This is a genomic window from Pseudomonadales bacterium (assembly GCA_024234615.1).
GTDB lineage: Bacteria > Pseudomonadota > Gammaproteobacteria > Pseudomonadales > IMCC2047 > JAJFKB01.
Genome location: JACKNY010000001.1, coordinates 577,843 through 635,513, shown reverse-complemented (window position 1 = coordinate 635,513; position 57,671 = coordinate 577,843). Strand labels below are relative to the sequence as shown.

At 47.5% G+C, this 57,671-nt stretch carries 51 protein-coding genes (1 of these 51 running past the window's edge); 17 read left to right on the top strand and 34 right to left on the bottom strand.

The features are described 5' to 3' along the window. Positions 1-301 carry the 3' end of an IS4 family transposase gene (locus H6995_03045; GenBank protein ID MCP5213967.1) on the top strand. Its footprint begins 851 nt before the window's first position, so only the last 301 of its 1,152 coding nucleotides appear in the window; the start codon falls outside the window, past its left edge; it ends in the stop codon at positions 299-301. Between the two features lie 3 nt (positions 302-304). On the opposite strand, the gene H6995_03040 is transcribed toward H6995_03045, so the two are convergent. The 7 genes from H6995_03040 to modA all read right to left on the bottom strand — a co-directional run bounded on the left by H6995_03040 (position 305) and on the right by modA (position 6,536). After that, positions 305-910 (bottom strand): TonB-dependent receptor, encoded by a 606-nt coding sequence (locus H6995_03040; protein ID MCP5213966.1) that lies wholly within the window; start codon positions 908-910, stop codon positions 305-307. Between the two features lie 20 nt (positions 911-930). After that, entirely contained in the window at positions 931-1,299 is a 369-nt protein-coding gene (locus tag H6995_03035) for a TonB-dependent receptor (protein ID MCP5213965.1), read from the bottom strand. Positions 1,300-1,583: 284 nt separating this feature from the next. After that, positions 1,584-2,825, bottom strand: a complete 1,242-nt coding sequence (locus H6995_03030; GenBank protein MCP5213964.1) for an aminotransferase class V-fold PLP-dependent enzyme — start codon at positions 2,823-2,825, stop codon at positions 1,584-1,586. Positions 2,826-2,905: 80 nt separating this feature from the next. After that, entirely contained in the window at positions 2,906-3,649 is a 744-nt protein-coding gene (locus tag H6995_03025) for a hypothetical protein (protein ID MCP5213963.1), read from the bottom strand. A gap of 271 nt (positions 3,650-3,920) precedes the next feature. Then, positions 3,921-4,997, bottom strand: a complete 1,077-nt coding sequence (modC, locus tag H6995_03020) for a molybdenum ABC transporter ATP-binding protein (protein MCP5213962.1) — start codon at positions 4,995-4,997, stop codon at positions 3,921-3,923. Beyond that, positions 4,987-5,682: a molybdate ABC transporter permease subunit gene (gene modB / locus H6995_03015; protein ID MCP5213961.1), complete on the bottom strand. Its 696-nt coding sequence runs from the start codon at positions 5,680-5,682 to the stop codon at positions 4,987-4,989. The genes modC and modB overlap by 11 nt, the downstream gene beginning before the upstream one ends. A 35-nt stretch (positions 5,683-5,717) precedes the next feature. After that, on the bottom strand, positions 5,718-6,536 hold the full coding sequence (modA, locus tag H6995_03010) for a molybdate ABC transporter substrate-binding protein (protein ID MCP5213960.1): 819 nt from the start codon (positions 6,534-6,536) through the stop codon (positions 5,718-5,720). Between the two features lie 219 nt (positions 6,537-6,755). On the opposite strand from modA, the gene H6995_03005 reads away from it, so the two are divergent. Together H6995_03005 and H6995_03000 are read left to right on the top strand one after the other, a co-directional pair. Beyond that, entirely contained in the window at positions 6,756-7,271 is a 516-nt protein-coding gene (locus tag H6995_03005; GenBank protein ID MCP5213959.1) for a MarR family transcriptional regulator, read from the top strand. 393 nt (positions 7,272-7,664) lie between these two features. Continuing rightward, entirely contained in the window at positions 7,665-9,038 is a 1,374-nt protein-coding gene (locus H6995_03000; protein ID MCP5213958.1) for a tryptophanase, read from the top strand. A gap of 89 nt (positions 9,039-9,127) precedes the next feature. Here H6995_03000 and H6995_02995 read toward each other — a convergent pair whose 3' ends face one another. Continuing rightward, positions 9,128-9,400: an acylphosphatase gene (locus tag H6995_02995; protein ID MCP5213957.1), complete on the bottom strand. Its 273-nt coding sequence runs from the start codon at positions 9,398-9,400 to the stop codon at positions 9,128-9,130. A 20-nt stretch (positions 9,401-9,420) separates the two neighbouring features. Further along, positions 9,421-9,876 carry a TlpA family protein disulfide reductase gene (locus H6995_02990; GenBank protein MCP5213956.1) on the bottom strand — a complete coding sequence of 152 codons (456 nt, stop codon included), beginning with the start codon at positions 9,874-9,876 and terminating at the stop codon, positions 9,421-9,423. Between the two features lie 92 nt (positions 9,877-9,968). Between H6995_02990 and arsC the strand changes: the two genes are divergently transcribed. The 4 genes from arsC to H6995_02970 all read left to right on the top strand — a co-directional run bounded on the left by arsC (position 9,969) and on the right by H6995_02970 (position 11,648). Continuing rightward, on the top strand, positions 9,969-10,319 hold the full coding sequence (gene arsC, locus H6995_02985; GenBank protein MCP5213955.1) for an arsenate reductase (glutaredoxin): 351 nt from the start codon (positions 9,969-9,971) through the stop codon (positions 10,317-10,319). Further along, positions 10,319-10,927, top strand: coding sequence for an NAD(P)H:quinone oxidoreductase (gene wrbA / locus H6995_02980; protein MCP5213954.1), 609 nt, complete (start codon positions 10,319-10,321; stop codon positions 10,925-10,927). Before arsC ends, wrbA begins: the two co-directional genes overlap by 1 nt. 23 nt (positions 10,928-10,950) lie before the next feature. After that, positions 10,951-11,283, top strand: a complete 333-nt coding sequence (locus H6995_02975) for a DUF2069 domain-containing protein (protein MCP5213953.1) — start codon at positions 10,951-10,953, stop codon at positions 11,281-11,283. A gap of 164 nt (positions 11,284-11,447) precedes the next feature. Beyond that, positions 11,448-11,648 carry a hypothetical protein gene (locus H6995_02970; GenBank protein MCP5213952.1) on the top strand — a complete coding sequence of 67 codons (201 nt, stop codon included), beginning with the start codon at positions 11,448-11,450 and terminating at the stop codon, positions 11,646-11,648. 57 nt (positions 11,649-11,705) lie between these two features. Here the strand turns inward: H6995_02970 and H6995_02965 are convergent, their stop codons facing one another. The 15 genes from H6995_02965 to ccmA form a co-directional block, all read right to left on the bottom strand. After that, positions 11,706-12,929, bottom strand: coding sequence for a response regulator (locus H6995_02965; GenBank protein MCP5213951.1), 1,224 nt, complete (start codon positions 12,927-12,929; stop codon positions 11,706-11,708). A gap of 267 nt (positions 12,930-13,196) precedes the next feature. After that, positions 13,197-13,838: a hypothetical protein gene (locus tag H6995_02960; GenBank protein ID MCP5213950.1), complete on the bottom strand. Its 642-nt coding sequence runs from the start codon at positions 13,836-13,838 to the stop codon at positions 13,197-13,199. Between the two features lie 94 nt (positions 13,839-13,932). After that, the gene (gene ligA, locus H6995_02955; protein ID MCP5213949.1) at positions 13,933-15,987 is read right to left on the bottom strand and encodes an NAD-dependent DNA ligase LigA; all 2,055 of its coding nucleotides are present in this window, start codon (positions 15,985-15,987) and stop codon (positions 13,933-13,935) included. A gap of 1 nt (position 15,988) precedes the next feature. Then, entirely contained in the window at positions 15,989-16,879 is an 891-nt protein-coding gene (gene zipA / locus H6995_02950; GenBank protein ID MCP5213948.1) for a cell division protein ZipA, read from the bottom strand. Positions 16,880-17,016: 137 nt separating this feature from the next. Continuing rightward, on the bottom strand, positions 17,017-20,526 hold the full coding sequence (smc, locus tag H6995_02945; protein ID MCP5213947.1) for a chromosome segregation protein SMC: 3,510 nt from the start codon (positions 20,524-20,526) through the stop codon (positions 17,017-17,019). A gap of 35 nt (positions 20,527-20,561) precedes the next feature. After that, positions 20,562-21,839 carry a c-type cytochrome biogenesis protein CcmI gene (gene ccmI, locus H6995_02940; protein MCP5213946.1) on the bottom strand — a complete coding sequence of 426 codons (1,278 nt, stop codon included), beginning with the start codon at positions 21,837-21,839 and terminating at the stop codon, positions 20,562-20,564. A gap of 1 nt (position 21,840) precedes the next feature. After that, complete coding sequence (locus H6995_02935) at positions 21,841-22,326, bottom strand: cytochrome c-type biogenesis protein CcmH (protein ID MCP5213945.1); 486 nt, start codon at positions 22,324-22,326, stop codon at positions 21,841-21,843. Between the two features lie 77 nt (positions 22,327-22,403). Then, a complete protein-coding gene (locus H6995_02930; GenBank protein MCP5213944.1) occupies positions 22,404-22,949 on the bottom strand; it encodes a DsbE family thiol:disulfide interchange protein in 546 nt (181 codons plus the stop codon). Continuing rightward, complete coding sequence (locus H6995_02925; GenBank protein ID MCP5213943.1) at positions 22,946-24,931, bottom strand: heme lyase CcmF/NrfE family subunit; 1,986 nt, start codon at positions 24,929-24,931, stop codon at positions 22,946-22,948. Before H6995_02925 ends, H6995_02930 begins: the two co-directional genes overlap by 4 nt. 178 nt (positions 24,932-25,109) lie before the next feature. Beyond that, positions 25,110-26,198, bottom strand: a complete 1,089-nt coding sequence (locus H6995_02920; GenBank protein MCP5213942.1) for a c-type cytochrome — start codon at positions 26,196-26,198, stop codon at positions 25,110-25,112. Positions 26,199-26,200: 2 nt separating this feature from the next. Beyond that, the gene (ccmE, locus tag H6995_02915; protein ID MCP5213941.1) at positions 26,201-26,653 is read right to left on the bottom strand and encodes a cytochrome c maturation protein CcmE; all 453 of its coding nucleotides are present in this window, start codon (positions 26,651-26,653) and stop codon (positions 26,201-26,203) included. After that, positions 26,637-26,825 (bottom strand): heme exporter protein CcmD, encoded by a 189-nt coding sequence (gene ccmD, locus H6995_02910; GenBank protein ID MCP5213940.1) that lies wholly within the window; start codon positions 26,823-26,825, stop codon positions 26,637-26,639. The genes ccmE and ccmD overlap by 17 nt, the downstream gene beginning before the upstream one ends. Next, positions 26,822-27,559 carry a heme ABC transporter permease gene (locus H6995_02905; protein MCP5213939.1) on the bottom strand — a complete coding sequence of 246 codons (738 nt, stop codon included), beginning with the start codon at positions 27,557-27,559 and terminating at the stop codon, positions 26,822-26,824. The genes ccmD and H6995_02905 overlap by 4 nt, the downstream gene beginning before the upstream one ends. A gap of 46 nt (positions 27,560-27,605) precedes the next feature. After that, the gene (ccmB, locus tag H6995_02900) at positions 27,606-28,253 is read right to left on the bottom strand and encodes a heme exporter protein CcmB (GenBank protein MCP5213938.1); all 648 of its coding nucleotides are present in this window, start codon (positions 28,251-28,253) and stop codon (positions 27,606-27,608) included. A gap of 62 nt (positions 28,254-28,315) precedes the next feature. Further along, positions 28,316-28,936, bottom strand: coding sequence for a cytochrome c biogenesis heme-transporting ATPase CcmA (ccmA, locus tag H6995_02895; GenBank protein ID MCP5213937.1), 621 nt, complete (start codon positions 28,934-28,936; stop codon positions 28,316-28,318). A gap of 180 nt (positions 28,937-29,116) precedes the next feature. On the opposite strand from ccmA, the gene H6995_02890 reads away from it, so the two are divergent. The 3 genes from H6995_02890 (at position 29,117) to rimO (ending at position 32,778) form a co-directional block, all read left to right on the top strand. Then, a complete protein-coding gene (locus H6995_02890) occupies positions 29,117-30,973 on the top strand; it encodes a flagellar hook-length control protein FliK (GenBank protein ID MCP5213936.1) in 1,857 nt (618 codons plus the stop codon). Continuing rightward, positions 30,970-31,248 (top strand): EscU/YscU/HrcU family type III secretion system export apparatus switch protein, encoded by a 279-nt coding sequence (locus H6995_02885; protein ID MCP5213935.1) that lies wholly within the window; start codon positions 30,970-30,972, stop codon positions 31,246-31,248. The genes H6995_02890 and H6995_02885 overlap by 4 nt, the downstream gene beginning before the upstream one ends. Positions 31,249-31,437: 189 nt before the next feature. Beyond that, the gene (gene rimO, locus H6995_02880) at positions 31,438-32,778 is read left to right on the top strand and encodes a 30S ribosomal protein S12 methylthiotransferase RimO (GenBank protein ID MCP5213934.1); all 1,341 of its coding nucleotides are present in this window, start codon (positions 31,438-31,440) and stop codon (positions 32,776-32,778) included. Positions 32,779-32,870: 92 nt separating this feature from the next. Here the strand turns inward: rimO and H6995_02875 are convergent, their stop codons facing one another. The 4 genes from H6995_02875 to H6995_02860 all read right to left on the bottom strand — a co-directional run bounded on the left by H6995_02875 (position 32,871) and on the right by H6995_02860 (position 37,756). After that, positions 32,871-34,031 carry an LbtU family siderophore porin gene (locus H6995_02875; protein MCP5213933.1) on the bottom strand — a complete coding sequence of 387 codons (1,161 nt, stop codon included), beginning with the start codon at positions 34,029-34,031 and terminating at the stop codon, positions 32,871-32,873. Positions 34,032-34,266: 235 nt separating this feature from the next. Further along, entirely contained in the window at positions 34,267-35,040 is a 774-nt protein-coding gene (locus H6995_02870; GenBank protein MCP5213932.1) for a tryptophan synthase subunit alpha, read from the bottom strand. Beyond that, positions 35,030-36,280: a tryptophan synthase subunit beta gene (trpB, locus tag H6995_02865; protein MCP5213931.1), complete on the bottom strand. Its 1,251-nt coding sequence runs from the start codon at positions 36,278-36,280 to the stop codon at positions 35,030-35,032. Before trpB ends, H6995_02870 begins: the two co-directional genes overlap by 11 nt. 126 nt (positions 36,281-36,406) lie before the next feature. Continuing rightward, positions 36,407-37,756: a sodium-dependent transporter gene (locus tag H6995_02860; protein ID MCP5213930.1), complete on the bottom strand. Its 1,350-nt coding sequence runs from the start codon at positions 37,754-37,756 to the stop codon at positions 36,407-36,409. Positions 37,757-38,032: 276 nt separating this feature from the next. Here H6995_02860 and H6995_02855 point away from each other — a divergent pair, with 276 nt between their 5' ends. Together H6995_02855 and H6995_02850 are read left to right on the top strand one after the other, a co-directional pair. Next, positions 38,033-38,527 carry an Lrp/AsnC family transcriptional regulator gene (locus tag H6995_02855; protein MCP5213929.1) on the top strand — a complete coding sequence of 165 codons (495 nt, stop codon included), beginning with the start codon at positions 38,033-38,035 and terminating at the stop codon, positions 38,525-38,527. 372 nt (positions 38,528-38,899) lie between these two features. After that, the gene (locus H6995_02850) at positions 38,900-41,416 is read left to right on the top strand and encodes a TonB-dependent receptor (GenBank protein ID MCP5213928.1); all 2,517 of its coding nucleotides are present in this window, start codon (positions 38,900-38,902) and stop codon (positions 41,414-41,416) included. Positions 41,417-41,570: 154 nt separating this feature from the next. Here the strand turns inward: H6995_02850 and H6995_02845 are convergent, their stop codons facing one another. Beyond that, a complete protein-coding gene (locus tag H6995_02845; GenBank protein ID MCP5213927.1) occupies positions 41,571-42,740 on the bottom strand; it encodes a cation:proton antiporter in 1,170 nt (389 codons plus the stop codon). Between the two features lie 120 nt (positions 42,741-42,860). Between H6995_02845 and H6995_02840 the strand changes: the two genes are divergently transcribed. The 5 genes from H6995_02840 to H6995_02820 all read left to right on the top strand — a co-directional run bounded on the left by H6995_02840 (position 42,861) and on the right by H6995_02820 (position 47,516). Then, complete coding sequence (locus H6995_02840; GenBank protein MCP5213926.1) at positions 42,861-43,883, top strand: hypothetical protein; 1,023 nt, start codon at positions 42,861-42,863, stop codon at positions 43,881-43,883. Positions 43,884-44,037: 154 nt separating this feature from the next. Beyond that, positions 44,038-44,796, top strand: coding sequence for a coenzyme F420-0:L-glutamate ligase (gene cofE / locus H6995_02835; protein ID MCP5213925.1), 759 nt, complete (start codon positions 44,038-44,040; stop codon positions 44,794-44,796). Positions 44,797-44,839: 43 nt separating this feature from the next. Next, positions 44,840-45,796, top strand: coding sequence for a 2-phospho-L-lactate transferase (locus H6995_02830; protein MCP5213924.1), 957 nt, complete (start codon positions 44,840-44,842; stop codon positions 45,794-45,796). A 4-nt stretch (positions 45,797-45,800) separates the two neighbouring features. Continuing rightward, positions 45,801-46,484, top strand: a complete 684-nt coding sequence (gene cofC / locus H6995_02825; GenBank protein MCP5213923.1) for a 2-phospho-L-lactate guanylyltransferase — start codon at positions 45,801-45,803, stop codon at positions 46,482-46,484. Positions 46,485-46,739: 255 nt separating this feature from the next. Next, positions 46,740-47,516, top strand: a complete 777-nt coding sequence (locus H6995_02820) for a hypothetical protein (protein ID MCP5213922.1) — start codon at positions 46,740-46,742, stop codon at positions 47,514-47,516. A 42-nt stretch (positions 47,517-47,558) separates the two neighbouring features. Here H6995_02820 and nhaA read toward each other — a convergent pair whose 3' ends face one another. The 5 genes from nhaA to H6995_02795 form a co-directional block, all read right to left on the bottom strand. Further along, a complete protein-coding gene (gene nhaA, locus H6995_02815) occupies positions 47,559-48,935 on the bottom strand; it encodes a Na+/H+ antiporter NhaA (protein MCP5213921.1) in 1,377 nt (458 codons plus the stop codon). 133 nt (positions 48,936-49,068) lie between these two features. Further along, entirely contained in the window at positions 49,069-51,978 is a 2,910-nt protein-coding gene (locus tag H6995_02810) for a hypothetical protein (protein MCP5213920.1), read from the bottom strand. A gap of 3 nt (positions 51,979-51,981) precedes the next feature. Further along, positions 51,982-52,446 (bottom strand): hypothetical protein, encoded by a 465-nt coding sequence (locus H6995_02805; protein MCP5213919.1) that lies wholly within the window; start codon positions 52,444-52,446, stop codon positions 51,982-51,984. 242 nt (positions 52,447-52,688) lie between these two features. After that, positions 52,689-54,695, bottom strand: coding sequence for a hypothetical protein (locus H6995_02800; protein ID MCP5213918.1), 2,007 nt, complete (start codon positions 54,693-54,695; stop codon positions 52,689-52,691). Positions 54,696-55,215: 520 nt separating this feature from the next. Next, positions 55,216-57,564, bottom strand: coding sequence for a cbb3-type cytochrome c oxidase subunit I (locus H6995_02795; protein MCP5213917.1), 2,349 nt, complete (start codon positions 57,562-57,564; stop codon positions 55,216-55,218). Positions 57,565-57,671 lie beyond the last annotated feature (107 nt).

The window sequence follows — 57,671 nt, the reverse complement described above, 5'->3', positions numbered from 1 at the left end:
GGACATTTACAGAGCGCGGTGGCAAGTTGAGTTATTCTTTAAGTGGATTAAACAAAACCTGAAGATTAAATCATTTGTGGGCACCAGCAAGAATGCCGTCATGACCCAAATCTGGATTGCACTGTGTGTTTATCTATTATTAGCTTATCTCAAGTTCCAATCAAAGTTGCCCAAAAGCATGCAGCAAATCCTGCGGCTATTGCAGCTTAACTTGTTTGAAAAACGAGAGTTGATGGCTCTACTCAGAGGTGATCCGATTCCCGACAGGTTACCTGACATTAATCAGATGGTGCTGCTATGAAAGTTAACGGGACAGCAGTGTTTTCACACCAAAGTTAAGGTTCGCAACACCGTAGGCATCCAGCTCATTATAGAATGGGCTTGCGCTGTTAAATTCTGTCGCGCTAGAGCCACGGTAGTTGTAGTCGAGATTAACTCGCCCTTCCATCGCATCTGTCACTTGCCAACTATAGGCGGCGGCTATGAAACCGGTGAAGTCTGGCACATTAGGGAATTCATCGCCTTCTTCACCGGGAAAGTCACCAACGGTACTCGGTTCATCACTACCCAATTCAGTATCAATCCAGCTGCCACCAATTGAGAAATCCCAATTTTCGTTGGGCCGATAGCGCATATCGATTTCCATACCCTTCACCGTGGCTTCTCCCAAATTATCGGTGAAGGAGAAGCTTTGTATCGCATTGCCCGTTTGAATGTCTTCCCAATCGGTGTAATAGAGCGAGGCGTTTAATTGAAGCCTTTTCTCCAACCAGGTGGATTTCATGCCAACTTCATAGCTGATCAGCTCATCCGAATCAAAGCCTTCAGGTAAAACCACGTTGATTGGCAAAATGACGGCATTGGTACCGCCAGGCCTAAACCCTTGTGCAATATTTCCGTAAAACAACATGTCCTCATTCGGCTCATAGGTTAGGTTAGGTTAGCTTTGAATGTCGCCTTGTTATCCTCCGTGCTTCTATTCTGAAACTCAATGGGATTACCCTGAAAACCAAAGAAAGGGTGAGTATTCGCGGAAGCGGACTCCGACTCCGATTCAAAATAGCGCGCACCTAAGGTGAGGTTCATGGTATCGCTTAATTGATAGTTAATTTCACCGAACACAGCACTGTTTTCAGACTCAACAGACAGCGTGCGGCCAAAAATCGTGCTACCGGAACCAATAAAGGCATCATCCGCATCTAACTGGCTGAAAGTACCAATAGGTTTACCGTTCGCATCGGCCGTTAGCACCTGGAGATCAAAGTCAATCTCATCTTCTTGGTACAGCAAACCCATCACGAAATTGACAGCACCATCAAAGCTAGAAGCATAACGTATTTCAGTTGAACGAACTTCTCGTTCTTGAATCTGATTGGTGATCGCAACGACAGGGGCATTAAAGAAAATAAGGATAGGCGTAGAGTCATAGATATAATCAATATCACGCGTAAACAGATTGGTTGTTGCCGGTCATGACCTTGGGAGTGTGGAAAATTCATAAGGGAGACAAAAACAGATAAAAAAAGGGCCACCACAATAAATTGCAGCAGCCCTTGAGGAGGGAACTTGGGTAAGCGCTTTGGCTAGAGCATACGTTTCTGATGCTCTATCAGATAATCGATTTCTTCTTCGGTATTAAAGAAGTGAGTGCAAACTCTCAGGTTACCTACACCACCAAGATTGCGCATCGAAATTTTAATCGGTTTCATACAACGGCCTGGTGCCGCACAACTGGCAAAAAAAGCGGCGTCCTTTTCGTAGCTACCGCTAGTATAGGTAATCAGGCCATGGCGCTTGGCTGGATCGGTAGGCGAAGTGACGGTACAGCCAATTTCCTGCAAGCGCTCAATCGCGTAGGTACCCAAACGTCTAATGCGTTCTTCCACATTGGTAATACCAATTTTCTCATAGAACTTTAAGGTGGCAATCCACCCGAATAGTGATGGCCCGATAGTCACGTCTTGGGAAAATTTATTGGCATTATTGACTGGCGGATACGACCAATGCGCCATGTTGTCGTGGTTCTCAACGCCAAAGGGAACCGGACCGGGAATATCTGACCAAATATAATTGCGGAATCTTGGATCGATTTTTTCGATCAGTTCTTTTTTGATATAAAAAAGCCCTGCACCTTCTGGGCCGCATTGCCATTTGTAGGCGCCGGTAACCATCATATCCACATCATCGTCTTTTACATCAATATCGATAGCACCAAAGGCTTGAATCGCATCATCGAGCACTAACGCGCCATGTTTATGTGCAATTTTGCACACCTCTTTCATGTTAAAGGTGAAGCCGCAGAACGCTGTCGTACGGTCCACGATAACTAGCTTGGTGTTACCATCAACCTGCGCTTCAAGATCTTCCATCAGTATCTCGCCATTGACATGTTTGACGAAGCGCAGCTCAACGCCGTAACGCTTACAGATATCCTGGGCAATATAAAGAAACGAGGGATATGACAGGTCATTCACGACAATATTGTCGCCTGCCTTCCAATCAAGCATGTTATACATAATGAGGTTGGCAGCAATCGACGGCCGATAAGCGTTCGTCACTTCATCTTTATCCGCGTTAATAAAACGTGCTCCGCGGGTAATACTTTCATCCCAGGCGGAAGTCAAAAAGGGATGCGTCGCAATGTCGGCATTAGGAATATCTTCCATGCGACCAAATTCGACAAAGTTATAAAAATCCCGAGCGGCTTTTAACCAATAGTTACCGGGTATCATCTGATCACCAGCATTAAGATAGACCCAGTAATCCGTTAACTTAAATTCGCCTCGAATGGCATCCAGGTTTTCATCAATGTAATTTTTTTTCACTTTTACCTCATTCAATTCATTATTCGTTGTTCTTTCGTACCCCGGCTTTAGCCCAAACTATTACTGACCGAGGATTTACTTCAAATGTAGTGGGCCGGGAAGGTGATGCGCTGATAGCCTGCTGCAACAAAATTGGCAAGACTAACCACATCATAGACCGGCGCTTTCAAGACTGCCTGTATCTCACTTCTGAAAGGTACTAAATTGGAGCACTCGAGCACCACTAAACCAATTTTCTCTCCACAGTTTTTAAGCGAAGACGCTACGTTGGCGACATCGCGTCTGAATTTTTTAATATCCATATCCTGCGCCCCGTCCAACACTACCCTTTTAAATTCTGGATAATCCTCCATGCCTCTCACGACCACGTCATCCAATCGAAATCCAGCGGCCTGGAGATGATCGTTACTTAATAATCCCGAGTGTCCGGTAATCACGCCGACCTTCATATCAGCAGGTAAAAAGCTTTTCAACAACGGCGTCATTTGTAGCGCAGAACTAACAAAAGGGACCGCTAACTGATTGGCTATCTCCTGCTGAAAAGGGGCATAAAGCCCACAGCTAGTAGTGATGAAATGAACACCCCTGTGTTGCAGTTGTTGCGCCGCTTGGACAATCTTATCTATACAGGACATATTAATGCTGATTAAATCCTGAATCGTCACCCCTTCAACTAAGCCATACAGCACAGGGAACTCAAACGTCTGAGCATGTCCTGGGTCGCCGACCAACCTTGGAGTAGTCGAGCAAAGGGTTAATATGCCTAACACCTGACCATAATGCGTGCGCCCGCCTAACGCCTTTTCAGGCCCTAAATCATTCACTTACCGTACTCCAGAAAAGATACGTTATCTCATCCAATAATTTTATTCGCTGCCCTCTTTACCCCGGTCTATGTCTTTTTGATTTTCGTGAGAGCGATCCTAAACACCCGTTATTAGATGTTAAGAAGCTACACCCTATCGTCTTGATGGGAGTTTTGGTACAAAAATAATAGGGTTTTAGTTCTAAAATCGGATGGTACAAAACAGCTAAAAATGGGTGGTGATTGCTTTCTGAGTGAACGAAAAATCAAAGCAACCTATGTGTAATTCTTTAGTGCATCAACACAACGCTTTTTACTTGCGCATAGACTTTCACGCCTGGCTTAATGGCCAGAGTGTGGGCTGATTTGCGGGTAATCCTTGCTAGCAAAACCTCGTCCCCTGCGGCTAAACTTACGACGACATGAGCCTGAGTATCATCGGCCAGATCGATCACTGTTGCAGCAATACAGTTGAGAATACTGGTGTCGGTAGGCAACTCACGACAAAGACTAACGTCGCGCGCATTAATCCGCAACCTAACCTTGGTTGCCAATGGGTAGGGTAGCTGTTCCACGGAAAAGGTTCCGGCGGAAGAATGAAGAATCGAAAGATTAAACTGATTATCCTGATCGGCTATTTCTGCACTGACTACCGTTCCCGCCATATCCAAATGTGCCAGCGGCAGATCGAGCCGTGCCACCGTTTCCCGCATCGCGCCCTGCGTGAGGATGTGCCCTTTTTCAATATAGAGTACATGATCAGCCAAGCGTGTCACCTCATCTAGCGAATGACTGACATAAAGAATCGGAATATCCAAGTGCTGAGTCACGCGTTCAAAATAAGGCAAAATGGTATTTTTACTTTCTGGATCCAAGCTGGCGAGCGGTTCATCCATCAATAACAGTATGGGGCTGGTGAGCAGCGCGCGGGCAATGGCAACCCGCTGTTTTTCACCGCCAGACAATGCGTCAGGCGAGCGTTTTAGTAACGGCTGCAAATCCAATAGTTCGATAATTTCATCATAGCCCAACACGATTGCGCCATTTGATGGCACACGTTTTTTTCCAAAGTGTAAATTATCCTTCACACTCAGATGCTCAAATAACAAAATGTCTTGAAATATATAACCGATACGTCGCTTGTGCGGCGGTACAAATAGTCCCCTTTTGTCGTCCTGCCAGAGGTTCCCATCAAAGGCCAGAAAGCTATTAAAGCCTTTTTCCAAGCCCGCGATAAAGCGTAACAAACTGGTTTTTCCTGAGCCAGACGGCCCAATTATCGCGTAACCGCCCCGTGCCTCCAGCCGAGTATCAAACTCACAGTCAAAACCTGAACGCGGCAGGCGCGTGCGAATTTCAAGCATCATCGGGAAGTACCGTGCGACTGCGATTATTGCTATAAAGCAGCAACATGAGAATCAATGAAAAGAGAACGAGCACAGCGGCAAGCACATGCGCCTGCTGGTATTCAAGCGCTTCGACATGGTCGTAAATCGCAATAGAGAGCACCTGCGTTTCGCCGGGAATGTTGCCTCCTATCATTAAAACCACACCAAACTCGCCGAGCGTGTGTGCAAATCCCAAGGTGATGGCCGTAATAAACCCTCTTTTCGCCATCGGCACGGCAACGTTAAAAAATCTATCCAGAGGCGAAGCCCCTAATGTTGCTGCCGCCTCCAGTGGTTTGCGCCCCACCCCATGAAAAGCGTTCAGTAAGGGTTGAATAACGAAGGGCATGGAATAAATCAGCGAGCCCACCACTAGGCCGGAAAAGGTAAATGCTAAGGGAGCGAGTCCCATAACATTCAGTGTTTTCCCTATAATACCCTGTGGTGCAAAGGCGACCAGCAGATAAAACCCCAATACCGTAGGCGGCAATACCAATGGCATTGCGATAATTGCTTCAATGACCGCACGATACCAGGTTTTTCGTAGGGATAGCCACCAAGCCAAAGGCGTGCCTATGAGCAATAATAACAACGTGGTAATGGCGGCAAGTTTGAGCGTAACCCAAAACGCCTGCATATCCTCATGGCTCAACAGAAAATCCATGGCTGACCTAGGCCACCAGTTCTGGACAGATAACGCTAAATGTCATAACCGAATCTTTTAATAATGTCCTGCCCTTCCACAGATTCCAAATAGTCTATAAATGCTGACGCCACCGGGTTATCTTGGCTTGCTTTCAAGCTGACCCTGTATTGCTCCACTGGAGAATATAACCCCTGCGGCACGCGCCAAACGCTCGCGCTATTAACCAAGTCTTCCGACCGCAACGCTCCCCACTCAATCAACTGGGAAAGTGCAACAAATCCTGCCTGAACCTGCCTAGCAGCAACAAAATGGAATGCTTGCGCCACACTTTCACCATACACAAGCTTTTCTTTTATTTGTTCAAATTGAGGGTCAGAGTCTAGCACCTGTAGAGAGGCCAGCCCATAGGGCGCTGTTTTAACGTTTGCAATCGAGATTTTCGTAATTGCCTTGTCACTCAACTGAGCCAAACCTATCTCCTGCATATTGAAGCCTGGGGCCCACAGTACCAATATTCCGGTGGCGTAGCGTATCGGCGTATTTTCTATTGTTAAATTTTGTTCTACTAACTTTTCTGGCCGAGCCTTGTCCGCCGCAAAATACAGATCATAGGGTGCTCCCTGTACAATCTGTGCATATAGCTTCCCCGTCGAGCCCATCGAAACTACTACCTTATATCCCGATCTTTCCTCAAAATTTTTCACAATGACTTTCAGCGCCCCGCCAAAATTTGCGGCAACAGCAATATGAACCTTCCCTGTCGCAGCATGAGAAAGACCGGCCATCACACTGCCAAACAACAACCCCATTACCACCTGGGTGAGACGCCGAAACTTCAGGTTAAACCTGCGTGTCCAGAGAATAGAGGTCATGTTCGAAGAAGCTCCTGTCGAATCGCTTGACATAAAAAAGCGCGATTGTAGCATTTGCCCCGTTTTAACTCTAACGAGGGCACCAGCAAAAACCTAAAATATCTATTTGGGATGGTTTGATCCACATCAAAAGCTGTAGCTTTAGGTTTAAATTAGATTCGCTACCTCAGGTATAATCCCAAGTCTAAATAACCGGCTAATTAAGGAACATAAAACACTGTGAATAGTGCTCAAAACCGCATTTTAGATGCTGAATTTCGTGGTGCCGATCAAGACCATCAATCACTACGCTTATGGCTGAGACTGCTTACCTGCACCAACCTTATCGAATCGAAATTACGTAATCATCTACGTCTGGAATTCGGCTGCACGCTACCGCGCTTTGACATGCTGGCTCAGTTGGAGAGCCACCCCGAAGGTTTAAGCATGGGTCAGCTTTCACAGCTCATGATGGTATCCGCTGGCAACGTCACTGGGATTTCAAACCAATTAGAAAAAGAAGGTTTAATAGTTCGCAAAGTTTCAGCTAAAGATCGACGCTCATTTTCGTTATCGCTCACACCAGAAGGCAAAGAGCAGATTGCAATCATGATGCGTTCTTATCAGGCCTGTCTTTCCGATATATTCACGCAAATATCGGAAGAAGGTACTGATACCGCAATCAACATGCTTGGTCAGCTCAAACAAAAAATACTGACTGACCAGGCTCCACTTATGCGGCTAGCCTCTGTCTAAGGAACCTCTGTTAACACCTGAAAGCTTCACCTGCGAGTTATAAACGAATTAATCTTATCAATAAGCGCCTTTTGTAAAAGGCGCCTCTAGCGCCACAAATTATTAATTTCGTATTGCAGTTATAAACTATATTGCGATTTACTGTTTCATTCAGAAACCCATAACTCTCTTCCCCCTCGTGCTCGTTAAGGTCGCTAGAATTTAGCGTTCAGTTATCTGAGCCCGCTTTTTAATACCTCCTATTGTTTTTAAATTAAGCTATCTCAATAAAAATATTTTTTAAGTACAAATTATTTTATGAAATATTAATTTCATATTGCAATTATTTTAATTAACAACTATTATTTTACCCATAAACCATCCTGCCGAATAATGCGCTATAGGAGATACCTTGTGAAAACAATTTTCGAACCTTTCAGAATAAAATCTGTTGAGCCGATTAAAATGACGACGCGGGAAGAACGCGTCAAACTACTAGAAGAAGCCCATTACAATGTATTTTCGCTAAAGTCGGAAAATGTACTTATCGATCTATTAACAGATTCTGGCACTTCGGCGATGAGCACTCACCAATGGTCAGCCTTAATGCAAGGAGATGAATCCTATGCTGGCTCACCCTCCTTCTACCGCTTTGAAGCATCCGTTAAGGATTTATTTCCTTTTAAGCATGTCATTCCTACACACCAAGGACGTGCCGCCGAACAAATTTTGACCTCTATTATCCCCGGGGACACCAGCACCCAGATTATTCCTAACAACACTCACTTTGATACCACCCGTGCAAACTTCGAAAATGCTGGCATCAACGCCGTAGATATCGTTGTAGCAGAAGGCAAAAATCCTTCACTGGAACACCCATTCAAGGGCAATATGGATTTGGTTGCACTGGAAGCACTGCTGGAAAAAGAAGCGGCCAACATTCCCTTGGTAATGATTACTATCACCAACAACGCCGGTGGTGGTCAGCCTGTTTCAATGGCGAACGTGCGCGGCGCCAAAAAAATATGCGATAAATACAATAAACCACTGTATATCGATAGCGCACGTTTCGCTGAAAATGCCTACTTTATTAAGTTACGTGAAGAAGGCTACCAAGACACCTCTGTACGAGATATCGTGCGTGAAATGTTCTCCTTAGCGGATGGGATGACTATTAGTGGCAAGAAAGATACTTTTTCCAACATGGGTGGTTGGCTTGCGTTAAACGATGACGAATGGGCTGAAAAAGCCCGTGCGCGATTGATTATGACTGAAGGTTTTCCAACCTATGGCGGACTTTCCGGTCGCGATCTGGAATGTGTCGCACAAGGTCTGAAAGAAATTGTCGACGAGGATTACCTCAAATACCGTATCCGATCGATTCAATATATCAATGAAAAGCTTGATGCTCTTGGCATACCTGTGGTGAAACCTGCCGGCGGCCATGCGGTATTCATTGATGCAAAAGCGATGTTGCCGAATATTCCCGCACTACAGTATCCCGGTCAAGCGTTGGCTGTTGCCATGTACATCTACGGCGGCATTCGAGGCGCTGAAATTGGTTCGTTCATGTTCGGCCGACAGCCCGATGGCACCGAAAAAGCAGCGCCGATGGAATTAGTGCGTCTGGCGATGCCACGCCGAGTTTACACTCAAAGCCAAGCCGATTATATGATTGAGGTGTTCGAGGAAATTGTCAGAGATAAAGATCAACTTAAAGGCCTGGAAATTACTTGGGAACCGACTTCATTACGTCACTTTACCTCCAAATTACGACCGCTTGCTTAAAGCGTATTAGAACCAAAAAGGCCTTTGCTGATTCAGCAAAGGCCTTTTTATAGCCATGACATATTCGATCCAGTGCTAGCGTCAACCCTTCAACTGGTATAGAACCTCTGCAAAGGCTGCCATTCAAGAACCTCTATCGACACCTGCTCCACCCTGGCATTCGGCGGGCCTTCATGCAGCCAGTCGGCGACCTCCTTCACAACTTTTTCCTCACCGCACAGCATTACTTCGACCCGGCCATCGGCCAGATTTTTCGCCCATCCGTTAACCCCACAGGATTCCGCTTTCCTCTGCGTCGAGCGTCGATACCAAACTCCTTGCACTAAACCGGAAACAAAGGCGTGAATACAAATATCAGCCATCGGTGTCTTTTCTTAATCGGTTAATTATCTTCAAGATACGCCTCAATGCTGGCTTGCGTCTGCGGGCCAACCAATTTATGGGCCAGCTTGCCTTCTCGATCAAAAATATAGGTTGTTGGTAGCACCTCAGGCAGCAGGTAATCGAGTTTCTGCTCTGGGTCTGATTGCAGTACGGGAAACTGAACATTCAGTGCCGTAATCTGTCTTCTTAGCTCCGCCAGATCCAAGCGATCAAAATTAATTCCCAACACCGTGGCGCTGTCATTCCTGTGATGTTGATACAACTGATTAAGTTCAGGAATTTCTTCTAAACAGGGTTTACACCATTCCGCCCAATAATTAATGACCAGCCAACGCCCGCGGAAATCGTCCCAACCGAACTCGTTACCCTGAGCATCCGTAAACTCGGTGCGGCTACATGCTATCAGTTGCAATAACAGTAAAATAAAAACAACTTTTTTAAGTTTCGCAAACATGGTGGAAAGTGATTAAAATCCTATTGCTTGAGATATAAAAGATTTTCAATTGCATTAACCAGACTATTCTACCGAACGGAGAGCAGATATCCATGAGTGATGTCACGATTTATCATAACCCGCGTTGTTCGAAATCGCGTCAAACCTTGGCTCTTTTAGAGGAAAGAGGCATTCAACCCAATATTGTACTGTATTTGGAAAATACGCCTAATCAGAAGCAACTTAAGTCGTTACTCAGCAAATTGGGAATATCCGCACGCGACCTTATGCGTACGGGAGAGTCGGAGTATAAGGACAATAACCTGAAGGATAAAGACCTCAGCGAAGCAGCGTTGATCACCGCTATGGTGAAATATCCCAAACTGATTGAAAGGCCCATTGTGGTCGCCAACGGCAAAGCCGCTCTGGGCAGACCCCCAGAAAAAGTTCTGGAGATACTCTAATGCCCGCCTCACCAGCTTATATCCTGGTGCTCTATTACAGTCGATTTGGCGCAACCGCGCAGATGGCGCAACGAATCGCGCGCGGCGTCAATCAGGTCGATGGTGTTGAAGCTCGTCTGCGCACCGTGCCACCAGTTTCAACGGTCTGTGAAGCTACCGAGGAAACTATTCCTGCCGAAGGTGCTATCTATTGTACTGAAGATGATCTGCGGTATTGTACAGGGCTGGCGTTAGGCAGCCCGACACGTTTTGGCAACATGGCGGCACCGATGAAGTATTTTATCGATGGCACCAGTGCGCTCTGGCTTAGCGGTGCCCTGATTAACAAACCGGCCTGCGTATTTTCTTCATCATCCAGTCTACATGGCGGGCAAGAAACCACACTATTGAGTATGATGTTACCCTTGATTCACCACGGCATGATTATCGCAGGACTACCCTACAGCGAATCCAGACTCTCCACGACAGAAACCGGCGGAACTCCCTATGGAGTAACTCACGTCGCCGGTCGTGACAGCGACTGGCCACTCTCGCAGGATGAGCTTGAGCTCTGCCAGGCGCAGGGGAAGCGCATCGCAACGTTGGCATTGCAGCTGAGGGTGAACTAATGGAGTGGCGGAACCGTGTTCTCATGAGCCGGTTACTCACCTGGATTTTCTACCTCGCATTGCTCATCAGTTTTGTGGTAGCGCAGCTTCTTTCTGACCACTTTAATTGGGGTGTGCTTGCATTTCAATCGGCGCCTTTGTTGGTATTTCTGCCGGGTTTAATGAAGGGGAATACCAAAACCCATGTTTGGATAGGCTGCGTACTTTTATTTTATACCAGTAAGTTTATTTCAGACTTGTTCGTAAGCCACTGGTCATGGCTCAGCATCTTACAAACCCTTTGCGCCGTGGCGCTTTTTACAGCCGCCGCGCTGTATAGCCATTGGCAGTGGAAACTTAAAAAACAACCAGATTAAGGTTAAAACATTTCTGGTTAATTCCAGATAAGCCCTTCCTTCACCTTCTGCTGTTCACATAAAAACAAGCGATAGTTCCCTTTTTGATATGGGCTGATCATGGTGATCGGCCTAGACTGATCCTGCATCATCATAAATTAAAATGATTTATCTCGGAGGGAGAAATGGTTCATTCAACAAGACCAAATAAAAAGAAGGTGTATTGGCACCCGCTGGCAAAAGCTCTCGCGATAGTCAGTACAACAGTTAACGTACCGATCATTCATGCGGCGCCCGCATTGGAAGAAATTGTGGTTACCGCGCAAAAAGTGGAGGAAAGTCTTCAGGATACCCCCGTCGCGGTGAGCGACTTTAACCCGCGCTAACTCTGTAAAATTCGGCATCTATATTAGGGACTCTAAGCTCAGGTAAAAGCTAATGGGTTAGCTCATCAGCATGTAGACACCCACCAGCGCAGCTGTTGAAAGCGCAAGGGCAATACCACTAACCACATAGATTTTTGTGATTTTGGCTTTTATCTGATTACTTGCCTGTTCAACCTTCTCCCAGGCTGACTCTGACGCTTCCTGACGGGCGCTTTCAAGTCCGGCTTCGATTGCTTTGGCCAGTTTTTTGTCGATTCGCCCCTGTAGTTCTGAAGACGCCGTTTGGCTAATCTGTTCAGCGGCTTGCTTGGCTGCTTTTTGAGCAATATCTGATGCTTGCAGCAATGTATCATTGGCCTTTTCGGCGGCAGCATCCTGCGCGCGCATCAGAATATCTTCCATCAATTCCGGCGCTACTTTTTTCAATTCTTGATGGGTTTTTAACTCACCGATACTAGAATAAATTTCAGCAAGCTGTTCGTTGAGATCACGTTGTGTTTGTTCACGTAATTTAAGTATTTCCGCTTGTACCAGCCGCTCAACTTCATCCATGGTTAAGCTGGGCTTGGTATCACCCTGAATCTTATCCGCTTGAAGTTGCTGCACCTTAGCCACCTCGCGAGTAACACTCTCCTCAAGCATTGATTTTGCTACCTTATCAAAGTTACTGAGCACCATGCTGCGCAGTTGAGGCAACCTCGTATCCAGTAGCTCATCCAATCGCTCTTGCATGCATTCATTAACCGCTTTGATAGCAGATTCAGTAGCAATCTGTGAAATCTGTCCCACTGGCACTACCACGTCATCAAGGGTAGGCGGTTGCTGATGTTCAGCTAGCGTCGGCGGACTATCCTGTAACTCTTGCTGGGGTTCCATATCAACCTCCTGCGGCAGCTCCTGCCTGTGCAGATTAATATTATGTATTAACTTATCAAGAACCTCTGTCAGTGCGCTTGGCGTAGCGGGTTTAGGTAATATATCAACCGCCCCATTTTCGCGCGCTTGCTGGGCATAGCTTTCCCCTTCTTTAGAGGTGCACATTATAATCGGGATTTCTGACTTGTCGGGTCTATTCTTAATCGCTCGTGCCGCCTCAAAGCCATCCATACCAGGCATAAAGTGATCCATGAAAATTAAATCAGGGTGATTGGTATCAAGATATCCTAAGGCCTGTTCTGCGCTTTCAGCAACGTCGACTTGCATACCATTGCGTTCCAAAAGTTTACGCAGTGCAAATCGTGCCGATTTTGAATCATCAACTAATAAAACTCGATTTAACATATGGATTCCTTCATCGTATAAAACTGACTCATCCGGCAGGTTGACAGTCTGTTGACACTCCCTGTCACAGCGGCGCGTCCATCTCCGTCCAAATCATGGTCTAAGATTTTTTATTGATAAACAAAAGGTTAGCTTTCGAAATGGTTAACTCGGCAACTGAGTGCTTACAATAGATAACCAGACCTTTGTTAGTTATAGGCTATGATTGGCTTTAGAGCAAAATTTCAGTGCTCTGAGTTAGGCAGGATTTCTAGGGAATCACGACAATTAGCCGCCGTTTAACTGCGTAGTAAAATCGTCAATATAGAAGTGCTTAGGTAAGGTATCAAAGAAGAATTCAATATCTGACGCATAATCGCGGCTTTCTCCAGGATTGAGCTCGTTCACATCTTTAACTTCATCCGTCGCCACATGAACCCCGTGCTCATCAAAGAGCAAGACGCGAAAAGCGGGTTTTATTTTTCTCGACGAATTATTTTCTACCACCAGCAGATACTTGTATTGCTGGTGGTTTGCCTGCTTAATAATGTTGAATACGACATTTTTAACGTAGCGGTTATTGACCGATAGCACTTTATTGAGGGCCAACTCCTCAAGGTTTGGAAAACGCCCGTGAATCAGCGCAGATAGTTCCTGATTTGACTTTTCCAGTTGCGGTTTTAACGCATCCAATTGTGCCTTTGCGCCTTCCAGCTCAAAACGCAGGTTTCGATTAAGTTCATTCAAACTGGAAATTTTCACAGTGCTATAAATAGAAACCACAATCAAAATAAGAACAGTGATGGCAAGGGTCATTGACAGTAAAATGATTTTTAAGGTTCTTCGCCGCGAATGACTGGAACGGCCATAGCGGCTATGTTCCATTTTTTCTTTATAGTCAGTTGCGGAGGTGCTTGAGTGATCCGCCATAGTCGTCCTAATTATTATTATTTTCCGAGTAAGTCGCCTAATTCTAGCAAAGACTACAGATTAGGCTAATACTTTCGTACTTAAAAATAAGCAGTCACCCAATTTGGGGCAAATGAGTCTTTTCGAGCAACCGCCACTCGGAGAGGCGATTTACAAATTGCGCTTCATCTATTATCTCAACCCCCAGTTCTTCCGCTTTACGCAGTTTGGAACCGGCATTTACGCCAGCAATTAGGCAATCAGTTTTGGCAGAGACACTTCCACTCACCTTGGCACCCAACGCCTGCAGAGCAGCTTTTGCTTCATCTCGCGTCATCTGTTCCAAGGTGCCAGTCAGCACAAATGTCTGCCCCTGCAAGGGCAATTGCTCTGACTGAACGGGCTCATGTTCTGGCCATTCAACTCCGGCACAACGCAGCTTATCGATAACGTCAAGATTATGAGGTTGATGAAAAAAGGTGGCGATATGCTGCGCCACAATCGGCCCGATATCCGCCACCGCAAGCAAGCTTTCCTCGCTAGCGTTTTGAATCTCACTCAAACTACCAAAATGGTTGGCCAAGTTTAAGGCGGTGGCTTCCCCGACTTCGCGTATGCCCAGCGCATAAATAAATCGGTTGAGACTCGTCTTTTTACTTTTCACCAACGCGTTGCGTAGATTGCTGGCAGACTTATCACCCATCCGCTCCAATTTACTCAATTGATGTTGGCTTAACCCAAAGAGGTCAGCCACATTTTCCACCAGCCCTTCATCGACCAGCACATCCACCAGTTTATCCCCTAAGCCCTCGATATCCAGCGCCTTACGCGAGGCGAAATGTTTGATCGCCTGCTTACGTTGCGCCGAACAGTAGAGCCCACCGGTACAGCGCGCCACCGCTTCTCCAACATTGCGAATCACCTCTGAACCACATACCGGGCAGCTGGCTGGAAAAGTAATTATTTTTGTATCTGCGGGTCGTTTCTCCAGTACCACGCTCACCACTTGAGGAATCACATCACCAGCACGGCGGACGATGACGGTGTCTCCTATGCGTACATCGAGACGCTCAATTTCATCCATATTGTGCAAGGTCGCGTTGCTCACTGTAACACCACCCACAAAAACCGGCTCCAGTCTCGCCACTGGCGTCACGGCGCCGGTACGACCAACCTGAAACTCCACATCAACTAAACGGGTAACTTCTTCCTGGGCAGGAAATTTATAGGCGATGGCCCAGCGTGGCGCGCGCGAAACAAAGCCTAATTCCTTCTGCAAGACCAGGCTATCCACTTTAAAAACGATACCATCGATTTCATAGTGCAACTGATCGCGTATGTTTTCCAACTGATCATAATAGCTTAAGCAACCCTCAACACCATTGGCCACGGCCATCTGACTATTAATACGAAAACCCCATTGGCTAAGCTGCCGTAAAATCGCTATATGTCGATCAGGCAAATTGCCACCTTCAACCATGCCCACACCGTAACAACACATTTCCAAAGGGCGTTTAGCGGTAATCTTAGGATCTAACTGTCGCAAACTGCCAGCGGCGGCATTACGCGGGTTAACAAAAGTCTTTTCCTCAAGCGCCAGCGCCTTGCGGTTAAACTCTTCAAAACCCCGTTTTGGCATATAAACTTCACCGCGCACTTCCAAAACCTTAGGCCAGCCGCTGCCCATTAGTTTGAGCGGAATAGAGGGAATCGTGCGTAAATTTTGACTAATATCTTCACCCCGATAGCCATCACCCCGAGTGGCGCCTTTTTCAAAAACCCCATCTCGATACAGCAAACTGACGGCAATACCATCGAGTTTTGGCTCGCAGGCGTACTCTATTTCAGCATCGGATTTTAAACGGTCTTTAATGCGCCGCTCAAATGCCCGCATCTCTTCATCGCTAAAAGCGTTATCGAGGGAGAGCATCGGTACTTGATGAATGATTTCAGAAAAGGCGCTGAGCGGCTCCGCGCCAACCCGTTGACTGGGAGAATCTGCTGTTAACCATTCAGGGTGCTCAGCTTCCAGCATCTGTAACTGTCGCATCAAACGATCATATTCAACATCAGGAATAGAGGGCTCATCCAACACATAGTAGCGATAATTGTGTTGGTTGATAGCTTCTTTTAATTGCTCTAGCTGTTGCCGGTCGTGGGCTTTGGTCATCTTAACGAAGTAGCGATAGTTGGCGGCGTTCAAAATCACGTATTTTTTGGCGGGTATGCTCTATCGTTTGCTTGGTCATTACACTGTGTTGTTCATCTTGCAAATCCCCATTAAGGTTTTTTGCCAGGCACTGTGCTGTCTCCAACATGTAATCAAAGGCTTTCATGCTATTACTGGGGCCCGGCAAGCTGAGGAAAAACGATACGCCAGGCGTGTGGAATTGCTCCATGTTTTCCAAGTCAAAAGTACCCGGTTTAACGGCATTTGCCATGCTGAATTGGAGTTGGCTATCGTCCGCCTTTTTTTCATGGCGGTGAAAAATATCCATATCACCAAAACGCATGCCGCAGGCCAGTACTACCCGCAGAAGGTCACCACCATTAAGTTGCGCTTCCGTCTTGGCAAAGACATTAATAACGATCACCTCTTCCACCACCGCTGGCGGTTTAGTTTTTGCTTGTGACGTTGCAAACTCTTGTGACTTTGCAAACCTTGACGTCTTTAGCTTTACCTCACCGCACGCATCAAGAGGCTCCACAACCGTCTCATCAATCACGTCGTCGAGCTGTTCAAACTCATCAAAATCCGCAGCTATCTCTTCACGGCCATCCGCAAAAAGCGGATCAGGCATAAGGTCCTCGTGATCATCCTGCACGCTATCTTCTACAGCATTCTCCGCCGTGCTCCTCTTCACTACCCGCGCACCACCACTTGGTAGTTCACCGTTGAAATAATCTACTCGATCCTCGTGCCGACCACGGAAGCTCTTATCAATCGCAAGTTTAATCGAATTGCGTTTACCGCTGCGCATACGCCGATAGCCGTCCAGCAGTACGCCAACGATCACAACCACCCCTAATATGATCAACCACTCACGCAATGAAAAGTCCATCACCATCCGCCAATTATTTTTAAACTCATCTGAAATCTGCCTTTCCGGCTAGCGCCTATCCGATTCGGCATTCTATCGGATTACCTATCACCAAAGAACCATTCTCCACCATCGTAGGTCTCTGCTGCCAGGGAGCTTTAAACCGCCGCCATCGCTACCGCTTCTTCAATATCTACCGTCACCAGACGTGAAACACCGGGCTCATGCATCGTCACCCCCATCATGTGGCTGGCCATTTCCATCGTCACTTTATTGTGGGTAATAAAGATAAACTGTACCGTTTTCGACATCTCACTGACGATGCTACAGAAGCGCCCAACATTGGCGTCATCCAAAGGCGCATCCACCTCATCAAGCATACAAAAGGGTGCCGGATTCAGCTTAAAGATCGCGAACACCATGGAGATAGCCACCAATGCCTTTTCTCCACCGGAGAGCAAATGAATAGTGCTGTTACGCTTACCAGGTGGCCGCGCCATAATGGTAACCCCCGTATCCAGCAGGTCTTCACCCGTCATTTCCAGCGAGGCATGACCACCACCAAAGACCTTAGGGAAAATTTCCTGCAAACCTTTATTGACCAAATCAAAGGTCTCTTTAAATTTGGTTCGCGTTTCACGATCAATTTTACGAATGGCATTTTCCAATGTAGTTAATGCGTCCGTAAGATCCTCATTTTGGGCATCCAAATGTAGCTTGCGTTCCGACTGGGTTTTATATTCATCAATTGCCGCCAGATTGATTGCACCCAGACGTTGAATACGATTTTGAATTTGCTCAAGCTTAGTATGCCAATCAGTTTCGAGCGCGTCATCAGGCAATTGCTCTAAAATCTGCTGTAGATCCTGCTTCGCTTCCTTCAATTGTTGCTCCAGCGTTTCGCACTGCACTTTTACCGACTGCCATTGTAGTTTGCACTGTTCTAATTGACCCCTGACACCTTCTGTTTTACGGTCAATTTTTAAACGATTCTGCTCCAGCTGGGAGAGGCTGTATTCAACCGCTTCTACCTTTTGTCTCGCTTGTGTTAATTTATTTTCTAAGGCAACACGTTTTTCTAGTTCAACCTCCAGCCTGTGTTTTAGCTCTTCCACTGGAGCAGCTGCTGATTCGATACTTTCCTTTAAACTCATTTGACGTTCGCTGAGACCCGCAACCTGCTCCTGCAAGCGCGTCATGCCATGCTCAAGCGCCTCCAGCTGTGTCGTCACCGACTGATGGCGTAAGGCCAAATGATGCACTTGATCTTTATTATGTCGCGCATTTTGCCGCACTTGATCTAAATTACCACGATTGGCATCTCGCTCACTCAATAGCTTTTCCCGTTTGAGGGCGTCCTGCTCCATGTGCTGTAAACCTTCCTGCCATCTTTCCTTGGTTTCCAGCAGCGTTTCCTGCTCTCTTTTTAGCTGATCCTGACTTTCTTCCAATTCATACAGTAATCTCTGCTTACGCATATTGAGTTGCTCAATCCGTGCCTTGCGCGCACCCAATTGCGAAGCAACTTCCGCATGCTGTCTTAACAATCCACTCAGTTCTTGTTGCGCAGCTTCACGTGCTTGTTCGGAATTTTTCAAGGCTAGTAGACCGGAGTTCAGATCTACCTCGAAATTCTCTATCCGTTCTTCCAGTTCGGCCATTTCCTCAGCAAGTTGTTTCAGTTCTTGCTGGCGTTCCAGCAAACTGGATTTTTCATCGCTGTCGCGTGTAACCCGAATCCAACCTGGGCCTAGCCAAACACCTTCCTGGCACACCACCGACTCATGCACAGCTAAACGTGAGCGCATCGATAGCGCATTTGCCAAGGAATCTGTCACATAAATACCTGCCAGCAAAGCATTCAGATTCCAGTCGCTTTTAATTTTACTCAGTAAACTAGTTTCACCCGGTATGCCCTCATACGCTGCACCGACGCTCTGATCGACCAAAGTAATGCCACCCTGCTTGAGCTTCTCCAAACGCTCACCCAGATTATCCAGGCTATCAATACAGACTGCCTGAAGATGGTGTCCTAAGACTACTTCTAAAGCCTTTTCCCAACCCTTATCGACTTTAATTTTCTGCGCCAGGCGAGGTTGTTTATGCCATTGCTGTTGCTCCAACCACTGTACCACTGGCGCATCCTTTTGCCCTAATGCAGCTTGTTGTAAGGTTTGCAATGAAGAATGCCGCCCTTGCACACTTTGCATGGTACGGCGCGCCTGGCTAAGCTCGTTGCTGAGCTGATTATTACGTTCTCGCTGATTTTCGATGGCTGTAACCAACTCGGTCACTCGCGCTTTATGCTGTTCCGCCGCCTCATCCAGTTGCGCTAATTTGTGCTCCATTTCATCAAGCTGCTTATCTTCAGGGCTTTCCGCAAAGCCCTTCTTTTCCTGCTCCAGTTTTTGATTCCGCTGCTGCAGGCGTGCAATATTCTGCTCCAGGTGTTGAATTCGAGATTGCTCTACTTCCGCACGCTGCCTTGATTCAGAGGCCTTCTGATTAAACTCATCCCAGCGGTGCTGCCACTCCTGCATGGCAGCTTCCGCCAGTTCCAACTCACCAGTGCTGACCGTTTCCAATTGCTGTAGCCGTTCTAGCTCTGGAGCAATTTGCGCCAACTCCTCAGATAATTCTGTTTTGCGCTGCAAGTCCACCTGCAGGTTTTGATTTGCTTCCTGGGCGCTTTGCTCGGTTCTCTGCAGTTCAGCTTGTAGCTGTAATTTGCGTTCCTGCTGATGCTGTATGCTCTGTTCATGTCGAGCAATTTCAGTTCCAACCTGATAAAAAGCAGCTTGCACTTGCTGGAAAGTATCATTCAAGGCCACCGCATTTTCGCGCTGCTTTTCGACGTCTTTTTCTATCGAGCTATGTTCAGCATGAACTGCCTCCAGCTGTATTTCCAGCTCGGCAATTTGCTGCTCTTGTGTGGCACTTTGTTGTTTCAGCGCTGTCCACTTAATGGCCTGCAATTCAGCCTTGTGGCTACGTTCTTGCTGCTTTAGTTCGCTATACTGCTCAGCAGCTTTGGCCTGACGTTGCAGATGATGTAACTGCCGGTCTAGTTCTTCCCGAATATCCGAGAGTCGAGCCAGATTTTCACGGGTATGACGCATGCGGTTCTCAGTTTCGCGACGCCGCTCTTTATATTTGGAGATTCCCGCTGCCTCTTCAATAAAGATACGCAATTCATCCGGCTTCGCTTCAACAAAACGCGAAATCATGCCCTGCTCGATGATGGAATAACTGCGTGGACCAAGCCCCGTGCCTAGAAAAATATCCTGGATATCGCGGCGTCGGCAGCGGCTACCATTCAGATAATAGGTAGATTGCAGTTCGCGGGTGACATTGCGGCGCACGGAAATTTCGTTGTAGCCGGCGTATTCACCAGTCACACTGTGATCACTATTATCGAATAATAATTCAATAGACGCTTGGCCGACTGGCATGCGCGCATTGGAGCCACTAAAAATAACATCGGTCATGGATTCGCCGCGCAAGGTTTTCGCCGAGCTTTCGCCCATGACCCAACGCACGGCATCAATAATATTGGATTTGCCACAGCCGTTAGGCCCAACCACAGCGGTCAAATTACTTGGAAATCGCACGGTGGTGGGATCAACAAAGGATTTGAACCCGGCAAGTTTAATGCTTTTCAAACGCATTTATTGTTTTGGCTCCAGGTGCGTTCTAAAACGCGCTATTCTACTACGTTATCGATGACGAGTTTAATGTTTGTTGGCGACTCACTGAGATTTATTGGGCTGACTTTCCCCTGCAAATCACCAGCACTGGCGGTGGCAGTCTGGGAAAATGCAACTCGTGCGATAACTTCCACCTGGTCGAAACCCGACAGTTTGGCCTGCGGAGTCATCGCCATACTGTCATTAAGTACCACTTTGGCCGGTAAATCCTGCACTTGTAAGCGGACAGCGGCGAGCGGCATCGGCGGTCCATTCAGCGCGCGCGCAAATATAAACACAGTCTGTTGCGGTGACGTTTTCGATTGCAAATCCTCGCTCAGAACCACTTCAACTTCTAACTCGGCAACCGTTTTGATATCACTCGGCGAACGTTCTACAACCTCGGCACTCTCTAGACCCACTTTGCTACCTGTTTGCAGCGCCAGCAGCTGTTCCGCTCTGGCGATACCCGCCTGTAACGCCTTTGCGTCACGTTCATGCGGGGACCCAGCCAAAATCTGGCGCCAGTAGCGAATTGCGTCTGCATACTGTTCTCGATCAAAAGCATCAATACCCAGTAATCCCAAGGCCGTGTCGTTGCCAGGGTCTACCGCCAGCGCGCGCTCGGCTAATTCCTTGCCACGTGCACCAAGATGGTTATTTTCTACAAAAAATAATGACTGTGCATACTCCGCCAGCACCTGTGGATCTTCGCCCACTAGCATTAAAACCCGATTATAGGCGTCTTCCGCTTCTGAGTACCGTTGTGTTTGTATGTAACCCTGTGCCAATGCATACCAAATTTCCGCGCGTTCCGGTGATTTTTCCGCCATCTCTTTTAATGCTTGTAATCGCTCTGTAGCGGGTAATCGCGCCAACCTATCGGAAGCCGCCTGATGCGCCTCCATTTCAACTAACACCTGGCTACTACCCAACGACCAATACAGGCTAATGGATACCAGTACCAAGGTTAAACTGAGCACAGCCACCAATACTTTGACAGAGGCGCTGATGCCGCCCACTGATTTGGTGAAACTTTGCTGATCACCCTGGGTATCTGCTAATAAATTGCGTTCAAGCTCCGCTTTCAAAGATTGATATTCAGCTTCATCAATACGCTCTTCCTGGCGATCTGAGTCTAGCTCAGCAATACGCGAATGATAGGCTTGTATATTGATGGCCTGCGGACTCAACGCTGCACGTTTGCGCAATTGTTGGTTCCGCAAAATTGGAAACCAAATAAAACCCAAAGCTACGATTGTCAGCATCGCAGCAAGCCACCAAAACAGGGTCATATTAGCTTTCCTTATCCTTCTCTTGCGATTTGATCTCTTGTGATCCAGACGCTTGTGATTGAGTGTACAGTAGTTGGTTTATTCTCTGTTGTTCCTGGGCGCTCAGTGGCGTTCCGCCCACAGCCTCCCGCACCGTCCGCGAACGACGCCGGGCGATAAGGATAACCACCACGAGAGCACAGATTAATAGTACGGCTGGCGCCACCCAGAGCAGCCAAGTTTGCGGCGACCACTCTGGTTTATACAGCACATACTCCCCATAGCGATCCACCAGATAACTTTTGATTTCACTATCCGATTGCCCTTCGGTTAGCAACCGATAAACTTCCTTACGTAAATCCATCGCAATCGGCGCATTTGAATCCGCCAAATTTTGATTTTGACATTTGGGACAACGCAACTCTGTAGTCAGTATTTGAAAGCGTTCACGCGTCTTGTCATCAGCAAAATCAAAGGTATCGATGGCAGCCCGTACAAAGGGATTCATCAGCACTAAGCACAGGCCAAAGATGACTGGCAATAATTTCCTCAAGCGCAATTGACTGCTTCTATTTAGATTTATTTTCAACCCTGAGAAGCCTCCGCCCGTAACTGCTCAACTAAAGGCTTCAAAAGATTTAACCACACTTGATCATCGACCACGCCAATGTGCTTATAACGAATCACACCTTTATGATCAATCAGATAAGTTTCAGGCGCTCCAAATACACCGAGATCAATTCCAAGCTTACCCTGTTCATCAAACACATTGACGGCATAGGGATCACCTAGCTTACGCAACCATTGCTGCGCATCCTTTCTCACATCTTTATAGTCGACTCCGTAAATAGGAATCTTTTCCTGCTCGGAAATTTGCATCAGATAAGGGTGTTCCGCTCGGCACGACGGACACCAAGTCGCCCAAACATTCACCAACGCCACCTGGCCCAGCAAGTGATTGCGCTCCAACATTATTTCAGGGTTTTCAAGCGAAGGCAGGCTAAACTTAGGCAGTTCTTTATCAATCAGCGCCGAGGGCATCTCATTCGGATCCAGTTCTAAGCCTTTCAATAACAAACCACCTAACGCAACAAAAATAATTAGCGGCAGAAATAGCTTTAAACGCTTCACGCTTTTGCCTCCAAGCCAGCGGAAGCGTCCAGACTGCCTTTATTTGTGGACTTTTCCGGCTGCGTCATCTTAATACGATAACGCCTATCTGTAACAGCCAGGAAGCCGCCCAAAGCCATCAATAGACCTCCCATCCAAATCCAAATCACAAACGCTTTATAATGCACCCTCACCGCCCAGGCACCATCGCCCAGCGGTTCGCCCAGAGCGACGTAAAGGTCACGGGTAAAACCTGTTTGGATCGCCGCTTCCGTCATTGATTGACGCCGGGCTAAATAAACACGTTTTTGTGGCTGTAGCAGATAAACTTGCTTATCAGCTTTATAAACGGTTATCTGTCCTTCCTCAGCTTTGAAGTTGGGACCCATCACTTCCTGAATACCATCAAACTGGAAACGGTAACCACCTAGCTCAACACTATCGCCAGGAGCCATTCGCACATCGCGCTGTTCACTGTAGATTGAGGTAAACGCAACCCCGATGATGCAAACAGCCAAACCAAAGTGCGCCAACTGCATCCCCATATAACTACGCGATAACCGGCCAAAACCAAGCTTTCTTCCTTTCGTCAACAAGTCCCGGCCACCAGTTATCACAATCCACAGACTCAGGGTTGCTGCTAACACCGCGCCCAAATGCATCTCACCGCCATAGATCACCGGCACCAGCAGACCGACGCCTATGCTCGCTAGCGCGGCCACCAACAATTCGCGTTTGAGATTTAACGTCGAGGAGCGTTTCCATTGCGACCGAGGAGCAAAGCCGAGCAATGCAAACAAAACACACATGAGCGGCACAAACACCAGGTTAAAATAGGGCGGGCCCACTGAGATTCTGCCACCACCCAACGCATCGATAATTAATGGGTAAAGTGTCCCCAATAGAACGGTCACTGCCGCTACTACCAAAATCACATTGTTTAGCAGGAGGAGAATTTCACGCGACCAAAGCCCAAATACCGGTTTACTCACCACTGCTGGCGCACGTATGGCGTAGAGTGTTAGCGAGCCACCGATGACTAAAAACAAGAATATTAGAATAAACAAACCTCTTGCCGGATCACTGGCAAAGGCGTGCACTGAAGTTAATACGCCAGATCGAACCAAAAAGGTGCCCAACAGACTTAACGAAAACGCAAATATCGCCAGTAATACCGTCCAGCTTTTAAAAACACCGCGCTTGTCCGTAACCGCCAATGAATGAATCAACCCGCAACCTACTAACCAGGGCATAAAAGACGCATTTTCCACCGGATCCCAAAACCACCAACCGCCCCAGCCTAGTTCGTAATAGGCCCAGTAACTGCCGAGGACAATACCGGCAGTCAAAAACGCCCAGGCAATATTGGTCCAGGGCCGTGACCAGCGCGCCCAGGCGGCATCAAGTTGGCCACCCAGCAGCGCGGCAATCGCGAATGCAAAAGCCACCGAGAAACCAACATAACCCATGTACAGTAATGGCGGATGAAAGATCAGACCGACGTCTTGCAGCAGCGGATTGAGATCACCACCTTCCAAGGGTGAATCAGGTAAGAGTCGGGTAAAGGGGTTGGAGGTCAGTAGCAAAAACAACAAGAATCCAATACTGATCATGCCCATCACGGAGAGCACCCGCGCGATCAGTTCATCCGGTAGATTGCGACTGAACGCTGCTACAGCAAAGGTCCAACCGCTTAGAATCAGCGCCCATAACAGTAACGACCCTTCATGTGCGCCCCAGACCGCACTTAATTTGTACTGCACCGGCATCGCACTATTGGAGTTTTGCGCGACATAGGCAACGGAGAAATCATCCATGAAAAATGCCACCGAAAGGCAGGTAAAACTCATTATCAAAAACACAAACTGGCCGGTTACTAATGGTCGCGCATAGGACATCCAGAGCTGATTATGCCTGGTTGCTCCTAGCAGCGGGATAACGGCTAACAAAACAGCCATACAGAGTGCCAAAATAAGCGAAAATTGTCCTAATTCAGGAAGCATGTTTTAAACGTTCTAACCTCTGTCACGGTTTCAACCCACTCAAGGGTCAGGAAGTATTTCCAGGCACAAGCCAAAGCAGCCGTATTTTTTACCATAACGCCGGTTTAATAGGAATGCGCTCAGGGTATTAAGTTCAAATCTTCTCAGATCCAATTCAATGGACATTATTGCGTTTCGGCTAATCTACCCTTACTGTCTGGTAGTCCGGGCTGGTTAAACTGCGCATAAAAGCGACCAGATCGCTTTTCTGTTGTGTATTCAAATTCAGCGGCCGAATACGGGCATCCAATAGTTTGCTCTGTATCGGTGCGCCATCAAGTGCACCACCTTTATCATAATATTCAACAACTTCCGCCAAGGTTTTCAGGCTGCCATCGTGCATGTAGGGCGGCGTTTTCTCGATGTTTCTTAAGGTCGGTGTTTTAAATGCACCAATATTTCTGATTTTACCCGTCACCAAAAACCGTCCCAACTCAGCATCATGGGCTCCGGCCAACACTTTAATCTGGGAAGGCTCGAGCGGATTTTTGGCTGAATCCAGCTGCTGTATTAACTCACTGAGACGTTGATAACCGATACCTATATTATGAAATTCATGATCCGTAAAAAGTGCAAAATCGCGATCGAGGGTATGACAAGAAGCACAGGCCGCCTGATTGTAAAATACCGATAAGCCGCGCTTGGCTGATTGGCTCAGGGCATCCAACTCCTTAGCGAAATAATAACGGTCAAAAGGGGAATTACCGGCTATCAAAGTACGTTCAAAACTGGCAATGGCTTTGGCGACATGCGTAAGCGCTATCTGCTGGGGGGTAACGCCGAAAACATGATTAAATTGCAGCTGATAGGAATCATCCTCTCGCACAATTGAAAGCACCGCTTCGCCATCAGGCATTCCCATTTCCAGTGGATTCAGCATCGGCCCAATCGCTTGCGCCTCCAAATCAGCAGCCCGCCCGTCCCAAAACTGGGTTTTGGCATAAGCGGCATTAATCACCGTAGGCGCGTTGCGAGCACCTTTTAGTTGATGAATCCCCTCTGAGACTGTCGCATGATCGGTAAAGGCAAGACTAGGATTATGACAGCTGGCACAGCTTATCTGGCCGTTTTGACTAAAGCGCGTATCATGGAATAAGCGCTGTCCTAAGGCAATTTTTGCCGCTGTTTGTGGGTTATCCTGTGGGATCACCAGCGGTGGGAGGCCAAGCTGCACTTCGGCAGCAGCCCAACCACACCAGAGCATTAGAAAGAGTAACAGGGCGCGCATTGCTATTCTTTTGAATAGTGGTCTTTGCCGTAACCCGCTTGTTCCAGAGCATCCGTGACTTCCGGCGGCATATAGTTCTCATCATGCTTAGCCAATACCTCCACCGCTTTTAAATCTCCTTGGCCGGAGATACGCCCCTGCGCGACAATACCCTGTCCTTCACGAAACAAATCCGGCAGTATGCCTTCAAACTCAACATCTACCGTTTCTGCATAATCGGTTATCTGAAAGCTGATTTTCAAGCTTTGTGGATCACGCTTAACGCTGCCCTCCACTACCATTCCTCCAGCGCGTATCAAGGTATTTTGCGGCGCTTCGCCCTTAACTATTTGAGTGGGCGAATAGAACAGGTTAATGTTTTCTTGGAGCGCGAACAGCGATAAACCTATTGCTGCACCAAAACCTGCCACAATAAATAAGACTATTTTTAAACGTTGTTTACGAATGGGATGCATTTTGTTCCTCTCTACGCTGCTGTCTTGCTTGTTCAACCATAAATTGTTTACGCAGACGCATCGGCATCAGGATATTAAAAACCAAGACCGCAAGTGCCGTTGCGTAGGAAATCCACACATATAGTCCGTGACCTCCCATATGGATAAAGTCAGAAAAACTAGAAAAGCTCATGGTTTTGCCAATAACTCCTTAACCCAACTGGTACGCCATTCGCGCACCAGAATTTCAAATCTTGTCCGCATAATAAGTGCTACCGTAAAAAAACAATAAAAGCCTAACACCATTATCAACAGCGGCACCCACATTTCGGCAGGCATCGCTGGTTTTTCTGTAAGGGTGAAGGTTGCAGGCTGGTGCAAGGTATTCCACCATTCCACCGAATACTTAATAATGGGAATATTAACTAATCCAACCAAAGCTAACACAGCCGTGGCTTTCGCCGCTTGATCTCGGTCACTGATGGCAGAGTGCAGCGCCACGATACCCAAATAAAGGAAAAACAAAATCAGCATGGAAGTTAAACGCGCATCCCAGACCCACCAGGTACCCCAGGTCGGCTTACCCCAGACCGCACCTGTCACCAACGCCAGCAAGGTAAAAGACGCACCAATGGAAGCGCAGCTTTTCGCCGCCATATCCGCCAACTTCATTTTCCAGATTAAACCGATCGCTCCGGCGACCGCCATGATCATATAACAGGATTGCGCCAGTAGCGCTGCGGGCACATGAATATAAATAATACGAAAACTATTACCCTGCTGGTAATCCTGCGGCGCGAACACTAACGCCCAGACTGTGCCGCTAAAGATCAACAGTGCTGCGGCGATAGCGAGCCAAGGCAGCCAGCGACCGCTGATATTATAAAACCAGCGGGGAGAGCCTAATCGATGAAACCAAGTCCACATATATTTATCAATTCCCAACGTCTGTTAAGGAGTTATTCAGAGGCTCCTAATTGCCAAGGCTGATTCGCAAACCTGCCGCAATCGCCAGCGGCGCCAGCACCAAAGCCAAGGCTAACATTGCACCCAACAAAGCCAAATGTCCGATAATCGGCAAACCAACGGTCGCGGCCTGCACTGCTCCCGCTGAAAAAATCAGTACCGGAATATACAGTGGCAGCACCAATAGTGACAACAGCAATCCACTTTTTCTCAATCCTACCGTCAACGCCGAACCCACCGCACCGATAAAACTCAGCACAGGCGTTCCCAACAATAGAGTAATCATCAAAGCAGGCAAAGCTTCACTGGGTAAAAACATCATAAAGGCTAACAGCGGAGACAGCAGTGTCAGTGGTAAGCCGCTAAGCAGCCAATGTCCAGTTACCTTGGCAAGTATACCGATATAAAGCGGTTGCGGAGACAGAAGTAATTGCTCCAGCGTACCGTCCTGGAAATCCGACTGAAACAACATATCCAAAGACAACAGTGTCGCCAACAACGCTGCCACCCACAGTACCCCTGGTGCGGCCTGCGCCAGAAATTGTTTTTCCGGACTAACTGCCAACGGGAAAAGCGTCACCACAATCATAAAAAAGATCAGCGGATTCACCAAGTCGCTGGGATGCCGAAACGCAATCACTAAGTCCCGCACCAATACCGCTTTAAAAATACCCAAGACACTGAACTGTATTTTATCGTTTTCGACTCCCAATACCGTCACCCTAAACTCACTTTACGCACATTGGCGACGGAACTCAGATCTTGATGCGTGGTGACAATCACGGCACCACCGCTTTTGACTTGATGACTCATGAGTTGCTCGATGGCGGCAACACCGGATTTATCGATCGCGGTAAAGGGCTCATCCAAAATCCATAGTTTTGCTGGCAACAGGTACAAACGGGCTAAATTAACGCGCCGCTGCTGACCAGCAGAGAGTGTATAACAGGGGACATCTTCATAACCCCGCAGCCCGACCTGCGCTAGCACCTCCCACAGAGTTCCATCTAACTGACGGCCTGCCAGTGCGGCATACCAGCGTAGGTTTTCTTCCGCCGTCAGCGTCGACTTAATGCCCGCCGCATGCCCCAAGTAATGCATATTTAACTGATATTCAGTACGTACCTTTTTAATCGATTGCCCAGACCACAGGACTTCACCCTCGTAAGTATCAGAAATACCGGTCAGCACTCTTAACAAAGTCGTTTTACCGCTACCGTTAGCGCCTTCAATTTGCAACACTTCACCAATATCAAGCGCAATATCCAAATCACGGAATAATACGCGACGCTCGCGTTCGCAAAACAGCTTGTTTGCTTGGAGGAGATGTTCTGCCACAAGTTACCTTCAGAAACTTTCGTGCTGGGCCATGAGCGAGATGGGGCTGGCAAAAAATCAAAAGCCTCAAGATTTTCACTCGCTGACCGTTAAGCTATTACAGGCGAAGAAAAGACTCGCCAAAATCAAACACGCATTATATAGAAAGCACCGCTTCGGATCACGTGATATAGTCATCGAATGGACATAAAGCCCTCGTTACTCGCCAGTTTTCAGGCGTTATTGCCCACCAGTTCCGACCCCGCTGAACTGGCGAAAGTCTATGCGCAGGGCCGTATTTTTACCGCTATTATCGAGCAGGTTGTGCAAAAACCTCAGAGCAACAATCTGAGCCCGCTTTTCGAAATATTAATCAATGCCGAAGGTAAGAAAATAACTGCTGAGAGTAATCAGCCGTTTAGCCCTGGGCAGTTGATAAAAGTGGAGGTCACCAAGGATGGCAGTTTGCGGGTGCTACAGATTGTACAACCAGCAACGGAAAAACAGCAGGAGCTCATTCAACAGGGCCTGCGTCAGGCCTTGCCGCTGCAACAAAATCACAGCACTCTATTAAATCGACTCGAACCACTACAGGCACTAATTACCCAGCTAAATCAGAAAACCAATAATCCCGTTTTACAACAAGTGCAAAAACAGATCGGCGAACTGATTTCATCACTACCCCGCCAGGAACAACTGCACAATACCCAACAGTTAAAACAGGCTATCACCCAAAACGGCAGTTTCCTCGAAGCCAAATTACAACGCATTTTACAGCAGCTTAGTCCTGCACCAGTTCAGCCCGCGAAAACAGCAACAACAACGCAGCAGACCAAAACAACCGTTATTGAGGAGACCTTAAGGCAAAACGCGGGCCTGGTTAAACAGCTGGAGGCATTGGTTGGCAAAGATCTCAAAGCACAGCTGGTTAAGTTGGCAGCGCAACTGGCACCACTCGCCGCGCCAGCAGTACCGGCAAAAACAGATGGGCCGGCCGGTGCGCCTCACGTTCTTAGCTCAACACCCAACGCTGCGACCAACCCACAACAAAGCGGAAACCTTAATACCGCTGTTAACGTAACAACTAATACAACAATCAATAAAACCGTCACGACAACCAATACAACAACTCAAACCGCTTTGCATATAACTTCCCGCGCACCAGTCAACACATTTTCCAGCGATAGCACTAAAGCAAACCCTTCCGCCACGCATAAGTTAACGGCCGCGACGACACCCAGCCTGGCTGCAGACAAAATTAATTATGCAGCCAAACTCGCTACTGGAGCCAGCGCCTATAGCAGACAAAGCGCACCACAAAATCCATCCGCTAATAGCGCGCCTACACCAACACCCAGCGCGACTATTACAGCTGAGGCCCAAATAATTAATCGGATCATCCAAGCGGCTTCAGGTTTAAGTAGCGAGCAGTCCGTCAACCCACAAAGTCCATCTCAATCACGCATCGAAATTCCTGAGCTTTTAATTAACACCCACACCCTACTGCTACTCAAGCGCGCCGGTATTCAGGTATCCAACAATCAGACCAGCATGCCGCGCGAAGCGTTTGACCTCGCCGTCAGTACCCTGTTGCGGCAAATAGCCAATAGCATCGCCAAGATACAAACCAATCAATACAAAAGTATTGTCGGCAAGCACGCAGCACCGGAGAGCAGCAGCATCAATAGCTGGTATGTCGAGATTCCGGTGTTTAACGAGGGATTGTTTCGCCCGATTCAGCTTCAAATAGATGAGGAACGCAGCGCTGATCAACCCAAAGATGCCAAACAGGGTCGGCAGTGGAAGATAACCCTCGGCTTTGAATTTGAAGAGCTGGGAGAGTTTTTTGCAACCCTCACGTTGATTGAAAACACCCTGTCAGCAACCTTCTGGAGTGAGCGTCCACAAACCCTAAGGCGCATTGAAGGAGAACTCGACATCTTGAAGAAATCACTCAAAGCCAAGGGTCTCGAAATTAAGCAACTGGATTGCTGCAAAGGTACACCGTCCATACAAAAGTCTCGACTGGATCAGCAGCTGGTGGATATCAAAACATGAGCACACAACCACAAAAAGCCGTCGCGCTATTTTATGATGGCGACAACCCTCCCGTCGTCAGTGCTAGCGGACAACATGACGTGGCGGAACAAATCATTGCTTTGGCGCGCGAATACGGTATTCCACTGTATGAAAACGCCGAGCTGGTGAATGTGCTGGCAACGCTGGAGTTAGGCGAGTCGATTCCCGAAGCACTCTATCTCTCCATCGCCGAAATTATTGCTTTTGCCTATTATATTCAGGGTAAAAGACCGAAAACGGCGCCCAGCCGTTGACGGTAACTGTGCAGACAGACTGACTTTATCTGCTATGAGCCTCTATTCGCTTGTTGTCGGCTATCGTTCGAAAGCCAAGCCACAACAAATTAACATCGCACTGTTTGCAGAATCTGTTGTAGAATGCGCCCCCCAATAGTTCATTCAACGAGCCCAATACGGCTCTCAGTTTTATCGGAAGTAACACCCATGTCCAACCCAAAAATCGGCTTCGTTAGCCTTGGTTGCCCCAAGGCATTGGTAGATTCAGAGCGCATTCTTACCCAGTTGCGCACCGAACATTACGATCTGGTATCCGATTACCAAAATGCCGACCTTGTGGTGGTCAATACTTGCGGTTTTATCGATAGCGCGAAGCAGGAATCCCTAAACGCCATTGGTGAAGCCATTGCGGAAAACGGCAAAGTCATCGTAACCGGCTGTATGGGCGTTGAAGAAACCACTATTCGCGCGATGCACCCGCAGGTATTGAGCGTCTCTGGCCCTCAGCAGTACGCGCAGGTGGTAAACGCCGTGCACCAATACGCACCGATACAGCAACAGCACGACCCTTATACGGATTTGGTACCGCCACAGGGTATTAAGCTTACCCCAAAGCATTATGCCTATCTAAAAATATCAGAGGGTTGCAATCACCGCTGCAGTTTTTGCATCATTCCTTCCATGCGCGGCGATCTGGTCAGCCGTCCGATTGATGAGGTGATGCGAGAAGCCGAAGGATTGGTAAAAGCTGGGGTAAAAGAGCTGTTAGTCATCTCCCAAGATACCAGCGCCTACGGCCTGGATTTGAAATACCAGGCCAGAACTTGGCACAACAAAGAATACGAAACGCGCATGCTGGGGCTATGCGACGCCTTGGGTGAACTGGGTATCTGGACTCGGCTGCATTACGTTTACCCCTACCCCCATGTGGACAAGATTATTCCACTGATGGCGGACGGTAAAATACTGCCCTATTTGGACATCCCCTTTCAGCATGCCGGCCCGCGCATATTAAAAGCGATGAAGCGACCCGGTAATGCCGAAAATACCTTGGATCAGATACGCCGTTGGCGCGATACCTGTCCGGATTTGAGCATACGCAGCACCTTTATTGTTGGCTTCCCCGGGGAAACGGAAGAAGACTTTCAGTTGCTGCTGGACTGGCTGGACGAAGCGCAACTGGATCGAGTTGGTTGTTTTGAATACTCTCCCGTTGCGGGCGCTAAGGCAAACGAACTCGCCGACCCGGTACCTGATGACATCAAAAAAGATCGCTGGGATCGCTTCATGCAAACGCAACAGCACATCAGTACAAACAAGCTACAGCAAAAAATCGGTCGCTCTGTAGATGTGCTGATCGATGAAGTTACCGAGGAAGGTGCCGTCGGTAGAAGTTACGCTGACGCGCCGGAAATTGATGGTTTGGTGTTTCTGGATAATGCCACCTATCTGAAGCCCGGCGACATGGTGAATGCGACCATAACCGATGCGGACGAGTATGATCTATGGGCGGAGCCGAACAACGCGCAGCCGTTACGTATTCTTTAGCGCGAATATCCCTGGCTGGCCTAGACACCAGTCAGACCTGGATATAGCAGCTAGCTGCGGGCAATAATACCCGCAGCAATTTGATACCCAAATTAAAATTCAACTGCCAATTGTGCGGTAATACTGTCGCTGCTCTTACCCGTGCCGCCATCGGCCACATCGTAGTCATCATCATTGGCCCACTCAATGTTGAGCGAAGTGTTCTGCATGATTCCCAGGGAAATACCCAACATAAGGCGTTGCTCCGGTAACTCCAAAGCCAGGGCTTCATCCGTTCCCTGCCAAGCTAGCGCGATGGTTGCATCCCAATCATTTAAGGTAAAATGATAGGCTGCTTCAAGATTCCAGCTGACTGGTTCTGCGCCAACCCCGTTAAAAGCCAAATCCGCTGTATCAAATTGTTCTGTCGCGGTTAGGTATTCGCCGATGAAAGTGAAAGCCCCGACGCTCAGCACCAAGTGTCCGCCCACGCCGCTGACCTGATCTGTCAGGTTTTCCGCATCAGCAATTGCTTCCTGCAAACCATCGGAGTCGGCAATATTATTGACGTAGTAAAGCGCCGCATCAAATTCAACGTCAGCATCCGCTGCCTGCCAGTAGTAACCAATATCTAAACCAAATTGATCGATCTTATCATCGCCCTGCTCTTTGGTGTCGCCATTGAAAAGTACTAACGAGCTGCGCCAGCCACCCGCCTCAAAACCTAGTTGCAGCGCAGTTTCGATAAACTCTCCCATCTCTAGGGTAATAGGGTCCGACACCATATGGCTTTCAAAACGACCAAAGGGTAAATGGATCAGTCCGGCGGTTAGGAAAAATGGTGATTGCTCGGCATTGCCAATTCGAATGAAAGCTTCATCGAACGCAATCGGGTCAGTTTTATCCTCTTCAAACAGTAACAACAAGGAAGCGCTAACCCATTCGTTTACCTGCGCATCCAAGCCGATTTCAACTTTTGCCAGGGTAATGTCGCTGCTGTTTTCCTCAACGCCATCCACTGATGCCGCCTCGACTTCAACTAACCCACTAAACCCAATGCGATCAGTCCATTTTTCTTCCCTGTTAGCAGAATGTGGTTGTGCTGCTGACTGTGCACTCAATTGCTTTTCCAAAAACTCAATTCGTGCCTTTAGGTCAGCTAGCTCAGTCATCAATTTTGCGTCGTCGGCCCAGACCTGCTGGCTAAAAGGACTTGAACACAAGACAGCACACAAGCCGAAGGCAGCTCCTTTAGCCGAAAGTAAAGATTTCATAATGGTTCCCCAATGATTCAAAAAGTACCCAAAAATAAAATACTTATGCGTTTCACCGTTTCTTCTTCACGCTATTGATATTAAAGGCAGGAATAAGCGAGTCAAACATAATATTTAGAAGCGCACTTCAGTATTTATCACGAATGATAATGATTATCATTCGTGAATGTCAACCGAAAAGTATTGTTTGGGTAAAATTAGTGACTTGTATCAAAGCCTGGAGGAGTTAAACCGATTACTTGCGAATTCCCAGTTGTTCAAAAAAATCTCGTAGCGCCGTTTCACCCCCCTCTTCCCAGGCTTTCAGAGCGGCGGTGCCAATAATAGCTATATCGCCATGGGCACCAATAAAATCAATATCTTCCTTGGCGCTGACACCAAACCCCACACCCAAGGGTAAATCGGTAAATTTGCGACACCTGTCTAAAAATTCCGACACGGTATTAGACATTTGCGTTTTGCTGCCAGTGACACCTTTGCGGGCTACAACATAGACGAACCCTTCTGCCGCCGCCGCTAGTTGTGCGAGTCTTTCGTCACTATTGGTAGGCGTCATCAGCATGATAGGCGTGATGCCCTCCGCTTTGGACAAGGCATGTAACTCAGCGGCTTCTTCCAGCGGCAAATCAGGCAGGATATAGCCACAGCCGCCGGAGGCTTTAAGTTGCCGAACAAATTTCTCATGGCCCATTTTGAAAACAGTGTTGTAATAACCCATCATCAGCACTTTAAAATCAAACCGCGCGGTGACTTGCCGCATAAAATCGAAACAATCAGCAACTTTGGTGCCTTGCTCGATGGACTGTTGGTTCGCCTTAACAAACAATGGGCCATCTGCCGATGGCTCGCTAAAAGGGAATTGTAGCTCAACAAAGTCGACGCCAAATTCGCTCATAATTTCCAACTCTTTAAGGTTCGCCTCAAAGGATGGATAGCCGCAGACAACATGGGTCATCACCAACGGTGATTTACTTTGTTTGCGTTGCGTAATAAACCCCTTAAGATCCATATTCGACCGCCTTAGCTTTAATAAAAGACTTCCAGTGATCATCATCCAAAGCGTCGGCTACGGTAAAAATATCCTTATCGCCACGCCCGGACTGATTGATCAGAATGATTTGGTCTTTCCCCATACTCGACGCTTCAGCAATGGCTCTTGCAAAAGCATGGGTGCTTTCCAAGGCTGGGATCAGGCCTTCCGTCGCCATGACTAGGCGCAACGCTTCCGTAACCTCATCATTACTCGCGGCAGTAAATCGAACTCTACCCTGTTCTGAAAGTGCGGCCAAAATCGGGCTTATACCAATATAATCCAAGCCTGCCGCCACTGATTCTGTTTCCAGCATATTACCTTCAGAATCCTGTAAAAAAAGGGTTTTATAACCCTGAGCCACACCGATAGAGGCATCGGGATAAGCAATCCGCGCAGCGTGATGCCCAATCCCAGTACCGGTTCCTCCAGCCTCACAGCCAATCAGCTCGACGGCATCGTCATCCAAAAAGCCCTGAAAAATCCCCATTGCATTGGAGCCACCACCAACACAGGCATACACACGATCCGGCAAGCGCCCAGCCAGCGCCTGAATTTGACGATTGGCTTCTTTGCCGATAATCGACTGAAAATAGCTGACAATTTCGGGGAAAGGGTGAGGGCCACAGGCGGTACCCAACACATAATGGGTAGTATCCATGTTCGCCACCCAATCACGCATACACTCATTAATAGCGTCTTTTAAGGTGCGCTGGCCATCTTTAACCGCAACGACTTCGGCGCCCAGATTTTCCATCCAGAACACGTTCGGGCGTTGTCGTAAAACATCCACTTCACCCATATAAATTTTGCACTCAAAACCAAACTTGGCGGCCATCGTTGCTGTAGCAAAACCATGTTGACCCGCGCCAGTCTCTGCAATAACTCGCGGTTTGCCCAAGCGTTTTGCCAGTAAACCCTGGCCCATCACATTATTAATTTTATGCGACCCGGTATGATTCAAATCCTCACGCTTTACATAGATTTGTGCACCACCCAATTTTTTTGACAGGTTAGCCAGATAAGTTACAGGCGTGGGGCGACCCGAATATTCCTGCATCAATTGCTCAAATTCCGCCCAAAAACTGGGGTCTTGTTGACACTGCCGAAAACAGTCCCGTAACTCTTTGATGGTTGAGGTAATAATTTCGGGGACAAAGGCACCACCATACTGCCCATAGTAGCCTTCTCGCCCTGCTTCAAAATCAAACAAATTCATAGCTTACCTGCTAAATATTTCGACATTACACAAAGGAAGGATAGCTTAACGGATAAGCGTAAAAACACAAGGACAGCAACCCTCTACAGTTGGGGTTAATGCCCTAAGAGAAAGCTGGTTAGAGATCTAAGCGAAAACCACCTGGGCAAATACAGTCAAGATCGCCACTGGGCAAACATAACGAACATAGGAAGGCCAAATTTTCCAGAATAGGCTTTGCTCTACCTCTGGGTAGCCCGCTTTAATTTCCTGCAGCATATTGTTCCTATGCCAAATCCAGCCCGCAAAGATACAAAGCATCAATCCCAATAAAGGTTGAGACATTTGGGTGGTGGCACGGATGGTTAATCCGAAGAGCATTTCAAAATTAAAGGCAATAGCCACACTGATCAAAGCAATAAGAAGACCAATAAAATGCGCCGCGCGCTTACGATCGATCTGATGATTTTCAACTGCGTAGGCGACCGGTACTTCCAACATCGAAATCGAAGAGGTTAATGCCGCGATGCTCATCAAGATAAAAAACGCGGCTGATATAAAAATACCTGTGATGCCCATGGTATCAAATAGCGCCGGCAGTACCGTAAAAATTAATGTATCTTCAGAAATAAGTTGTCCCGCCGCGTCAAAAATCGCGACGCCATTGTGCTGAGCAACATACATCGCCGGTAAAATGAGCATGCCCGCCATCACTGCGATGCCAATATCGACAAAGGTCACCATGCGTCCAAGGTAGGATAGGTTTTCTTTTTGGCTAATATAGGAGCCGTAAATCAACATGGTACCGACACCCAATGACAGCGAGAAAAAAGCCTGCCCCATCGCGCTGACGATTAATTTCAAATCCACCGCTCGACTGAAGTCCGGCAGCAGATAGGCCTTTACCCCCTCCTTTGCGCCATCTAATGTCAATACATAAGCGATCAAGAGAAAGAGCAAAGCAAGCAGGGCCGGCATTAGGCGAGTAGACCATTTCTCGATACCATCCTTAACACCACCGCTTATAATGGCGACTGTTAAAACCATAAATACCAATATAAAAGCAACATTGCGGTAAAGCCCAAACTCCGTCAGCCAATCGGCAACACTTTGCATACCAGCCAATTCGGCTATAGGCGCCAGAAAATAACAAACCATCCAGCCCGCCACCAATGCATAAAAACTTAAAATAAGGCTCGCAGTAATAATGCCAACGAAGCCGGTAATCGTTCCAATGTGGTATGAAAATCGATTGGTAGAAATTAAACGTAAGGCGTTGACCGCATTGGATTTGGCATGACGCCCAATAATTAGCTCTGCCATGAGCGCTGGATAAGCCAGGCAGAAAGCCAACACCAGATAGACCAGCAAAAATGCCGCTCCACCGTTGCTGGCCGCCTGCGTTGGAAAGCCCCAAATATTCCCTAGACCGACTGCCGACCCCGAAGCAGCTAAAATAAAACCAAACTTCGAGCTAAACTCTCCCCGTGCCGCCATTGTTATAATTCTCCTAATGCAAGACGGTAGTTTACCAACCCCGACAAAATCATAGCGTCCGACTACTAACCAAATCAACTGCTCATTTAGCGCTTAAGACCAAAATAACAACTACCGAGGTGGAAACGGATCAGTTTAGCAGGCTCAAATGAGGAAATGCTCTCTGATATTTCCATCCTTTGCCTTTTTCCACTAAAATTATTCTCAAAAATACAACTTTAAAAGAATAATCATAACCTTTCAGGATACTCAATCCTAATTGCTGGAGGCAGCCCCATGAAATTTGATAAATACGAATGGCGCATAATGCAGGCACTCCAAGAGAACGGTAGACTCACCAACCAAGAACTTTCCGAACGTATCGGTTTATCCTCGACACCCTGCTGGCGCAGATTAAACGACCTCAACCAAAGTGGCGTGATCAAACGCTGTGTCGCCATTCTAGACCCCCAGTTAGTCGGTATTCGTGAGACCGCCTTTGCCCATGTAACTATCGATCAACGCAATGAAACCCGCCTTAACGAATTTGAGGCTGCCGTGAAAATGTGTCCTGAAGTGTTGGAGTGTTACGCTAGTATGGGCGATGCCGATTACCTACTTAAAGTCGCCGTTCCCGATGTATCATCCTATGACCGCTTTCTCAAGGATTTCGTTTTTAAACTGCCAGGAGTAGTACAGGTGCGCTCCAACCTGGCATTACGCACCATCAAACGAGAAACGGCGCTGCCTTTAGAGATATTTAATCAAGCATGCCCGGAACTACACAATTAGACCAAACTTAACAATCACGTCATGCGCCATACATCACCTCGATTATATTTACGATCTTTGCTTTAGAATAGCTATGTGGGTGGTTATACTGACGTTTAAGCACATACAAGTGGCAGACGGACTAGAAACTTTCATCACAACAAGGAGAAATATTGACATGCATCAAATCAAGGCATTGCGCAAATTCAGCATAACTTTTCCTCATAAACCATCAATACTAAAAATTTATTCTTTCATTAATCCATCCATAGCTAATATTAAGAATATTAACCCCTTATTTAAGAGTATCATTTTAAACGCTTAATTTTGGTTACCTCTAGGTAGCACTATAAACATAAAAAAATCATCCGTTTTCAAGTGAGGACAATACTGATGAACAAGATTATCAGAAAACCCAATTTTCTTTGTTATTCCATTGCCCTGATCTCCGGCTCTCTGACAAATGGGCTGCTATCAAACACAGCGCTTGCGGCAACCGAGCCATCCGTTATTGAGGAGGTGGTAACAATTGGTACTCGTGTCGCCGGGCGAACAGCAACAGAAGCAACTGTACCTATCGATATCATTCAAGTTGATGCACTGAAAAAAAACGGCTTTACCGAACTCGGGCAAGCATTACAAACCACAGCACCTTCATTCAACTTTAGCAGAACCCAGGTATCTGATGGATCTGATATCTTTAGACCGGCCACATTGCGAGGCTTGCAGCCTGACCAAACATTGGTTCTGGTCAATGGAAAACGACGACATACACAATCTATTTTTTCACTGGCAGGCACCGTTGGCGAGGGTGCAGCTGGTACAGATATGAATGCCATTCCTCTTACTGCACTACAAACAGTTGAGGTTCTAAGGGATGGCGCAGCCGCCCAATACGGTTCTGATGCCATAGCGGGCGTTATTAACTTGAAGCTCAAACAAACAACCGGCGAAACAACCGGTTTTGTACAGTGGGGAGAAACAACCGAAGGCGATGGCGAGGCGCTCACTGTTGGTTTAAATACCGGATTCGATCTGGGTAACAACGGCGGCTTTTTAAACCTATCACTCGAATATCGTGATGCGGATGAAACCAATAGAGCACAAAAAGATACCGGTGGACCGGATCCTATTTCCAGTTCCGTACGATGGCATCAGGGCGATGCAGAAACAGAATTCGAAACTATTTTTTACAATGCAATGATCCCGATAGGTAGCAAGGCCGAACTTTACTCATTTGGCGGGTACTCAAATCGCACCGCCTTAGGATCGGGTTTTTATCGTGATTTCAATCGCGTCGAGCGAAATGTACCGCAAGTGTATCCTAATGGTTTTTTACCGCACATCGATAACGAAGCCGAAGATATTTCCTTCGCTCTCGGATTGCGCTATGAACTGAACGATGACTGGAAAATGGATGCGTCTGTTGTCTACGGTGAAAACACTTACGATTTTGACTCCAGAAATACTATCAACTCATCTATCGCGGCGGAATACCTATTCAACAATCCTGGCGCCACAGATATGGATATTGCGGCAAATTCAGGGCCCAAATCCGGCTACTCCGGTGGCTTTGAATTCGACCAAACTACTTTTAATCTGGATTTTTCAGGCTCGATTGATATAGGCGCTAGCGAACCACTCTATGTTGCATTCGGTGCGGAATACCGTGATGATTCATACCAAATTAATCCAGGTGAGCTAGCATCTTACTCCTGTGGCGCAACCGATAGCGGTGTATTTCCCTCTGTCATTGACGGAATGACCACCACCGATTGCGGATTTCAGGCCTACCCGGGTTTACGCCCAGAAGCTGCTACGGATGAAGATCGCTCAAGCAATGCTCTCTATGTCGATCTAGAAAAAAATCTGACTGAGGCTTGGTTAGTCGGTGCTGCAGTAAGATACGAAGACTATGATGAAGCTGGCAACGAAACGACTGGCAAACTATCATCGCGCTACGATTTTACAGACAGCTTTGCCATTCGAGGTGCAATTGCAACCGGCTTTCGTGCGCCTTCGTTGCAACAAAGCGCCTATACGGCATTTACGACCACTATTGACAGCTCGGGTAGCCTAGCCCAGTCCTTCACGGCCGCAGCTGGCTCAGCATTGCCGAGCGCCCTTGGCGTTAGTAACCTTGAACTGGAAACTTCTGAAAGCATTAGCCTCGGTTTTGTATGGAAACCAACCGACAATATTACGCTAACCATCGATGGCTATAGCATTGAAATCCAGGATCGTATCACCCTCGGTGGATTTTTAACCGCAGCAGATTTGGCCTTTAATCCAGCAGCGGCAGCAGCATTGGCCGCAACGGGTGTGGCTCAGGGCAATTTCTTTTCCAATGCGGTTGATACCACTACCGATGGTGTAGATATCATCGTTACCTATGACACGGAATTTGTGGAAGGAGATCTCAGCGTTACATTGGCTGCTAATTTCAATGACACCGACATTGATGACATTCATGCCCCCGCCGGAATCGCAGAGAGTGTCTCTTTTAGCCCCATTTCAGCGGCGTTTATGGAAGGCGGCCAACCTCGCCAACGGGGAACCTTAACTTTTGATTGGTCCAAAAATGCGTTAAATGCCTTGCTAAGATTAAATTATTTCGGCGAAACCGAAGTTGATTATTTTGCGGCGAACCATATTTTCATTCCGGGAACAGACGCGACAAGCGTTGTAGAATCAGCCGTTTTAGTTGATCTCAACGTTTCTTATGCCTTTACTGATAACCTAACCGTATCAGTCGGCGGTAACAATATTTTTGACGAAACGCCTGACGAGCTGGACTCTAATGAAGTGTTGGATATTATTTCAAATAGCGCCATGCGCTACCCTTTACGTGCAGTACCTTACGGGTTTAATGGCGCTTCGTATTATTTGAAAGTTGCTTTCAACTTTTAAGTTAATACTGTCGATATCTCTCAAAACAGGGGAAGAACTGCAGCTCTTCCCCTGTTTCGTTTAAAAATATAAAAGGTGTGATAGTACATAGTTGAAATATCACCCACCAGAGAAACAGGGCAAGTACAGTAATTTCAAAAGACTTTATACCTAGTTATTCTTTTTCCTGTGCGTTCAATACCGCACAACGCGTTGCCACAGGACCTAATAGCTCAAAAATCACCGTCGTACCAACCACGACGGGTAGTATCAATGTGCTATGTGCAGGAAACCTGTCCGCAGCAATCAATGCCATACCCATGGCAACACCGGCTTGTGGCGTTAATGCTAACCCCATCCACCGTTGTATCGACATCGGAGCCCGAATGGTTCTCGCACTCAGATAACAGCCCAACAGTTTCCCCAGAATACGGCAAAACATATACACCAGCCCGATCAACCCTAGTTCCCATAGACTCCCTAAATGTAAAGCTGCACCCGCCAGGACAAAGAATAGAATTAAAAAGGGCCGTTCAATATTTTCGATGGCATGAAAAGGTTGCTCATGATGCTTCGCTAGGTTGGCCACCGTTGCACCCATGCTGAGCGCAGCCAGAAGAAAAGAAACTCCGAGCATTTCCGCCAAGCCACCACAGATAAAAACCAGGGCTAAGGCCTCCACCTGCGTTGGCGATCCCGGTCGAATTCGACCTGTTAAAAAGGCCATCGGAGCACCTACACAAAACCCTAGCAAAATACTTCCACCAACTTCTTTGAGTCCGCTGAAAAACAAGCCATTATGGGGAGACACGCCCACTGCCAACTCAACCAGTGCTAACGCGAAACCAAATAGAATAAGCCCCCAGGCATCGTCCACCGCAACGATACCTTCGAGGGTATCAACAAACTTATTGCTGATTTTCAATTCCTCAATCACATCTAACGTCGCGGCCGGAGCTGATGCCGCTGCTATGGCACCCAGCAGAATGGCAACCCCCATCGGCAAACCAAGCAACCACAGCCCCAGCGTGACCGATACACAGGTCACGAGTGCTTCCGTCACGGAAATAAAGAAGACATAACGACCATTTTCGGATAGCTTAGAAAAGGACAGGCGTTCTCCCAGCAAAAACCCAACCATGAGTAATGCCATATCTGTCACCAGAGGCAACCATTGAAAGCTAATTTCGGGTAACAGGTTAAACACCGATGGGCCAATTAAAACGCCAAAAATAAGCAGCAAGGTAACTCGCGGTAAGCGAGTTCTGCGTCCAAGCTCATCAGTGGCGAAACCCATAAATAAAATGGCGCCTAAGGTAAGTAAAATCAAACCAACTGACTGCATATTCTAAGTTCACCTGTGCTATAAAGTAGATCGAACCTGACTATCAAAACAATTGTCATAAACTTCCTAGGGTTATTATCTCTTTCCCGCCAGGATAAACAACAGAGAGCTAGCAACGTTTTGATCAAGCAATATGAATTTTGGCACCCTCGGATTTTTGAGGCACCCTACTACGCATATCTAGCCATTCAATGCCTACGCAATGGCATCGGTATACGCTCACTGGCGAAAGCCAATTATTGCTTAGATCACGGCGAAATAGGTATCGGGTCGAAGTTGGATACCCAGCTCACATTTGACCAAACTTATTTTCTCCCCAGCATGCGCCTGCAAGCAAGTTTGAGCGATGCCGAGAAGGCCCAGCTGTTAGATACTTTTATCCGCCAACACCAGTATCCAATCATTCTTAAATCCGACGTCGGATGCGTCGGCAAGGGCGTTTGTAAAATTTCTACCGATCAAGAGTTGGAAAAAAAAATCCCCTTGTTGCTCGGCGATTACATCGTACAAAAATTTACGCACCTGAAGGAAGAGTACGGCGTTTTTTACGTACGTCATAAAGGCAAGCCGAAAATCACCGGTATCAATAAAAAGCATTTCCCCAGCATCATTGGTAATGGCAAAGATAATATTATTACTCTTGCCACACAGCATCCGCGTTATACCCATCACTGGGGCACCTTTCTTCAATATTTCGACACTCGACAGGTGCCTGATGAGGGCGAACGGCTGCTGCTTTCCTTTATCGGCTCGCATACTATGGGCTGTATGTTTACTGATGATACTCACCTCATCACACCCGCCATGGAGCAAGCCATTTACAGCATATTTGAGAGTCAGCCTGGCTATAACTTTGGCCGACTGGATATAAAAACTGCTAATGAAAATGAGTTCAAACAGGGCATTTTTAAGGTGATTGAAGTCAATGGTATCGCTTCCTTACCCACTCATATGTTTGACCCGAAATACAGCATTAGGCAGGCTTATCGTATTTTTTTCAATCACGCCAAGTACCTTGCCCTAATTGCCAAAGAACACCAGCATCAACCGATGGATTTCTTATCTATCAGCGAAATTATCGAACGCGTAAGGGCCAACCAAAGTATGCTCAACCGGGTTCATCAAAGACTTATGCAAGGTTAATAGCATCCTAACGACCCCCTCTAAGCATTTTAGAGTAATTGGGTTACGGGCCAATTAATGATATATTGCGGCCGTTTTTCACACCGATTAATGACATACCCATAGCTTGGATATTCGACCCACCGAGCGACACGCTTATCAAGGAGTTCTATTAATGGCAGCTGCGCTACAGATTATTGCGCTTGAAGGTTTCCCGCTGGTACAGGCAGGTGAACCCTTACTGCCATTAATCAGCGAAACTTTAAAACAAAACAACTTATCCTTACAGACCGGCGACGTCCTGGTATTGGCACAAAAAATTGTTTCTAAGTCTGAGAATCGCTTTGCCCGACTCTCTGAAACCGAGGCGTCAAAAGAGGCCGAATCCTTAGCGCAGCAATGCGCAAAAGACCCACGCATGGTACAACTGGTGCTCAATGAGTCAAGCCAGGTTATTCGAGCCAAACCAGGCGTTTTAATCGTCCGTCACAAACTGGGGCACGTCATGGCTAACGCCGGACTGGATCAATCCAATATTGGCAACGACAGCAACCTGTTTTTAATGCTACCAAAAGATCCTGACGCCAGCGCGCAAAAACTGAAATCAGAGGTTGCTACACAATTAAGCGCCGATATCGGCGTGTTGATTTGTGACAGCTTTGGCCGACCTTGGCGAATGGGAACAACCGGCGTTTGCATCGGCTGTGCTGGCATCGCTGCCATACAAGATCAGCGCGGAGAGTTCGATTTGTTTGGCAAAGAGCTCCAGGTAACCATGCCCGCCAAAGGTGATGAAATCGCCGCAGCGGCCTCATTGGTAATGGGCGAAGCCGCCGAAGGCACACCGATCGTACTGATTCGAGGCCTAAAAATTTCAGGTACTGGTCAAACCAGTGACCTGATTCGTCCACTTGAAGAAGATCTGTTTACCTGATCACTCCAGACAACCCGTGAATCAATAGGAATTTATTACATCCATGAATTGGCCCAAAGAAAAAAAAGTACTCGCATTATGTGGCGGCGTTGGCGGTGCGAAACTCGCGTTGGGTTTGACTAAAGTACTCCCGCCCGAGCAGCTTTCGATTGCCGTCAACACTGCCGATGACTTTGACCATCTTGGACTGCGAATCTGTCCTGACTTGGATACCGTCACCTATACTCTGGCAGAAGTAAACAATCGTGAAACGGGCTGGGGTCGCGCTGACGAATCATGGCATTGTATGGAGGCACTCGCGGAGCTTGGTGGAGAAACCTGGTTTAAATTGGGTGATCGGGATATAGCAACACACCTGTTTCGCCGATCCCAGCTGAATCAAGGGTTGAGCGTCAGTCAGGTCACCGCGAATCTATGTCAGAATCTTGGCATTGCGCATTCGGTGTTTCCGATGAGCGACGACCCGGTAGGTACAGAAGTTAAAACTGATAATGGCTGGCTTAATTTTCAACACTACTTTGTGCAACAGCAATGCCGGCCCAAAATAAACGAAATTCGTTTTGTTGGAGCGGAAGTTGCTCAGCCCAGCCCCAAATTCAAAGCCGCTTTAAAAGATAGTAATTTAGGCTGTGTCATTATTTGCCCATCAAACCCGTTCCTGAGTATCGACCCCGTTCTCGCCGTTTGCGGAATCAGAAAACTGCTAACCGAAATAGACGCACCAGTAATAGCAGTTTCACCCGTCATCGGCGGCAAAGCCGTCAAAGGTCCAACCGCCAAAATCATGCAAGAACTGGCACTCGAAATAACACCCAACACTGTGGTTTCTCATTATGCCGACTTTCTCTCCGGGTTCGTGCTAGACAGCCAGGATGCAGAACAACAAAATAGGCTGCCCGCTTCTATCACCGTTCAAGTCTGCAATACCTTGATGATTTCTTTGCAAGATCGTATCGACTTAGCCAAAGAGTGCTTACTGTTAGCACAGCGAATAGGCTAACGACATGACATTATGGGCCATAGTGCCACTCAAAATTGTCACCTCCAGCAAGCAACGCCTGGCAAATGTACTCACCAACAAGCAGCGTATTCAGCTTACTCTAGCGATGGCAGAGGACGTGCTTACGATATTGCAGAGCTGTCAAAACATTGATCATATTGTTTTGGTTTCAGGTGATGCAGTTGCCGCTAAACTATGCATGAAAACCAACGCACAATGGCTAAAGCCCAGCAACCAGGAAGGACTAAATAGCGACTTAGCATTTGCCTGTCATTATGCAGAGCAGCAGGGCGCCAGTAGCTGCTTAATACTGCACGCAGATTTACCGCTGCTAAACAGCAAAAGAGTCGATGAGCTGATTGAGCAAGCACAGAAAAAAGCTTTACAGCATAAAAATATGCTGGCAGTAGTGCCCTGCAAAGAAGGGTCTGGGAGTAACCTAGTGTACGCGCCGCTGCCCTTCCCGGTTAAATTTGTCTATGGCAAAAACAGCTTCCCTCAGTTCAAACAGCTGGCAATGGCAGCAGACATCCCCTTCCACACCCTGGCAATGGAAGATGGTGATTTAGATATCGACATACCGGCAGATTTAAAAAGTTTGGAGCAACGTATCAACAGATTGGATAGTTCTAGCGCTAAAACCACACGCCGTGTCCTTGCGGAAATCACCGCCAAAACGGTCAGCTAGATTTAACCATTTTCACTATTAATGATTTGTGCAAAAACTATCTATGACGCTACCCTCCCAATTATTGGCTTAACGACCCTAAACGACTCCACCCCCCCCGGCAGGTATGTCTGTGTTTTTTACAACTAAAGGTGTTTTAAGCCTAAAATAAGACGCAAGTAATTGATTAAAAAAGATTATTTTGGTTGGCCCGAATATTGCCTTTGTATCCCCCAAATCCTATGTACCTCAACAACCGAACAACGGATAATATGCATGAAAAAATTTGTTCTTTATTGCAGTCTATGTGTCTTAGCCATTTCAATGCACACCCATGCGGCCTTAATGGAAGTTACCATTTCCGGTAACGTCCAAGCCAATCAAACTATTAACAACATTTGCCGAACACAAGGGTTTAATGTCTGCCACTATTTCCCACTGGGGGACGCCATCAGTATGTCGTTCGTTTATGATGATCAAACCCCGCAGGCCTATGTTCAAAACGGCACCAGCGCATTCTACGATAATGCCATCAAGTCGATTTCCTTTAATTCAACACATGTCGCTTATTCCGGTTCCGACAGCGGCAGCTTTGGTCAGTTTATCGTGCGCAACGCAATCAAAGATGGCTTAACCTTCAGGCTATGGGAGCCGACTCAAAATAGGTTTGCCTATGCTTCGGCCAACGCGATGGACTTAACTACCCTGCAGACCGAAGTGGCACACGCTACAGATGACGTTTACGGTGATATTGAAATAAATGCAATACTTGTTAACCTAACCGCACTCAGTGGCACCCTATTTAACTCGCTGGCAATGACTACCAGCTTTAACCTCAGCGATTTTGACGACCCTGTCAATACCAATTGGGGCTTTAATGTCAGAAGTTCAAGTGGCTTTGGAGGTAGTGTTGGTGTTGGTATTAGCAGTGTTTCCGTCAGCGTACTAGGCGCTAAAGAGGGTTCGCCATCGACCGTTCCAGCACCCATGACTTTGGTTCTGATGCTTTCTGGTTTAGCGTTATTAGTTCGCACAACGCAACGAAAAACCTAATCAGCAAGACACGACCACCTCTTGTCGATAGATATTAAGAAACTACTGATTTTTGTTGCTCACCAGATAAAGCCAAAGGTAACCGCTCAAACCGGCAATTAGGGATGCACCTAAAATGCCGGTTTTCGCCATCAACAATAGATCAGGTTGTGCTTCAAATGCCAGTTGCGCGACAAATATGGACATAGTGAACCCTATCCCTGCCAGTAGTGATACCCCGGCAATTTGACTGAAACGGGTATCCTTGGGCAATACTGCCAAGTTTAATTTTAGCAACAACCAGCTGGCACCAGTGATGCCAACAAATTTGCCAACCAGCAAACCTAATGACACACCGAGCATCACCGGATGCTTAAATGTTTCACTCAAGGCTGAAAAGTCAATCGGAATAGCGGCGTTGACTAAGGCAAAGACAGGGATAATCAGATAGGCCACCGGCATATGCCAAGTGTGTTCAAGTTTTTGCAACGGTGCTTCAACGCTATGTACGCCATTTTCTAAGGTCTGAACTACCGCACGCAGCTTATCGTTAGTCATAATACTTTTACCGGGTTCATGGCTCGCATCGAATTTTTGCATCAGGTCTTTCATATGCTGGCTAAAGCGCTCCGGGTTAAATTTGGGAACCGCTGGTACCGTTAAAGCACCTAAAATACCTGCTAATGTGGCATGCACCCCTGACAGTAATAAAGCGTACCACAGAAAAACTGCGACGCCGAAATAGGGTAGTGTTTTACGGATTCCCAGAAGATTAAAAATCAATAACAGGGCAAACAAGCCCGCGCCATAGAGAAGAGGTTCGAGGGCTATAGTGTCCGTATAAAAGAAAGCAATCACCATCACCGCGCCCAAGTCATCGACAATAGCCAGCGCCACTAAAAAAGTAATCAGCGCTTTGGGGACGCGACTGGCCAGCAACGCGAGAGCACCGATAGCGAAAGCGATATCCGTAGCCATCGGGATACCCCAGCCACGTGCCTCATCATCATGCGGATTAATAACCAAATAGATGACGGCTGGAACCAACATCCCACCAATTGCCGCGCCAATGGGAAGCACTGCGTTTTTAAGCTTAGCTAACTCGCCAACTAAGATTTCACGTTTTAACTCCAAACCCACTACAAAGAAAAATATCGCCATAAGAGCGTCATTAATCCAATGATGGAGAGTCATTTTAATTTGCCAGGCACCAACACCCAGACTGATAGGGGTGTGGGTTAGGTGCTGGTAGGCTTCAGCCAAGGGTCCGTTTGCCAGCACCATCGCGATGAGCGCTGTTACCATCAACAGCATACCGCTGGTGGTTTGGCGATGAATAAATTCTTCAAAAGGCGTGAGAATTTTGTCGAAACTTTTTTCCCAAGGCGCTTGGTATTCACCTAGGCGATTTGGTTGACCTTTGGTCACTTCGTCAGTCATGCGAGATTCTCTATAAAGCGGTTTTATTACAAACGAAAAATATTACGGCTCAGCAATACAGTGGCTAGGCTATACCGAAGAGAGTGTAACAACTAATAGGCTGTTGAAAAACGTTATGAACGTACTCACTGTATTAGCCATTAAAAATATCGGTGATTTCTTGTAACGTCACAGCAGGAGGATTGGGCAAATCTGGCGTTTGCTTCCGAACTATGTCCGTTACCCATTGCGGGTAAATTCGGTACATAAATTTAGTACTGACGGTGATTGGGTATTGAGTATCATCCGGTAGTTGAAAAATTTCATCTCGATAGCCATCGGCCGGTATGCGTGTATCGCTGAGTAATTTAGCATAGCGCCAGAACAGCAACCCAACCGGCTTGCCTTGTTCGTCACCGAACTCCTTCATAAACACCCGTGCCTTTGGCTCCAGGTTGCCTGCTTTATCCAGCATTCCAGAAGATAATATCTCACGACCTACCGCATCAATAACTTTTACTTGCAACCAGAATTGACGGAAATCCGCCACCCCGGTCGGCAACGCGTGCCCAGCACCTTTATTCGTTACTCGTACCTTAAGTTGATTGGGCGCAGATAGATGTTGCTCTATCTGTCCTGCTGAACGCAATAGTTCCAGGCTCATACGTTCCAACTCTTTATTACGCAACCCCACCAAATGATGGTTCGCGCCAGTAAACTGGTGCGTCACGACATTTTTTTTGACGGGGCCACGCAGTGTGGAGCGCCCTGGAATAGCCTCCCCGATGCGGGCGATATCTGCATGCATGTGGCAGTCGATGCAGGTACGATTTTTTGTCGGATCATCCGGGCTATTGAAGGAAGATTGCTCCCACTCGTTATAAGTATCAACAATCAATGCGCCGCTACCAGGGGCAAACTCATTGTGGCAGGTTTTGCAGAGCTGTGGATCGGTATAGAAAGACTGTGAATAGGAGCGTTTGTGAACTTCCGGTTTGGCATTGATCAGACGACTGGAAAGCCATTGCAGCATATCGGAATCGGTATTTTCTTCGCCGACATAACGCTCTCTATCCTTGAGATTTACGGTATAGGACGCATTACCCCCAGCATCCTCAATATCGGTGATGCGGTGACAAAACAGACAGCCAGTGCCCTCGTCGATATCGGGCTGCTTCTCTGCCAATGCTTGGTATAAGGAAGCACCCTGCCGCTCAAACATATGTCCTTTGGCATCCAAATTAAGTTTACCCGTCAGAAGGTTTTGCGGCGCATGGCAGCCAATACACCAGGTTTTAAATGTTTCTCCTTCCGCTTCGCCTGCCGCCTCTAGCACCGCTTTGAAGTAAGGATTTGATTCCCCCATCAGGCGGTGATTGGAATCTGCCCACTGTTCGAACATCTCTTGGTGACACTCTGCGCAGCTTGCCGAATTACGCCACTCTTTGGGGTGTGTCAGCTGTTGTCCTTCTAACCGCAACCAAGTGGCCATATAGGGAAGGTTATGCGGCTGCGTGACGAACGCATAAAGGTCGCTCATTGCCTTTCGCACGGGTTCAGGTGGGCTGGCAGAATCAACTCGGAGCGCGCCATCGCGGTCATCCTCACCCAAGCCGCCCTGAGTCTTCTGAATAATGTTAATAAAGTCGGCGATGGGGCTACCACTCACCATGTACTTTAAACCGGGATGGCCTGATCGTGCATCCTGTTTTTTGTCTTGGCTATGTTCTTCCACCAAGTATTTATTGTGGAAATTAAAGCCGTCTAAATGGCAGCTATTACAGCTCATCCAGAAGTCACCCGCGATCGGATATTCGACGTTGGCATCCGTACGCGCTGACTGAAACAGTGCCCGTCCGCGCTGTAGTGCGCCAGCGACGACCTCAGAGGTATTCGCCCATTCGGCCTGAGCTAACTTAACCCTAGCAAAGGCTTTATCACCGCCTCTGTCAAACAGCGAGATTGTCTGATCAATCGCATTTTGCACCCAGAGCCTATCACCATCAAGCAACAAGCCGCGAGGATTTTGTCCAGGGGTATGCCGATAAATCTGTGATGCTTTCGCCCCACCCTGCTGCTTTTTACGGCGATGCCGTTTGCTCTTAGATTTACCCGAACGAGAACGGTCAAATACCATTAAATCATCAGAACCCGCCAAGGTGATATAGACCTTCGCGCCGGAAGCTGAGAACTCCGCATCATGCGGATTAGAGACAATACGGGTGCGGCTGGCGGTATCAATAATATTGATAGTTTTGAACAGCTGTTTACGCTGTTCAACCAGCTCATGCTCGTCACCGGGGGTCAGATCGATTAGCGACACCGCCGGGAATACGGTAGATTGAAACTGAAACTCGTGGTCAAAATTCCACAGCACATGCGGCAACCAGGCTTCCTCGCCATCGGGGCTGATCGCGATATCGTCTAACAATCGGGGCCGTCCTTGCGACTCAAACTCATCGTCGGTATCACTTTCTGCCAGCTTGATAGTTCTCAACAGCAATACCTGCTTAGATCGAACATCATAAATTGACAACTCTCCAGTCATCGAATGAGTCACCAGTAACCGGCCGTCCTCGGTGAGCGCTAAACCTCGCGGGGTTTCCGCCGTATCAATACGCGCAACTATTTCCCCCTGCTCAATCGCAATGAGCTGAGCATCCTCAGTGAGCGCCACCCAAAAGCGATCATGCTGGGCTTGATAAACCGCGCCAAATGGCCGTTTACCCACCTCCAAAGTTTTCAGCACTGACCAGTTTGCAAGATCGACGATAACAACAGAACCGGCAAGGTAATCAGTCGCCAACAGAGTCTGTGCCGAGGGGTTGAGCGCCAACCGTCGAATATCTTTACCCAGCGTGAGTTCGCGACGGGCTTGCGCGGTCCCCGTCTCCCCACGGTCAATGCGGGTGACAGAGCCTTGCCAAAAATTCGCGCTATAGAGGGTTTTGCGATCAGGAGACCATTGTAAGCTGGAGCTAGCTTGAGCAGCCATAAGGGGTACACTGGCAATAAAGCTGCCAACCAAGAGGCTGAATAACACCAGCAACCGAGGCTGTAGCATCGATCAGCTCCCCTTTAAGGCCGACTGGCGCGAACTAAATTTGAAACGTTTGAGCACAGTATAGCGCCAGGCGTGGCGTAGCATTAGCGGCCCCATGAGCAGCCCTGTCAGCCAATGTATATCACTGACCCAATGGCTAAGATCGTTACCTGTGGCACCCCAAAAGGCCAGAATAAAACCCGTGATAAAACAGATCAGCAAGAGCCAATCCAAGATTTGACCCGTGACCCGTAAAAATTGCTTATCACTACAAACCAGTAGCTTTCTGTGCGTCCACCAAAAAACTCCTGTGGTCAGCGGAAATATGATAAGACCCGCAGCGACATGGAGAATTAATGACCACCGAAAAACAGGCCAGCCAATAGGCAAACGCTCCCACAAAAATAAACCACTGACGAATAATAATAAGACGACCCATTCAGCCGCCGCATGATGATAGGCCTGCCAACGCAGGTAGCGGCTCAGCAGATGACGAGCGCCATTGCCTTGCTCAGTAGAAAAATCAGCTGTCTGAACAGTCATGGGGAGAAATCAAAACCCTAAAAGTGACGACCTGATATTCTATCGACAATGAGAATCGCTATCAATTGCATTGCCAAACAGAAACAACCTTCCCTGATCGAGATCAAACCACGGCCTGTTATTCTCATTGGATTGGCAGATTTTGCTAGGCGAAAACCCAATCGATGGCTTTTCGCCTAAGCTCCAGACTAATGCGCAGTTAGACTCACTTTATTCGCCATGACCGGTGCGTAGCCTGCACCAATAATCGATTTCACTCCATCAGCGTCGGAATCCGTCACAGTACTATCAGCCAACCTGTTCTCACCGGTATCCGTATCAGGCTCAGCTAACTGCAAGGCACCATTGACGGTGATCTTAAACCAGCTCACATAACGGTTTGCCAAATGGCTTAGTTCCAAGGCTGGTTCGTGCTCACCTTCCTGGTTGGCCAAATGTAACATTATTTCCCGCAACGCGCCCGAGGTGGCGGCCGCTGTCCAGGGGGTGTAAACCGCATTGGTGCCAGGCTTGTCCGACCAGGTACCCAACGCCGGATCAAACATTTGTTTTTCTAGCGCCAGAAAAATCTTTTTTGCAGCAACCAAATAAGTGTCATTGTTAGTCGCCATTCCTGCCGCAATCAGTCCACGGACCGCTGCAAACTGCGAAACTAGGGACTGCCTTCCCTGGGCCGGTTTGCCAACCGCAAGCCTGTCAAAAACCAACCCATTGGCACCTATCGCGTTTTTCAGCAGATAATCGGCCTGCACACCAATCAGCTCCAGCGCGCGTTGACCAACTGCCGTATGCAAATTAACATCTCCGCCCTCGGCAGAGGCGTAGCCCACCGGCAATGCATCCTGCGCACGCTGAAAGATAGCAAGTGCGGCTATCGCGTAGCTGGCATCAAAAGTAGTTACACTCTCACCGAGTTTGCCGGGATGATAATCATCAACCAAAGTGCCTGCTTTAGCATTAAAGTGTAAGGCGTCCAGATTCTTAAACAGCAGATTGCTTAGATTTGCTGCCAGAGAAAAACCATCCAGTCCAACCAGGTTGTTAGTCAAATCAGCATCCCTGTTCGCTGTCGGTGCCGACATGAAGGGTGCACCATCGAATACTGCCAAAAATGACGGGTTCTGTGCGGTATTGCCCTCACGCTGATCAGTAAAGGCAAAAAACTCACTGGTTGGCCAAAGCAACATCCAGGTATCACGCAAGGTCGAACGAGCATCAACCACCTTCAGCTTACCCAGCGCATTGACGCCATTTTTATTAATTTCCTCCACCGCCACCTGATGAGCGAACCAGACTGGCTGCTTACGCGGATCATAATTCGGGGTGATTGCCGCGCCCAGCTGTTTGCCGTTATAGCCGAGTTGTTGTTGCAGGATGATCATCTTGTCGAGCGAAATTTCAGTTAACAACATGCCTTGAAATCCATCTGCGGCGGAAACACCCAAACTGTGTTTACCATCTTGATCCATCACGGCAGATTCAGCGCTAACTTCTTCATCAGTTTCAGTTTCATGCATGCCACCGAGGAAATCCTGTGACCACATCACTTCCTTTAACAAGATACCGCCGAGCGCGGCCGGATTAATCGTTCTCGAAAAACTCGCACGATCCCAATTTAGATTCTGGTAGTCACTGAGATAGCCGTTCACTCTTGTCGTTTGCTGTCCCTGTTCACCTTGCTCGTTAATAACGTCAATGACTTCTCCCTCAGTGGTATTTACCTGTCCCAAATTCAAACGCGGCATACCTGACTGATAGGGCAAAGATAGCGGATACATGTTTTGCGGAATATCCTGCACTGGAAAACCTACGGCTTGTGCTAGCGCAGCATAACGCTGATGCAATCCCGCCAACCCCTTTCCACGCGCAGTATTGATAGGCCCGTTGACCAAATGCGGCCCCATTTGCGACTGATAATTCAATGCGTACATTGCTTCTTCTGAATATTCATAGCTCTCAATACCAGCCGTATAATCGAAACGTGTGGGCTGATTTAAAGCATTCGGGTCCAAAACATCCAAATCCAAACCCAAGGACTCAGCCAGCGGCTCGCCCGATAGCTCAAATTCTGTATAGGCTAAAAAATTACCAGCCGGGTCGTGTGACGCATCCAGCACTTTTATCTGCCGCTCAGCATGGGCATGGTTTGCTATTGATACCGCTGCAAGCAGCGCACTAACTATAAAAGTTCTCATAAAATCTCCATTGTTAATTAAGACCACCCCGTGACGTGCAGCCTGGCAGAATAGGGCCAAAGGCTTTCTTCAACTAAGGATAAGCATGACAAAACAATCGTATGCAACGCTTACATTCAACAAATGATAATAATTATCATTTGTATTATCAACAAAAATATTAGTTAAGTTTCGAATGGAACCACACAATCTGTGTGGTACAGAAGGCTCATAATATAATTTCGGTAGGTCGACAAGATATTCTTTCTATTTATGAATATCATGGAAACAAGTCATTATAATTATTTCATTACCTGCACTATACTACAGGCATATTAGTACAGACATTGTTTGGAATAACAGTGTTAACAGCAGTTTTAACAACAGGAGTTGTTTGCCATGATTATGTCCATAATGATCCCCGTAACTATCGCCTTTTTTGCGGCGCTAGCCTACGAGGATTGCTAGGAAGTTTTCAAGAAATTCATACCCCCCCTAAATTTAGCCCACCTCAGTGTGGGCTTTTTTTTGCCTATAAAGCCTACGAATTTGCCTCGACTATTTCCACATTCAGGCTCGAAGAGCTTTCAAGTTCTTTTTTCTGCTGAAAACAACCTTTGACTAAAAAAAGTACCAGAGGAATAACACCACCGAAGACAAACAGTAACCCGCCCAGAATACGCGCCCACGTCAGCATCTGAAACGTACTGCCTTGAATATATTCTTCAGCACGCGCATACCAAAATCCATGTTCCATCACCGCCGCGAATTGGTGGAAGCCGACCGGGAACAAGTCCAGCACCAACATGAGTACCAAACCGAGATTCAGACTCCAGAAAATTCGTTTGAATAACACATCGTTCCAAGCCGAAGCATTGACTAAATAACGTGAACAGAAGATTAGTGTAGCAATCGACAGATTACCGTAAACCCCCATAAATGCCGCGTGCCCATGATTGACCGTCAAATAGGTGCCGTGCTCATAGTAATTGACGATAGGCAGGTTAATCAGAAAACCAAACACACCGGCCCCCAGAAAATTCCAAAAATTCACGCCAAGCAAAAACAGAAATGCCGATGACTGTGCGAAACTGCGAGCACACTCTACCCTTGGCACCCCCGCTCTGACCAGCGCTTCAGCTGGTAACTTACGAAACTGCCAAGCTTCCAGCGTTAAGAGTATCAGTGGCACCACCTGTAACGTAGAAAACACACTGCCAACAGCTAAGGTCGCAACCGGTTTGGCATTCCAATAAAAGTTATGACTCAGACCCAACAGTCCCGAACCAAGAAAGAGCAAGGTCGCAATATAAACTACCCGTGCTGCGCCTTGATGGCTAACGAAGCCCATGAGATACATAAAATAGGCCACCAAAATAGTCGCGAATACTTCGAAGAAGGCTTCCACCCACATATGCACAACCGCCCAGCGCCAAAAATCAGCGATAGCGAAATTAGTCTCGGGTTGAGCGATAAAGCCGGAAATGAACAGTAGCGAAACGGCAATCACGCAGTACAGCAACCAGTTAGGCAGCGCCCAAGGACGTTCACGCCGCCAGGTAAGGCGTAGATTACGCCAAAGAATAATCGCCCACAGCACAAAAACCAACATCAAAAGGCCTTGCCATAGCTTGCCCATTTCAACAAATTCCCAGCCCTGATTGCCGAGAAAATTCCACCATTCTCCGAGCACACCCAGCGGCCCCAGAACAACACCAATCAGGCTACCTGTCACCATGAACACCAGCAGCCAGAACAACAGGTTAACCAGCTGTACTTGACCAGGTGGAGTACTTTTCGTCACCGTTGAAATGACAAAGATCGAGCCGCCAATCCAGCAGGCTGAAACCCACAACAGCGCCAACTGTAAATGCCAACCACGTGCAGCAGCCAAGGAAAAGTATTCGGAAACATTCACACCCAGCAGATAATTCAAACCAAGAAAATTATGTGCCGTCATTACGCCGGCAAATACCTGTAGCAGAAAAAGCAGTCCGGCCACGACAAAAAACTTATAGGTGGTTCGCTGTAATTCAGAGGGTGCAAAGTTCTCAACATCGGCAATCACCACCGGGGCCGCATCTTTGCTCTTGCCCTTCCAACCAACTAATTGTGCGAAACGGCCGTGCAGGAACAATACCGCCCCTAGACCGATGAACAGACCCAGAATGGCGACCAAACTCCAGAGCAATACTTGCTTGGGCGGCACATTCCCAGCCGCCTCGTCGTAGGGCCAGTTATTGGTATAGCTATACTCATGGCCGGGTCGCTTGGCGACACAAACCCAAGCGCCCCAAAAGAAAAAGTCACTCAGATCATTTAGTTCATCATCACTTAATCGAGAAACCGCAGGTAGAACTCGAGCGACATCGGTTCTGACCCAATTGCGGTAATACGTGCGCAATCGCTGCACCGCAAAAACTTGGCTATCGCTCAGCACAATGTGATCCAGCACTTCATCGTACCCATTCTGCTTGAGTTCAGTTTGCACCCGCGCCACCACGGCATCTTTGGCGTACGGGTTTTGTTGATCTGCATCGGGCAGATAAAAATCAACCATCGCATCTGATAAACGGTGTAATGCGTCGGCGGTAAAATCTGGCCCTCTGCCCGCCCCATCGCCAAACATACTGCCGTAATCCATCAAGGCATTACTCAGAAATACCAGCTGCCCTCGCACAATCGCATCGCCACTAATTTCAACGTCGCCGGAAGCTGTCACAAAATCAACACGCGGAGGAGCATCGCTGTAGGTATGGCTACCGACAAAGAGCAAACTCCCCAGCCCCGTCAGCATAACCAGCGATAGCGGCAACCACCAGTTTTGCGGTTTCATCACCCAACGTTGCCACCAGTCACTTGGAGACAGCGACGACTGCGATTCAAACATTATTTCCCCCTGGACAGACGATGTCTTCGATTTGATCATAATAGCTCGTTCGTGCTATTTTCTGCGCGATCCTATCACTTTAAAAAAAGGCGCTCATTGATTCACAT

Coding starts and splice junctions, on each gene's coding strand:
- H6995_03040 (MCP5213966.1), bottom strand. CDS start 910: ATGTTGTTTTACGGAAATATTGCACAAGGGTTTAGGCCTGGCGGTACC.
- modC (MCP5213962.1), bottom strand. CDS start 4,997: ATGATGCTTGAAATTCGCACGCGCCTGCCGCGTTCAGGTTTTGACTGT.
- modB (MCP5213961.1), bottom strand. CDS start 5,682: ATGGATTTTCTGTTGAGCCATGAGGATATGCAGGCGTTTTGGGTTACG.
- modA (MCP5213960.1), bottom strand. CDS start 6,536: ATGACCTCTATTCTCTGGACACGCAGGTTTAACCTGAAGTTTCGGCGT.
- H6995_02995 (MCP5213957.1), bottom strand. CDS start 9,400: ATGGCTGATATTTGTATTCACGCCTTTGTTTCCGGTTTAGTGCAAGGA.
- H6995_02990 (MCP5213956.1), bottom strand. CDS start 9,876: ATGTTTGCGAAACTTAAAAAAGTTGTTTTTATTTTACTGTTATTGCAA.
- arsC (MCP5213955.1), top strand. CDS start 9,969: ATGAGTGATGTCACGATTTATCATAACCCGCGTTGTTCGAAATCGCGT.
- wrbA (MCP5213954.1), top strand. CDS start 10,319: ATGCCCGCCTCACCAGCTTATATCCTGGTGCTCTATTACAGTCGATTT.
- H6995_02975 (MCP5213953.1), top strand. CDS start 10,951: ATGAGCCGGTTACTCACCTGGATTTTCTACCTCGCATTGCTCATCAGT.
- H6995_02970 (MCP5213952.1), top strand. CDS start 11,448: ATGGTTCATTCAACAAGACCAAATAAAAAGAAGGTGTATTGGCACCCG.
- H6995_02965 (MCP5213951.1), bottom strand. CDS start 12,929: ATGTTAAATCGAGTTTTATTAGTTGATGATTCAAAATCGGCACGATTT.
- H6995_02960 (MCP5213950.1), bottom strand. CDS start 13,838: ATGGCGGATCACTCAAGCACCTCCGCAACTGACTATAAAGAAAAAATG.
- ligA (MCP5213949.1), bottom strand. CDS start 15,987: ATGACCAAAGCCCACGACCGGCAACAGCTAGAGCAATTAAAAGAAGCT.
- zipA (MCP5213948.1), bottom strand. CDS start 16,879: ATGGACTTTTCATTGCGTGAGTGGTTGATCATATTAGGGGTGGTTGTG.
- smc (MCP5213947.1), bottom strand. CDS start 20,526: ATGCGTTTGAAAAGCATTAAACTTGCCGGGTTCAAATCCTTTGTTGAT.
- ccmI (MCP5213946.1), bottom strand. CDS start 21,839: ATGACCCTGTTTTGGTGGCTTGCTGCGATGCTGACAATCGTAGCTTTG.
- H6995_02935 (MCP5213945.1), bottom strand. CDS start 22,326: ATGAATCCCTTTGTACGGGCTGCCATCGATACCTTTGATTTTGCTGAT.
- H6995_02925 (MCP5213943.1), bottom strand. CDS start 24,931: ATGCTTCCTGAATTAGGACAATTTTCGCTTATTTTGGCACTCTGTATG.
- H6995_02920 (MCP5213942.1), bottom strand. CDS start 26,198: ATGCGCGCCCTGTTACTCTTTCTAATGCTCTGGTGTGGTTGGGCTGCT.
- ccmE (MCP5213941.1), bottom strand. CDS start 26,653: ATGCATCCCATTCGTAAACAACGTTTAAAAATAGTCTTATTTATTGTG.
- ccmD (MCP5213940.1), bottom strand. CDS start 26,825: ATGAGCTTTTCTAGTTTTTCTGACTTTATCCATATGGGAGGTCACGGA.
- H6995_02905 (MCP5213939.1), bottom strand. CDS start 27,559: ATGTGGACTTGGTTTCATCGATTAGGCTCTCCCCGCTGGTTTTATAAT.
- H6995_02890 (MCP5213936.1), top strand. CDS start 29,117: ATGGACATAAAGCCCTCGTTACTCGCCAGTTTTCAGGCGTTATTGCCC.
- H6995_02885 (MCP5213935.1), top strand. CDS start 30,970: ATGAGCACACAACCACAAAAAGCCGTCGCGCTATTTTATGATGGCGAC.
- rimO (MCP5213934.1), top strand. CDS start 31,438: ATGTCCAACCCAAAAATCGGCTTCGTTAGCCTTGGTTGCCCCAAGGCA.
- H6995_02875 (MCP5213933.1), bottom strand. CDS start 34,031: ATGAAATCTTTACTTTCGGCTAAAGGAGCTGCCTTCGGCTTGTGTGCT.
- H6995_02870 (MCP5213932.1), bottom strand. CDS start 35,040: ATGGATCTTAAGGGGTTTATTACGCAACGCAAACAAAGTAAATCACCG.
- trpB (MCP5213931.1), bottom strand. CDS start 36,280: ATGAATTTGTTTGATTTTGAAGCAGGGCGAGAAGGCTACTATGGGCAG.
- H6995_02860 (MCP5213930.1), bottom strand. CDS start 37,756: ATGGCGGCACGGGGAGAGTTTAGCTCGAAGTTTGGTTTTATTTTAGCT.
- H6995_02855 (MCP5213929.1), top strand. CDS start 38,033: ATGAAATTTGATAAATACGAATGGCGCATAATGCAGGCACTCCAAGAG.
- H6995_02850 (MCP5213928.1), top strand. CDS start 38,900: ATGAACAAGATTATCAGAAAACCCAATTTTCTTTGTTATTCCATTGCC.
- H6995_02845 (MCP5213927.1), bottom strand. CDS start 42,740: ATGCAGTCAGTTGGTTTGATTTTACTTACCTTAGGCGCCATTTTATTT.
- cofE (MCP5213925.1), top strand. CDS start 44,038: ATGGCAGCTGCGCTACAGATTATTGCGCTTGAAGGTTTCCCGCTGGTA.
- H6995_02830 (MCP5213924.1), top strand. CDS start 44,840: ATGAATTGGCCCAAAGAAAAAAAAGTACTCGCATTATGTGGCGGCGTT.
- cofC (MCP5213923.1), top strand. CDS start 45,801: ATGACATTATGGGCCATAGTGCCACTCAAAATTGTCACCTCCAGCAAG.
- H6995_02820 (MCP5213922.1), top strand. CDS start 46,740: ATGAAAAAATTTGTTCTTTATTGCAGTCTATGTGTCTTAGCCATTTCA.
- nhaA (MCP5213921.1), bottom strand. CDS start 48,935: ATGACTGACGAAGTGACCAAAGGTCAACCAAATCGCCTAGGTGAATAC.
- H6995_02810 (MCP5213920.1), bottom strand. CDS start 51,978: ATGCTACAGCCTCGGTTGCTGGTGTTATTCAGCCTCTTGGTTGGCAGC.
- H6995_02800 (MCP5213918.1), bottom strand. CDS start 54,695: ATGAGAACTTTTATAGTTAGTGCGCTGCTTGCAGCGGTATCAATAGCA.
- H6995_02795 (MCP5213917.1), bottom strand. CDS start 57,564: ATGTTTGAATCGCAGTCGTCGCTGTCTCCAAGTGACTGGTGGCAACGT.